Source organism: Sphingomonas jinjuensis (assembly GCF_014197105.1).
GTDB classification, from domain to species: Bacteria; Pseudomonadota; Alphaproteobacteria; order Sphingomonadales; family Sphingomonadaceae; genus Sphingomonas; species Sphingomonas jinjuensis.
In genome coordinates, this window is record NZ_JACIEV010000012.1 from 1 (window position 1) to 55,946 (window position 55,946).

Below are 55,946 nucleotides of genomic sequence, written 5' to 3' on the forward strand. Positions count from 1 at the left end.
TGCTGATCGAGGCGTGGCGCCGTCACTACAACACCGTCCGGCCGCACAGCAGCCTGAGCTACCGCCCGCCGGCCCCGGAAGCGGCGACACCGCCAGTGCCGGCCTCCGGTTCCGCTTCGCTCCACCTACGCCCGGCAATGGCAGCGGAGACGACAATGCACTAACTAACAACCCGGACCACCCCGTGGGGGCTGCTCAAAGTAGCCGGCGGCCGAAATCAGGTGGTCCCAGAACGGCTGGAAGGTCGGTGCGCCGAAGCGGCTGCCGTCGATCGGGTTCACCAGCGGCGAGAAGCCCAGCTCCCGTTCGACGTCGGCCTCGGTGTCGCCGGGCTCGACCACGATGAACTCGGTCCAGTCGGTGAGGTCGCCGTATGGCGTGACGAGGGCGGCGAAGCGGCGGCGCAGGAGGTCGATGAGGCGCGGGTCGAGGTCGCGCGCCAGCACGTACGCCATGTCGGCGCGGTCGTAGATCGTGATCATGGGTGATCCTTTCGGGCATGAAAAAGGCCCCGGAGGCGTTGCCCGCGAAGCTGCTGGTGCCGCCTGGTGCAGCGATGGGATTGTTCGGCTTTTGACCCCAAGAGGCGGGGCCTGGGTCGATGGTCAGCGCCCGGCCGGCTGACCGGCTTGGGCTGGCATCGCGTGATCCGCCTTGGCGGGTTCGGCATAACGGCTAGCGATCGCCAGCAGGGTCGGATCGATGCCTTGCTGATCCGGCACGAACAGCGTGACGCCGCCGCCGTCGTCGGTCAGGACGAAGAGCAGCTCGAACACGCCGCCATGGTCCTCAGCCCACTCGAACGACGGCTCGAAGTCGGGATCGCCCCAGCGGCTGCCTTCGACCATGTTCGTCGCGACGGGGACGCCAGCGGCGGCCTCCATCGCGTCGCCCCCGGTATCGGGGGCCACCTCGGCTCACTTCCTGATGCCGCCCCCTATGTTCCTCTCGGGGCGCGGCCTGAGCCGGATGTTAGGAACCTAGCCACTAGAGCAGGCGCATGCGCCTTTATCGGCCGAAGCCGACTGGACATGCGCGCATGCCACCCGGCCACAGTGATCCTGTCGACCGAGTTCTAGTGGCTGAGGTTCCGACGCCCCACCCTCCGGCTTTCACGAAGGGCAGGGAGATCATGGGCAGAAGGATCGAGGTTCGCAATAGCCTCGAGCGATCCGCGGTCGCTTATCTGCCCGGCATATAAGGTGGCTGTTTGTTCGTGTTTTGTTCTTGTCCATTTTCATGATGTCGAACCATCCCTAAGCCCGCGCCTCGCGATCACCCCGCCCCCGCGCCCGCTGGCGGGCGACAGCCATGCCGACGATGCTGCAACGCTGCCTGAGGCGGGTGTCGAGAGCGGCGAAAAGGGGAAAAAGGCAATGCGGGCCCTCTTTCACCTCTTTTGTGGCCGTACCGCTTGTCATCCTCGCAGGGGCGTTTTGCGTCGATCACGGCATTCATCAAGGCTGCCAGTGCCGCCGAAGTTGGGGGAAAGCTGCCTGTCCGCTATTGGGGCGGCGGTGAGCCTTGACGGACGTTCGTTCAACTGATGCGCTTAGGATTGATCGGCTAAGTTGGGAGAGCGCAATCCGTCCTCTCAAGAGCGGCCATCCGGCGAAAGCTGATCTTCATCGCCAACGCGACGGCGGCTGTGCGCTCTTAGCCCGGTCCCATCGGATCGCGATCGGGGCAGGCTTCAAGGTCGTGGTCTCTACAGCTTGGTCAAAGGTCACATCCAAAGCTCAGCGGACGCATCGCTCCTATCCTCCTTTCGTCATCGCTCCGGCTGCGGCCATGCCTGAAGTTTAAGTCATGCGCGGCGAGGGAAGCATAGCTGCCGACGCCAACAACGGCATAGGCATCGCTGGCGTCGCGCACAGCGCGCGATTGATGGCTACGCATTGCGGAGTCGGTCGGGTAGCACAGAACGCGTTGGTCAGCGCCAGGCGCGGCCTCCACGATGCCTCGGTCGCGACACGGCTGCACATGGTCTATGCGGTCCATTGTCCGAGTTCCAAGTTTGTGGCCTCGGCTGCGACGAGTAATTGCATAGCCAGGTCGTCCGCTGCCCGGCCGGCTTGGCATGCCTGTTCAATCGAGACGGCGATGCGGATTACCTCTAGGCAGCCGACAACGGAAACCGCGCCGCGGAACGAATGAGCTGCGGCACTCGCGGCGTCGAGCTTTCCCTCGGCGATCATGCCGGCGATCATGCCCGGCTTAGTGACGAGTTCGACCCGAGCCATTGAGACGATCTTCACAGCACTCTCCGGGCCGACGACCGTTGCAACGTCCTGCAGTCGCCCGTTATCGAGTAGGGGGCTAGGGTTTTGGTCCGCGACGCCGGCGGTCTGTCCGTCAGCGGTCGTGACCGCCTGCAGCGTGTTAAGGAGCAGGTCGGCGTCGATCGGCTTCGTTAAGAACGCTGTCAGGCCAGCATGTTCGTAGCGCTGCCTACGCGCGGGCACTGCGTCTGCCGACAAGGCGACGACGGGTGTGCCGGTATTTGGACCAGAGCCATCCTGGATAACGCGGGTGGCGGCTAGCCCATCCATCTCGGGCATCTGCATGTCCATGAGTATGACGTCGAACCGCTCGCGCTCGGCCGCCGCAACGGCAAGACGGCCGTTCTCGACACTCGAAACGCGGTGGCCGTCGAGCTGCACCAGCGCTTCGATCAGGGTCCGGTTGATTGCATTGTCCTCGGCGAGGAGGATCGACAGCGATCGGCCCCGTCGGTTCGGCGCCAGCCTGATCGGCTGTTGGCTGACGGTTTCCGCAATGTCGAGCGTGAGCGCGACCGTGAAGCGGCTTCCGCGCCCCGGCTGGCTATCGATGACGATGGTGCCCTGCATGGCGTCTACGAGGCGCCTGGTTATGGCTAAACCCAGACCAGTACCGCCGAAGCGCCGCGTCGTCGAGGCGTCGGCTTGGATGAACGGTGCGTAGATGCGGTCGCTCGTCTGTTGATCCATGCCGATGCCGGTGTCGATCACTTCCAGAACCACTGACCGATGGTTATTGCCATCCGGTTGGATCGTGAGACGCAGTTCGACGCTGCCCTGGCTCGTGAACTTGATAGCGTTGCTGACAAGATTTGAGATGATCTGCTGGATCCGAATAGGGTCCCCGCGAACGCGTGGGTCGATACCCGGCGGGCTCGACATCGTGAGCGATAGCCCCTTGCTGGCCGCCGCATGGTAGAACAGGTCGACCGTCTCGCGGCACAGCTGGTCCAGATCGAGGTCGACGCATTCAATCATCAGCTTGCCGCTCTCGATCTTCGAAAAGTCGAGCACGTCGTCCAGGATCGTCATCAGCAGCTTTGCCGACCGTTCGAGGTTCCCGATTAGGCGGGCGCGCTCCTCTTTGTCGGGATGTCCTCTCAGCAATTCTATCATGCCGAGTACACCGGTCATCGGCGTGCGGATTTCGTGGCTCATGGCGGCGAGGAAGGCGCTCTTCGCCTCCGCCGATGCGCGTGCGGCGTCACGGGCGGCGATCAGTTCGGCAGCCGTTTCGATTTCGTCGGTGATGTCGCGGAAGACGCCGACGACACCGATAATCGTGCCGTCGGGTGCCATCTCCGCCTGACCGCTCGACTCGACGTGACGAACGCCGCCGTCGGGACGCCTTATCCGCGCGCGGAACGTCCAGGGTTTGCCACGCGCCAGCGCGTCGTCGACATCGCGCTGCACGGCGGCCCGATCGTCGGGATGATAGGCGTGAATGGCCTCGGCAAGCGTCGGTAGATCCCCGACGGCGCGGCCGTGGATGCGGGATACTTCGTCGGACCAGAACAGGTCATGGTTGATCGCATCCAACCGCCAATGCCCAATTCCGGCCAGTGCTTCCGCCATGTTCAACAGCCGGTAATTCTCGTGCAGCCGCGCCATCGCGGAGGCCGTCTCCAGCTCGGCCCTCCGGCGTCGCGCCACGTCGCGGACGCTGGCGACAAACTCGCGCGGCCGCCCGATCTCGTCTCGAACCAGCCGATAGGTCGCCTCGAGCCACACGTAGGTCCCGTCGCGCCGGCGCTGACGGTAGGAGCATACCGGATCGACGGCGCCGGTCAGCAGGCTCCGGCAGACGCTCTCGACGCGCGCGCGATCCTCAGGATGGATGGCGGCAATCGGGGTCATGCCGACCATCTCCTCAGGCTCGATGCCGAGGATGGTTCGGCAGGCTGGTGAGACGAAGCGACGCACGCCGTCCAGCCCGATCCGCACGATCATATCGTTCGAATAGTCCGCCAGCAGACGATACTGCCGCTCGCGCTCGGCGAGCCGACGCAGCGTCCCCTCGCGCTCGACCAGGATCGCCGCCATCGGCAGGGTCGATGCGACTAGAACGGCGAGAAATATCTGTAGGAAGAGCAGCCGATGGTCTATTTGCGAGAAGGTTTGGGCGATCGGCCCGACGCCGCGTGCCGTTTCGACTGTCGCAACCACGGTGACCGTCAGGATGCTCACGGCGGCCCCGATGAAGCGGAGCCTGAAAATCGCCACGATGATTGCGGGCAGGATCAGGAATAACGCTGGGTAGCGGGCGGCGCCAAAGACGAACAACGTTGCCGCCGCCGCTAGAAGCGCCACCGGCACCGTCTCCCACCGGCGACGGGATCTTACTAGGACCGCGTTGTCGGAACAACCCGCCGACAGGATCAGTGGGCCCAGGATGACCATGCCCAGCGCGTCGGCGGCGAACCAGCGGGAAGCAACCGTAGTGACTTGCGCATCTTCAAGCAGTGCTAGCGAGCCGGCGCCGATGACTGCCGCTATGGCCGGCGCGGCAATCCCCCCGGCTGCGAAGAACAGCAGTAGGTTGCGCGGAAGGTATAGCGGTGTCGTCGCGTCGCGCAGCGTGTCGACAAGGACCAGCGTCACAACGATCTCGCCAATGTTTGCCGCGAGTTGCGGCGCGGCGATCGCGAGCGACGAGGCCGTTGCGGCATAGACGATGATGAACCCGATCGTGGCTCCCACCAGCGCTGAGCGACGGCCGATCGAGCGGAACCGCAGCAGTGGGGCAGCGATCGCGACGTTGGCGAGCCACATGGGAGCCATGCCATCTGCTTGGCCGAGGACACGGCCCAACCCGGCCAGCACGGCGGTCACGAAAGCGAACGTGGCAGCCCACCGCAGGTGGTTGAGCCGTGCCGCCCGCGGCGTGCCAACGCTGGCCGGAGAGGGAGGCGCGGAGACCGTGTCCTGCCGCCGCGCACGGCGATGGGAGGGCGCCGATGAAGTCGTTTCTAGCGCATGATCAGATGCGTCCATATCCCACCAAAGGATCAGAGGCGGTCACTGCGTCGCGTCGTGATAGAGGAGCACCGCCTGCGTCCGGTTGACCACGCCAAGCTTGCGTAAGATGGCGCGGACATGCTGCTTGATCGTCATCTCCGAAAGGCCGAGCTCATAGGCAATCTGCTTGTTGAGCCCTCCATGCGACATCGCGCGGAGCACGCGTCCCTCTGCTGGCGTTAGCGTCGCCAATCGCGAGGCATGGGTTGAGGAAGAAGATCCGTCAGGCTGTGCGCACCGCGCGTTGAATGCGAACCCGCCGGCAAGGACTTGGCGTAGCGCTTCGACGATTTGGGAGATCGCCGCCGACTTGGGAACGAAGCCCTTTGCACCCGCGGAGGCGACTGCTGCTTCCCAGCTTTCGCCTTCTGACCCACTGATGACGAGGACCGGCACATCCGGCCGGGCTGATGCGATGTCGATCAGCGTCGGGAGCCCGCGGCTGTCGGGGAGATTTAAATCCAGAATGACGAGATCAAAGGGTCCGGCGGCCGCTAGCGCCTGGGATAGCGTTGCCGCTTCGGTCACCGCTGGATTGGGGAAGACGGAGGCGAGCGCCATCGTCGCAATCTCGCGACACATGGGATGATCGTCAGCGACGAGCGCGCGCAGCGGCATGTTCCCCCGCATTCCCTCCTGTACCTATTAATCGCTTTATTCATATCAAAGGCAAGATCCCTCAGTGGACGAGGGGGTAACGGGGTCGACGTCCAGGATTGGGGGGTGAATGTCGACCCCGCCGATGCTCAGGCTGTCACGCCCGCCCAAGCACCGGTTCGCCGGCTACGGTGGCGATGCGCCGCGCCGACGAGCCCCATGCCGAGGAACATCATCGCCCAGGTGGCAGGCTCGGGAACCGCCGAGACGCCGCCAAGGCGCAATTGCCTTAGATCCTGGATGCCGCTGGTCGCGGGATCGGCGACGAAGCCGACCGAGGTGAAGCGCTCTCCGGCGTTCCCGCTAATTCCCAGGAAGTTCTGCCCGTTGGTGTTGATGTCGATCGTTCGCGAGCCGCCCGTGTAGGTCAGGAGGACCCGAACAGCCTGATTTGCCGCGTTGCCGGGGAGCGGAAACAGGTTGAACGTCGCGGTGGCGAAGGTTGCGCCGCCTGCAAGGCTGAAGGTCAGGCCGTTCAGAAGCCCGTCAGTCGCCGATACGTCAGCCTGCCCGTTGGCGTTGCCGTTCAGCCTCTCCGACGAAGTGAAAAGCACGCCGATCCCCGAAGATGCTCCCGTGCCATTTATCGTCGCCTGGTTCGTGGCTGCGGAGACCATGACGTTTTCATTTGTCGCGACGCAATTGTTGCCTGTGCAGATGTTGATTGCAGCCGATGCCGGACTGGCAGCAATGGCTGTGGTGGCGGCCATGACTAGGATCGTCGTTCTGATTAGCATCGAGGTTCTCCCCTGGTTGGCGCAGTTGGCCTGAGCAGGCTGCGCGGACGAGCGGCCCCGGGAGAGCGTGTATCGCCACGACGGACGGCACATAACCGGCACTTTAGAGCTATATGGGCGGACTTGCAGTCTGATTATGGTGGGTGCCGGAGCACCTCGGCAGTGATCGCGACGCCCGCGACCCTCGACGCGCCCACGCGAGATGCTCCACTCCGCAATCTGGCGCATGGGAGAGGAGCGCATGGGGATCCACGAAGAGCCACGTTTAGGGGCGGCGGAGCCACGAGAGGGCGTTGCTGCCGTCTCTGCGTCCGGGCTTGAAGTGACCGTGCTGGGTAATGCGCTTGAAGACGACGGTGAACTGGAGCGGGCGTTGGTTTTCAGCGGCATCGGGTGCTGGGTATTGGAGCTGTCAACCCAGCGGCTCCGGGTCACCCTGCATTGCAAAACCATTTACGGTCGACCATCCGCCGACAGGTTCGAGATGGCGGACATGATTGCTGCGATCCATCCTGCCGATCGTTCAGTCTACAATGACGCCGTCGACGCCGCAGTGCGAAACGGCGTGTGCGTCGACCTCGATCATCGCATACTCCTGCCCGATGGATCGGAGCGCTGGGTGGAGCTGCGTGGTCAGGCTATCATCGATCAGATGGGCAGTGGACCGATCCTCATCTGCACGGTTCAGGACATCACCGACCGCAAGCAGGGCGACCTCCATCGTGCGCTTCTAGCGAGTGAGATGAACCACCGTGTAAAAAACAGCTTTTCGCTCACGCAGGCCGTCATCCATCAGACGGTCCGGAGCGCCAAGTCGATCAGAGAGGTGGCAACGGTCCTCGATTTGCGCCTTGCCGCCCTGGCGGTAGCGAACGATCTCCTCGTAAGCGACGTTGCAGGCACCGCGACAATGGTTGACGTGGTACGTCGTGCCCTTCTGCCATTCGGGTTCGGCACGACCGACCATTTTCAGTGGGCTGGGCCAGACGTCGCACTGCCCGCGCGCGTGGTGGCATCGTTGAGCCTCGTGCTTCACGAGTTGGCCACGAATGCGTCGAAATTCGGTGCGTTATCGCAGGTGGGGGGAAGCGTCCGCCTCGTCTGGCAGATGACCGAGCGCAAAGGCCAGATGCGGCTTAGCCTGACCTGGAGGGAAGCAAACGGCCCCCCCGTCCGACCGCCGCAACGGACAGGCTTCGGCACGAGGCTGATTCAGCGGTGTCTTGGCGATGAGATCGGCGGCTTCACCGCAATCGAATTTCGTATTGATGGGCTCCTCTTTACGGCGGATCTTCCGATGCACGAAAGCGCCTCGACCGTTGCCGGCACGTCGCTGACGGGCGAGGCAACGCCGTTCCAGCCCCCGTCGTGCTGAGCCATCGATCATGGCCGATCCGCCGCCGCCTTCACCCGGAGACTTGATCGTTACGCGTTTGCGTCGCGTTCTTGATCTGCCGCCCGACGATGCCGAGGTCATCAGGGGCTTGTCATGGAATTTACGGGCAGTGCCCGACTACCGATCGGCAGCCGGGGGGACCTACGGCATGGAATTGCGACCGGGGTTTATCGTTTCGGGCGGGGTCATCAAGTCGCGCCATCGTGCTGACGGCGTCAAGGAGACGGTAGGACTGGCGCTGCCTGGCGATCCGCTGGGCCTTGACGCTGTCTTTGGTCGGGAGATGATCGACGAGGTCATCTACCTTCCGGGAACGACCCTGGTCGACACGGACGCCGCCGCCCTTCGACGCGCGATGACGATGGCTCCGAGCATCCCCGTGGCACTCGGCACGCTGCTGATCGGCGACCTCTCCATAGCGGAGCAGTGGATACTCTGCCTGGGCAGATTCGATGCTATGCAGCGCATTTGCCATCTCTTCTGCGAGCTCTCGGCCAGGATGCATGCGGGTGACGAGCCTAGAAATCCTGTGGTGGCCGGACTGACGCAGGACCAGATAGCTGATCTCGTTGGATTGACACCCGTCCACGTCAACCGAACGCTTCATGTGCTCGCCAAGACGGGATGCATCACGCTAGGGCGAGGTTACGTGCGCCTCGACGATCTTTCCACGTTGCACAGCCGCGGCGGGTTCGACGGACGGTATCTGGGGCTTCGCTGAGCCTCGGTTATGCGGCAAGCGCCGATCCCCTGATCGTGGACGATTGGATCGTCAATGCGGCCAGCCCGGCGAGGCGATCAGCCACTTAGCGAGACGTCGCACAGCATCTGATGTGAGCTTTGCCGAGCCGTCGCCTGATCCCGCATCGGGCATCCATACATGGCCGGCCTTCGCGAAATGAGCGAGCCAGCGGTTTCCGGCCTCCGTGCCGCCGCCGCTCAGCTCGAGCAATTCTGCGATAGCCATGTGCAGCCCGCGTTGCTCGGCGATGAAGAGCACCAGCAAGATGTCCCACGGGTGTTCGCCGCCGAAGAAGACGTCGGGGAAGTAGGATGATCGCAGTCGCCTTCTTTGCAACTCAACGGCGGCCATGTCGGCAAGTCTGGGTGAGGCCATCGGGATATCTCCCAGCCATGATAATTCGTTGCGGTAATCTCCTCCTGCCCGCAGAAGCAGGAGGAGAGGCGGGTAATCGCCCCGTTAGTTGCCGCTGGCTGCGATCGTTCCGACGACGAGCACGGTGTCTGTGTCCCCCCGACGCTGTGCTAAGCTGTTGAAGAGAGCCTCGCGCCGCAGTTGCTCGACCATGCGGTCGTAGCTCTCCCAATCTGTCGCGAAGACGAGGTTAGCCCTCACATGTTGTCCGGAAGCGATCGAGGCGGGCATCTCGGGCATCGTTCCCATGCGAGCGATGGCACGCAGGGCGAGCCGATCGAGCATGGAATGTCCGGATGGACGAGCGACGACGAGGTCCTTGGGTCGGTTGGCGCGGTCGGCGGCGAAACGCACGGTGACGATGCCGTCGATGTGAAATCCTGCGATTGGGGCAGCGACGGATGCCATGGCTCGGTCAAGTCGTCGGGCGACCGCCGCGCTCCATTGCGCTGGCGTTACGGGGTTCGCACGCACGGTGATGTCATCGCCGGCTTGCTTGGCGCTTGAAGAAGCCGGGAACAGGACGGCGATGGCCGTCAGGAGGATAACGATGGGCTTCATGACGATCTCCTTCATCGGATGATCGGCCTGGAAGCGCGCGTGATCGCCGCGGTTTGGCCGCGGCGGCGTCTAGGTCGAAGCGGTGCGGTGACGCTTCTGCGGTCAGCGGCCAGCACCAAGCGCTGGATCGGCCTCGGCGGAGCTCGCGTCAATCCGACGAAATAGCGATGCCTTAGCACTAAAAGGCCAGCAACGAGGCGAATTCGCATGGTGGCCATGAAGCTATCCTGAATCGCTAAGTCTGCCTTGATCTCGCGAGATGGACGAAGGGCAGATCGCCGGAATCGATCTGGCAGCCTCGAACGACCACATCTGGGACGATAGCGGAACGTCCGCTTTCGGTCGGTTGCTGCGACAAGCGGCCAATTGCTTGGGGGGCGGTGAAAAGTGGTGCGGGCCGATTTAGGTGGTATAAAGCGGTGCGTCCGCTTTGAATCCGTCGACCGCTAATGTGCGCTGATCGATTGCTCAGACTTAGTGTATGGATTGCTCAGCAGCCTTAGTCGAATTGTAGATCCCTGCGGCCTAACGCTGCCAGCATTTGGAGTAACATGCATTTTTCGAAGAGCCGCGCATTGAAGTGAAGATCACTAGGCGTAGTAAGTCGATAGTAGAAAGCTCCGCCCTTTTCAGAAAGTCGAATGATCAGCGATCGCCGCATGTGCCGCGGGTTACACGTGACGGTAGGCATTCTGCAGCGAGTGGAACCAGCCAGCCTTGCAGGTGGTCTTGGTATCCCCAAAGCCGGGCTGTATAGCGGAGGTGCGCGGGGCGATCTTCGCCGTCGCATGGATCGGGTTAATGGGAGTCCCGAAAACGAGTCCCGCTGCGTTTTCTGAGGTCCAGACGACCGTGGCAGCAACGTCCACCAGCTTCCCAATCGTCAGGAAGACCGCATTACCGGATTGCAGATCGCTTGTCCGGTCAATCCGCATCCCGCCTTCCGAGATGTTGCGGACGCGGTGGCAGGTTGCCGGAGCTTCTTTGTTAGCGGCGATGAGGACGGTAAGCATCACGCTGACGCGACGTGCGCGCGGCTTCATCGTTTCGAACTCTCTTGGTTCGGACACGATATGACCTGAGGTCGAAGCGTCGGATGCGCGGGTCAGGATCATGTCAGGCTTTCCTGTCTTTGGTCTTCGACGTCAATGGTGCGGGGACAGGGCGATCATTGCGGCTTGAGCAGGGGTGGAAAGCGTATGGAACACCAGCGAACCCAGCGTCGCCGTCGACCATAGGATCGCGATCGCGATCGCTGCCGCCTCCAGATGGCGCTTGATGTGGATCGAGCGCGTTGCCGTCCGCGCCAACCGTCGCCGTTCCACGGGCAGCGCGGCAACCGGCGCTTGTCCGGTCCTGTGGAGCGAGTTGACGTCGATCCGTTCGCGGGTGTTGATCCCGCACCGGTTGGCGGTTGACCACATGATGCGACCGACCACGACCAACGTGTCGCGGCGCAATTCCACATAGCTGCCGCGGCACGGGGCGCGTCCGACAAGCTGCAGCATTGCGCCATGCGAGGAGATGTTGCGGATGGTGGCATCGGTCCAGCCGCCATCGGTGCGCAGTCGCGCCGCAATCATCGTTGCCTTGCGGAATTCACGATTCTTCATATCGATGCCTACCTCGTCTTCCGTCCCGCTATCTGGCATCGATCACTATTCAAATATCGCAAAACTACGATCTGCGTAGTTCTACGCTTATTTACCTTTCGTTAACCCTAGATAGCGACTTACCGGGTGCAAGCAGAGGTGAAAGGAAGCGATATGGCGACATCGATGTCAAATGCTGTCGCGGTCGAACATGGTCGATCGATCGATGCGGCATCTGTAGCCGAGCTGACGCGAGAACTGACGATGGTCAGGAATGACAGTCTGTTGCACGAAGATCGTGTCAATCAGCTGACGAATCTCGCGAGCTTCCACCGCGAGGCGCTGGACGCAGCCGCGATCGTCGCGGTGACCGACCGGCACGGCAAGATCACCGCCGTCAATCAGAAGTTCTGCCAATTGAGCGGCTATACGCCTGACGAACTGATCGGAGCGAACCACCGCATCGTGCATTCCGGCGTTCACGACCGTGCGTTCTTCCGGAGGCTGTATCGGACGATTTCGGCGGGCAAGGTCTGGCACGACGTGATCTGCAATCGGGCGAAGAGCGGTAAGCTCTATTGGGTCGATACGACGATCGTCCCGCATCACGACGGTTCGGGCTATACCGCGATCCGGTTTGACGTGACGCCGCAGAAGGAGGCGGAGCAGCGGCTGTGGCGGCTGGCGAACATCGATTCTCTCACCGACTTGCCCAATCGGCGCCACTTCATGGAGATGCTGGCGGCCGCCACCGCGGCCGAAAAGCCGTTCGCGACAGCGATCCTTGATCTGGACCATTTCAAAGACGTCAACGATAGCGCCGGGCACGACGCCGGCGACCGGCTGCTGACCGCGGTCGCGCGCGAACTGCGCCAGGCAATCGCCGAGGACGAGGTGATCGGCCGGCTGGGCGGTGACGAATTTGCGCTGATCCTGCACCATGACGGCGATTCCGCGAAGCTGCGGCGCAAGCTGGACGCATTGGTTGATGCCGCCGCCAACCATATCGATGGCAGCCGCTTCGGATGGCGCGTCCAGGCGAGCGTCGGCGCGGCGACCTTTCCCAAGGACGGCGTCGACGAGGGCGATCTGCTGAAATGCGCCGACATGGCGCTGTACGCCGCCAAACAGTCCGGACGGGGATGCGCCAAGGTGTTCCGCAACCAGTATCGGCTCGATGCGGAATGGCGTGCGGACACCCGATCCGCGATCCAGCGCGCGCTGACCAACGGCGAGATGTTCGTCCTCTATCAGCCGATCGTCGACCTGCAGCATGATCGACCAGCGGCATTCGAGGCGCTGTTGCGGTGGCGGATGGCTGACGGCGAGGTGCGGACTCCGGCGGCGTTCCACGACGTTTTCGACGACGATCGTACCGCGGCCGACATCGGCCTGTTCGTCCTGAATGAAGTGCTCGGTCAGATTAAACGCTTGCGTCGAGAAGGTATCGCCTTCCAGTCGATCGCAATCAACGCGACGCTGGGCGATTTCCGCTCCTCGACCTTCGTCGACCGGATCATCCAGGAGGTCGACAGCGGACGGATCGGCGGCAGCCAGCTGTGCGTCGAGATCACCGAGGGAATGTTGATGGATCGCGGTGCGCAGACGGTGTGGGAGTCGATCGACCGGCTGAACGAACGCGGCGTACAGATCGCGTTCGACGATTTCGGCACTGGCTTCGCGTCACTGACCCACCTGCGCCAGCTGCCGATCGATCACGTCAAGATTGACCGCAGCTTCATTGAGGCGATCTGCGCCGGCGGCAAGGATCGGGTGATCGTGGAAAGCGTCATCGAACTGGCCCACCGGCTGGGGCTGCGCGTCGTAGCCGAGGGCGTCGAGCAGACAGAACAGGCGACGCTCCTGCGCGGATTGGCGTGCGACAGCATCCAGGGCTTCCTGATCGCGCCGGCACTATGCGAGGCCGGCGTGGCCAACTTCATGCGCGACCGCCCGTCGCTCGCTGCGTGAATCAGACGGGGCCATCGGGACGAACGATCGCGCCCTTTGGTTCGATCCCCGCGTCGAGCGCAACGCGGACCGCTTCCGACAGGCTGGAGACGCCCAGCTTGTCCATCGCGTGCGCACGATAGGTTTCGACGGTGCGCGTCGACAGGCCCAGGCGGAATGCGATGATCTTATTTTGAAGTCCTAGTACCAGACCGCACAACACGTCCTGCTCGCGCTCGGTCAGGCGGGCGATCCGGTCCTGCGCTGCCGCAGCGCGGGTGCGCTGGTGAAGGTCCTGGCGCAGCCGCAACAGCGCGCGGCCGACCGCCTGGGTCAGCACGTCGGGGCGCATCGGCTTCTCGATGAAGTCGGCGGCACCGGCGTGAAGCGCGGCGACGGCCAGCGGCACAGTGGCGGCGCCGGTCAGCATCACAACCTGATGGCGGCTGCCCGCCTGACGGAGCGCCTCCTGCACCTCGCGGCCGCCGAGCCGGGGCATGTTGACGTCGAGGACGATACAACCATCGGGCAGCGTGTCGTGGATGTCGAGAAAGGCGCGGCCATCGGAAAAGGCGGTGACGTCGTGGCCGCAGGCCTGCAGCGTTTCGGTCAGCTCGGCACGGAGCGCGTCGTCGTCGTCGACGACATAGACATGCGTGTGCTCCGCGTCGGTCAGGTGCAGCGGGTCCATGATCAAGCTCGCGGTGACGGTGATGGGGGCAGGGGCGGAAAGGTGAGGGTGAGCGCGGCGCCGGGACCGTCAACGTTGTCGACCAGCGTGATCGAGCCGCCGATCTCGTCCATGATCTGGCGGCAGACGAACAGGCCGAGGCCCGTGCCCTTGCCGGCGGGCTTGGTCGTCGAGAAGGCGTCGAAGGCGCTGTCGCCGACCGCCTCGGCCACACCGGCGCCGGTATCGGTGATGACGACCCGCACGGTGCCGTGATCGTCGATCACGGTAATGCCGATCCCGGGGTCGTCGACGGGATGCATCTCGCGTGCAGCGTCGATTGAATCGGCGGCATTCTGGAGCGCGTTGACGACGATCTGCTCCACCCCGACGCGGGGCAGGAGGCGCAGCGGCAGTGCCTCCGGCGCGTCGAGCGTCAGCGCGATGTCGCGCTCAACGAGCAGCGGGCGCATGAAGCGCACCGCGTTGCTGATCGCTTCGACCAGGTCGGTCGGTTCGCGTTCGCCATTCTCGTCGCGTTCGAAGCGGGCGTAGCCCGACGTCCGCTCGACGATCGAGGTGGCGCGTTCGACCTGCTCGACGATGCGGTCGAACTTGTCCAGCGTCCGCTCGCGCGCGCCATCGCCGGTCCGCAGCGCAGCGCGGCCATTCTCCGCAGCGAGCGCGATGGTGAAGAGCGGCTGGCGAAGTTCATGGCTGAGCGCCGATGCCATGCCGCCCAGCTCCATCAGTCGGGCGTGGTGCCGCATCTGCGTCTGGAATGCTTTGGCGGCGCGCAGCTTGACGATACAGCCGAAGCGCCATCCGCCGAGCGCCGGGTCGTAATCATGCGCGATGAACAGGTGCCAGTCGGCGCTCGACCCGACACCGGTGCGGAACTCGATCATGACATCGTTCTGCGGCGCCAGCTTGCCCATCATCGCCTGGTCGGCGGGATAAATGGCGAGGCTCATCTCGCGTCGGCCCTGCTGGGCATTGACCTTCACGAAGTCGAGCCGGGCGCCGGCGGGATCGATGCGCACGTCGCCGAACAGCTTCAGCCCGATTGTCGCGCGCAATTCGTCAATGCCGCGCGACAGCCGCTCTCGCTCCTCCACGGCGGCGAGAAAGGCGTTGTTGATCGCGCCGAACCGCTCCAGCAGTGCGCTCGACTCGGTGAAGGGGATCCGGGTGGCTTGAATCTTCTCGCTGCGGCCGAAGCGCTCGAGCGCCGAGTCCCAGACCGCGATCGAGCGGTGAATCGCGCGGCGGAAGCCCAGCAACGATAGCTCCGCCAAGACGAGGAAGATGCCTAGCGGAACGAGGCCGAGGATGACGCCTTTCAGCTGCTGACCGACAAAGGAACGCGGCGAGACGATGGCAATGCGGTCACGCGAAAGTGGCTCGACGATGCAGGCGCGCATCCAGTGTGCGAAAGTGCGGCGGTCACTGGCAGTTTCGTCGCGGTCCATATGGGTGCAGCCCAGGCGCGGCATCGCGGCGGCGGCACTGCCGCCCGGCGCGATCGCCATCGGCAGCGGCGTAGGCCAGCCGGGAACGTCGAGCGCGACAATCTCGCCGGGATGGATCGTCGAGGTCCGGTCGCGCCACACGGCGGCCGCGCCGACCTGTTGGCGAAACGAGACCAGCTGGCCGGGCACGCGGTGCAGCTCCGCGAAAAGGAACAGCAGCGTCGCGGCGACGATCGCGGCTGAGACGAGCGCGTCGATCGAACGGATCATCGACACCATGCGCCGCTGCGCCAGCCCACCCGTCCGCGGATCGCGAGCAACGAACAGCACCGCGATATCGGCGCATGTGGCAAGGCCGATCTGGCAGGGGATCGACCGCAGCACGACGAGCACCGCATGTTCGACCGACGGCGACCAGGAACGCGTCGTCACCAATGCGCCGCCGACCAAGGCAATTCCGACGCAATAGCCGACGGTGATCGTCGAGAAGCTGCGATCATCGCTGTAAAAGCGGTCGACGATCAGGACATGACCGATCGCGATGGCTGTCAGCAGCGGCGTCGCCAAAGGTCCTGTCGCCGCGAGCAAGACGGCAGCGGCGATCACCAGCGCCGCCGGCCTGCCGTACCAGCGGAAGGCGAGGAGGTAGAGGAGCGGCGCAAGGCAGACATCGAACCCGGGCGCTAGGACAAAGCGCTGGCCCGCGAGTAGAATAGACAGCAACAGCCCGCCGGCCGGCCAGAGCGCGGCACGGCGCAGCTGTGGCACAAGGTGCCGACCGGACAGCATGCGTGCCGGCATCAGCAGCCCGTCGACACCCGGCACATAGCGCGCGCAACAGTCGCGATCACCATGCACGTTTCCCCTGCGTCGGCATCATCGCGTTGCTGCTCATCCCCGTCGCAATGGTGCGACATATTAGAAAACGGACGTATTTTTCATAGCTTTAATCCGTTAATCAGGGATAGGATCAGCAGCGGAAAGAAATCAATTCGGACTGATACTCAGACTGAGGCAGGTCTAATCTGCCATGGCCAGGTGCAGCCGCCGCTGGAGGTCGCCGAGTGTGATCGCTTGCAATGCGCCGATTGGATCATCGGCGCGCAACAACGTTGCGAGCGCGAGTTGCTGCTGGCCAAGCCGGTCGAGCGCCTGGAGCGCACCGCCATGGGCGGCGACCAGCGCGGGGTCGGCACACAGCGCCACCCCGAGCGCCTCCATCTCACCACGCGACCGCTCCAGCTCATCCGCGATCAACAGCCGCAGGCGGGCGGCCGGGTCCTCCGGGATCGTCACGCCGCAAGCGCCGGCGGCAGTCCGCGCATGAGCAGCGCGGTGCCGAGCTGGGTGAGATCGACGGCGCCAAGACCGATTTTCGCGGCCGCCAGTCCGGGCAGCTCGCCCGCCTTCGCCTGCGCCGGGTCGATAGCGAACGCCGTGCCCCCCGCGGCGAGCAGCACGGGCAGCGCGGCGACACCGTCGTCGCCCATCCCGCTGAGGAATCCGACCGATACCGATGCGGCGGCAGTCCGGGCCAGCGCGTTGATCAGCAGGTTGGCGGAGGGGCGATGGCCACCGATCGCCTCGCCATCGACAAGCCGCAGCATGCCCTGCGGCCAGCGATCGACGACGACGTGGCGTTGGGCGTCCTGGATCAGATAGACATTCCCGGGCTCTAGCCGTTGGCCGTCGAACATTGCGCGCACGTTGGGCTTGGCGGTCTTGTCGAGCTTTTCAACGAGCGCGGCCGCCACGGTCTGGGTCGATCCGAGATGAACGATGACCGGCGGGCAGCTGGCGGGCAGGCGGTTGACGAACTCGCCGACCATATCGACCGCGCCAGTGTTGCCGATCAGCGCGATCACGCCATCGGTCGGGGCTGCGCCCTCGGCGACGAAAGGCGCGGCATTGCTGCTCTTGCGCGTGGTGACGCTGCCCACGGCAGCGGCCTTGATCAATTTGGCGAGGCGGGGGCCGATCTTGCGAAACTCCTCCATCGTCGCCGCCTTGGGCTTTGGAAAACACTCGAACGCGCCTAGTTCCAGCGCCTGGAGCGTCGCCGCCGAACCCTTTTGGGTCAGCGTCGAGAGCATAATGACGGGCATCGGTTGCTCGGCTATGATCTCGGCGAGTAGCTCGAGACCACTGGTCCCCGGCATTTCGACGTCGAGCGTCACGACGTCGGGCCGGACCGAGCGGATCAGCTCTCGCGCCTCGGCGGCGTTGGCGGCGTGATCGACGACGCAGATGCCGGGCGCCTCGTCGAGCACGCCGCTGAACAGCGCGCGCATGGTGATCGAGTCATCGACGATGAGAACGCGGGTCTTGTTCACGATACGGCTCCTGAAGAAATCGACTCAAGCGGCTTCGGGCAGGGCGACACCCGAGTCAGCAATGGTCATGCGGCGCAGGTCGAGGACCATCGCCATCCGGCCCTCGACCGCAATCAGTCCTTCGAGATGGCGATCGGCGATGCCCTGGCCCAGATCCGGCGGCGGCTGCATCGCGGATTCATCGATCGTGACGATGTCGTTGACCGAATCGACGATAAGTCCATGAAGCTGGTGGCCGATCTGAAGGACGATGATGACGTGCCGCGCGCTCGGCTCGATAGCCCCCCAGCCCAGCCGTTCGCTAAGGTCGATCACCGGCAGCACCGTGCCGCGCAGATTGACGACCCCTCGCACGAACGGCGGCGCATGGGGAATGGCGGTGGTCGGCGTCCAGGCGCGGATCTCGCGGATCGACAGGATGTCGACGCCGAGCAGCTTGTCGTCGATCTGGAAGGTGATGAGTTGCTTGGTCATCGGTGGTGCCTCGATCAATGGATGACGCGGCGGACGGCGGCAGCGAGCTTGGCGGGATCGAACGGCTTGACGATCCAGCCGGTCGCCCCCGCCGCCCGAGCGCGCGCCTTCTTCTCGGGCGAGCTTTCGGTGGTCAGCACCAGGATAGGCAGCGCATTGAACTGCGCCTGCGCGCGCACTTCAGCGATCAGGCCGAAGCCGTCGAGACGCGGCATATTGATGTCGGTGATGACGAGGGCCGGCCGGTTCGATGCGAGCCATTCCATCGCCGAACGGCCATCCTCCGCCTCGTCGACGCGATAGCCCTCGCCGGTCAGCGCGGCGCGCAACAGGGCCCGCATACTCGGGCTGTCGTCGACGGTGAGTATCTGTATCGACATCGGTCGGTCCCTAATCCTTCTCAGAATAGCTCGACGTCGCCGCTGTCGGCGGGCAGGGCGGCGCGCACCGGCTCTTCCCGGAGCCGGCCGACGACCGCCCGGCAGCGGACGCGGCCGGTGGCTGGTTGGAATTCGATCCGGCGCGCGTCGCCGCCGCCGGTATCCTCGTGCGCGAGTGCGATGCCGTCGGCGGCGAGGAAGGCGCGCGCGAAGCCGGCGTTCTCGCTGCCGATCGCGCGCATGCCGACGTGAAGGTTCGCACCGCCGTACAGGTGCGCGCGCATCGTTGACCGGGTTGCGCCGCGCTTCAGCATGGCGTTGACGAGCACCTCCATCGCGAACAGCCCGTACCGTTCGGCATCGTCGCTACGCCCCGGCAGGCCGTTGGGCGGCGCGGGGAGGAGAAAGTGGTTCATCCCGCCGATCGCGCTGCTGCGATCGTGGAGGCAGCACGCGATGCAGCTGCCAAGGATGGTGCTCAGCACCAGCCCGTCCTGGCCCGACACCTCATGCTCGCCCTGCATCAACGTATGGCGCAGCGATGGCGGGGCGATGGCGAGGGTCAGCATGCGCACAGCGCCAGCAAGCGACGCGCGATCCGGCCCAGCGGCAGGACCTCGGCGGCGGCGCCGCGCTCGGCGGCGGCGCGCGGCATGCCGTAGATCAGCGCCGTCGCGGCATCCTGTGCGATGGTCGGGATGCCGCGGCGATGCAGGCGCTCCAGCCCCTCCGCGCCATCCTCGCCCATGCCGGTCAGGATCACACCGACCAGCCGGTCGGGCGTTAGGTGCGCGAGCGAGCGGAACAGCATGTCGGCGGACGGGCGGTGACCAGTCATCGGCGGTGCCTCGACCAGGCGGCATACCGGCGAGCGGTCGCCCTTTACGGTCAGGTGGGCGGTGCCGCCGGGGGCGATGTAGACGTGCCCCTGGGTCAGGGGCATGTCGTCCTGCGCCTCGACCACACAAGGCGCGACGCGACCGTCCAGGCGGCTGGCGAACATGCGCGTGAAGTTGGTCGGCATGTGCTGGACGATCAGCGTCGGCGGACAGTTGGCGGGGAAGTCGGCGAGCAGCGTGCCGATCGCCTCCACGCCGCCGGTCGATGCGGCGAGCGCGATCAGGCGACCGTTCCAGCGGAAGTCCGCGACGACCCTGTGATGGTGGTCGGGATGCTGGAGACGCCCGCGGCACCCCGCCGCCTGCTTCACCTTGGCGGCGAGCGCGCCGTCGTCGGCGCCGATCGTCAGCCCGACGTCGCAGATCGGCTTGGGATGATAGTCGACGGCGCCGATCTCGAGCGCGCGCAGTGTCGTCTCGGCGCCTTCCTGCGTCAGGCTGGAGACCATTACGACCGGCGTGGGGCGAAGCCGCATGATCTTGTCGAGGAAGGACAGCCCGTCCATCCCCGGCATCTCGACGTCGAGGGTGACCACGTCGGGGTCAAGCTCGCGGATCATCGCACGCGCCTCGATTGGGGAGGCGGCGATGCCGATCACCTCGATCTCGGGATCGCGGCGCAGCATGGCGCTGACGAGCCCGCGCATCGTGGCGGAATCATCGACGACGAGAGCGCGGACGGTCATGCGGGCACCTTGCGGAAGATGGTCTGGCCGACCGGCACCACCCGACGGGCGGCCTCGCCCAGCAGGCGTTCGGAATGGCCGAGATAGAGGAAGCCGCCATCGACCAGCCGGTCGGCGAGGCGGCACTGCAACCGCTCGGTCGTCGGATCGTCGAAGTAGATCATAGTGTTGCGGCAGAAGATCGCGTCGAACTGGCCGCGGATCGGCCATTCGTCGAGCAGGTTGAGCTGCCGGAACCGCACGAGGCCGCGCAGGTCCGGCGCCATCGTCACCTCGCCCCCCGTCGCCTGCGTCCAGCGGCTGGCGAGATCGGCGGGGATCGCGGCGGCGTCGCCCGCCGCATAGCGCGCGGCGCGACCGGTTTCGACCACCACGGTGTTGATATCGGTCGCGAGCAGCGCGACGTCCCCGTCGAGGATCGTCCGCGCCGAGGAGGCATCGGTGCCCAGCAGGGTCATGCCCAGCGAATAGACCTCCTCGCCAGTCGACGAGCCGGCAGACCACAGCCTGACGCGCTGGCGCCGATCGATCCGGTCGAGCAGCATCGGGCGCAGGACGCTGGCGACGTGCTGGAAGTGATGCTCCTCGCGGAAGAACTTGGTGTGGTTGGTGGTCAGCGCCTCGATCGCCTGGACGCGGGCGGCGGCGTCGTCGGTGATGAGCTGGACGAAGCGATGCAGGTCGTCGCAGTCGTAGGAGCGTTGCAACCGGGCGAGGCGCGAGGCGACGAGCTGGCTTTTGCCCGGATGCAGGACGATGCCGGCATGGACGTGCGCGATACGCGCGACCTTCGCGAAATCCGCGGCGGACAGCGTGCCCGGCGCGGCGGGGCTGATGGCGGCCGGAATCATCATGACGCTTTGAGCCACTGCATGCTGCCGCGCAGCGCGACGATGCCCTCGACGTCGAGGATCAGTGCGACATGGCCGTCGCCCAGGATGGTCGCGCCGGCGACGCCGTCGACCTGCTGGTAATGCGTCTCCAGGCTCTTGATGACGACCTGGCGCTGGTCGACGATCGCGTCGACCATCAGGATCGCGGTGCCCGAGTTTTCGGTCTCGACGACGATCAGCACCGCTTCGGAAGGCTCGGTGACGCCGCCTCGGACGTGCAGCTGCTCGGCCACCGACAGCACCGGCAGGAACGCGCCGCGGACGTTGAGCACACTGGTGCCGAAGCCGGTGCGCTGTACCGCGCCGGTTTCGGGGCGGAGGCTTTCGACGACGTGCGTCAGCGGGATGATGTAGGTCTGGTCGGCGACGCGGACGATCATACCGTCGACGATTGCGAGCGTCAGCGGCAGCGCGAGCGCGAACGTGGAGCCGGCACCCGGCATCGACTGGATGGAGATGCGGCCGCCCAGCCCCTGGACGTTCTGGCGGACGACATCCATGCCGACGCCGCGCCCCGAGATGTTCGACACGGTGCGCGCGGTCGAGAAGCCGGGCGCGAAGATCAGCTGGTCGATCTCGTCGTCGGTCAGGCGCGCATCCGGTGCGACGATGCCGCGCTCCACCGCGACGGCGAGGACGCGGGCACGGTCGATTCCCGCGCCGTCGTCGCTGACTGAGATGACGATCCGGCTGCCCTTATGCTCGGCAGCGAGCCGCAGGCGCCCCTCGGCCGGCTTCCCCCTAGCGACGCGATCGGCGGGCAGCTCGATGCCATGGTCGATGCAGTTGCGGACGAGGTGGGTCAGCGGTTCGCCGATGCGTTCGATGACGGTCTTGTCGAGCTCGGTTGCCTCGCCCTCCACCTCGAGCATGACGCGCTTGCCGGTCGATGCCTCCAGTTCGCGGACGATGCGGGGGACGCGGCTGAACACCGACTTCACCGGCTGGGCGCGGATCGCCATCGCGCTGTCCTGCAATTCGCGGGTCAGCTGGTCGATGTCGGCGAGTTCCTCGGCAGCGGCCATGCCGTGCGACGACAGCCGCTGCGACAGCATCGCCTGGGTGATGACGAGTTCGCCGACGAGATCGACGAGGCGGTCCAGCTTTTCGAGGTCGACCCTGATCATCGCGGGCGCGGTCGTCGCGGCGCGGGGTTCGGAGGGCGCGGAGGGTGTCGTAGCCAGCGATGGCGACGGCATCGTTGGCGGCGCGACGGTCGCGACCGGCGCGACCGGCGCGGGCGGCGCGATAGGCGAGGAGGGTTCGTCGAAAGATGCTCCGCCGGCGTCTTCCTCGCCGCGCACCAGCCGGACCGACGCGGGATCGGCGACGAAATCGAAGACGTCGCAGATCGCCGACTCCTCGACAGTGCCGGGGATGGCGATCGTCCAACCGAGCCAGGCGGCGTCGGCCTCGAACTGGTCGAGCGTCGGCAACCGCGAGACGTCGACGCGCTCGATCCGGCCGCCGAGCGACAATATTTCGCGGATCAGCAGCAGTGGCTCGCCGCCGTTGGCCAGGTCCTCTCGTGTGGGGGTGAAGGAGAGCGTCCACTCGCTCGCCTCCTCCGCCACGGCCAGGGTGTCGGCCATCATCGCGGCGAGATCGAACGACAGCCCGTCGCCGGTCGCGCTCGCCGGTGCGTGGGCCACGTCGCCGGCGAGCGCGTCCTGCAGAGCCGCCACCATCGCTTCGTCAGGCGGCGGCGTGCTGCCCTCGCGCGCGGCGGCGACGTGATCGACCAGGATGTCGAACGCCGCCATTAACAGGTCGGCGAGCGTCGGCGTGACCGCCAATTCACCGTCGCGAACCTTGTCGAGCAGCGTCTCGAAATGATGGGTGAAGCTTTGCAGCGCGGCGAAGGCGAAGGCGCCAGCGCCACCCTTGATCGAATGGACCGCGCGGAAGATCGTGTTGATCGTCTCGCCGTCCCGATCGCCCGCCTTGAGCGCGAGCAGCGCGGTTTCTGCGGCGGCGACGCCCTCTTCGCATTCCTGGAAGAAGACCGCCTGGATTTCGTCAAGCGTCACCGCCGTTCCTCCGTATCCAGACCCAAATGGGTCGTCAGCCCGGCAAGCCGCGCTGCCTCGCACAGCGCCGCCGAGGGCCGGTCGAGTCGCGCCGCCGCGCTGCCGTCAACGAGCGGGGCGTGCAGCGCGCAGAGCAGCAGCTGAAGCCCGGCCATGCCGATTCGCTCGATCCCGCTGGCGTCAAGCACGACGGGCCCACCGCGGCCGGCACGGTGCTGGAGATCGGCGGCGATCATCCCGGCGGCGAAGCGGTCGAGAACGGGGGGAAGAACTAACGGTCCCATCTTTCAGCCTGCCCCGCGTCAGAATTCGGACCAGTCGTCGCCGCCGGCATCAACGGCGAGCGCCAGGTTGCCGCGGGTCTGCGGCGCGCGAGCGACCCGCTTGCGCACCCGCTTGGGCGCTGGCGCCGCGGCGCCGACCGGCGCGGTGCGTGGCGAGGCATCGGTAAGGGTGAGCGTGAAGCGCGACACCAGCCCGGTCAGCTGATCGGCCTCCCCTGCCAGGCTGCGTGCGGCGGCGGTCGATTCCTCGACCATCGCGGCGTTCTGCTGGGTCATCTTGTCCATGTCGCCGACCGCGACATTGACCTGCTGGAGACTGTTGGCTTGCACCTGCGCGAGTTGCGAGATGTTGGCGGCAAGCTTCGCGATCTCGGCGACGCGGTCGACGATGCGATCGAGCGCCTCTCCCGACTGGCCGACGAGCGACACGCCGCGTTCGACCTGCTTCGAGCTTTGACCGATCAGATCCTTGATGTGCTTCGCGGCGTCGGCGGAGCGCTGCGCCAACGCGCGCACCTCGTTGGCCACGACGGCGAAGCCCTTGCCCGCATCGCCGGCGCGCGCGGCCTCGACCCCGGCATTGAGCGCCAGCAGGTTGGTCTGGAAGGCGATGCCGTCGATGACGTTGATGATCTGAGCGATTTCCTGCGCCGACCGCTGGATGTCGTCCATCGCGTCGACCGCCTGCTTGACCACCGCGCCGCCCTGGGTGGCATCGGCGTGCGCGTCGCTTACCGACTGGTTGACGTGCGCCGCGCCTTCGGCGGTCTCGCGCACACCGCTCGTCAGCTGATCCATCGCCGCCGCCGTCTGTTCGAGCGAGGCAGCCTGTTGTTCGGTGCGGGTCGACAGGTCGTCGGACGCCTGGCTGATCTCGATCGAGCCGGTGTTGATGCTCTCGGCGGTGTCGGACACGCGCGCCAGCGTCTCGCTGATCCGGCTGCGCATGAATTCGAAGTCCTTTTCCACCTTGCTGAAGGTGTCGGGCAGGCCGGTGAGCGAGACGGTGAAGTCACCCTTCGCCATCGTCTCCAGCGCCTCGCCGACCTGGGCGATGACGGCGAGGCGTTGACCTTCCTCGGCGGCGAAATAGCTCGACAGCGCGATGTCCATGTCGAGCAGCACGCACTTCACCAACGAGCCAATGACCTGCCCCAGCTTGGCGCCACCGGCGATCCGGCCCAGCGGAGAGGCGGCAACGATGCCGTGGATCACCTGCTCCAGCACCATCGCATAGCCGCCGATATACCATGTCGGCGCCAGTCCAATTCGGGCGTGCACGCTGCCGATCTGCTCCGCCTTCGCGAAGTAGCCAGATCCCAACTGCCGCGAAAACAACTGCGACCAATGCTCGATCTGCTTATCGCGCGCATGGTCCATGATGTGCCGCGACGGGAAGAACTTGGAAACCTCGGGTGTCCTGTTCACCTTTTGGTAGAACCCATCCAGTGCTCCAGGTGCATGCTTCGACACGGCTGAAAGGATGCGCGGAAAAACCGCGTAATCTCGTTCGTCTATTCCAAAGAACTGAAGTCGGTCGTTATTAGCGGACGAGTTGTCCATCTTTCTACCTCCACTAGGCGCACTCATTGGCCGTTGTGGTGGTTTCCGATTGGTTAATATGCGTAGAACTACGATGGTTGGAAAATCGAGCGGGGTCGCCGCATTCTGCGCATCGACGGGCGCGATCCGAGCGCAGTAAACCGTTCTTTTCTGGCGACTTTGCACGGGATACGCCGGCCTTCCGCAAAGCTATGATAGCGGAGCGATAGTCGCGGTTTTTCAAAACGCTGTATAAGACTCCGAAGGCCTATGATCTGGTCCCGGGTGGGGCTAGTAAGCCACAGCACGTCGGCGGGTCAAGTTCGCTCGGAAACTCTGCAGCGGAATGCCAATCTGAAAATTCCTCTTCGCATGTTGCATTGATGAGGCTAAAATGGCTCAGCTTATCGCCGGGTATTCGATTTCAACGCATCAGACAGTGCTTATCCCGGACGGGGGATCGACAACCTATTTTACACAGGGAGAGTTCGAACCCGAGACTGCCGAGCTCGATGCCTTCGTCGCACGCGGCATCGCCATCGGAAGAACGTCCTTGGTAGAGCTGGTAGGCGATGCGCCATCGCTCGATGGCGTCAGGCTCGCCGATGGGCGCTTCCTAGCGATAGCGGCCGTTTTCACCGCTCCGCGCACCCGACTCAGCATGCCGCTCGCCGCCATGCTCAAGTGCGTGCATGAGAACGGGCCAACCAGACCTTACGTCAAGATCGATTAACGGGGCGCTCTATCAATTGTTGGTGTTTGGGCGACGGGCGATGCTGTCACTTCCATGCACAATGCCATGCTTACCTTGGCAGCAGGGGGGGGCTGTCGGGGATCTCGGTGCACCAGGCTTACGTCTGTGCGCAGACAGCTTGACGGCATTCTACTTCGAAAGGTGGAATAACGGTTTGGCACCTGGAGAACGCCGAAGGTTGGCATCTGCTCCGCTGCTAACATGAATGAACGGCAGCATCTGGTAGCCCGGAAAGAGGCCGCGAATGACTGGATATGGGTCGATGCTGCCATCATCGCGCACTCGAGCCGTCCAGCGGGTGGGCTTTATCTCGTCGCATCGAGAATGACGGCGACTGTCTCCTCCGGCGCGTCCCACATCGGAAAGTGCCCGCTGCCCTCGAACCAATGGAGCTCGGCGCCGGGAAAGGCTGCCTGCGCGCGCGCCGCCTGTCTGGGGAGGCAGAGCCGGTCGTACCTGCCCCACCCGAGGACGACCCGGCCGGTGCCGGCAGCGGCGGGACCGGACTGCTCCGGTCCCGTGGCAAGGCTGCGGACCAGCGCATCGAACGTCGGCGTCCTACTGAGACCTTTCAGCTCGGTCGCGACGATCCCCCCGTCAAGCGCCCAGGGACGCGCGGAGAGCTGAGCGAGAAGCGCCGTGCGCGACGCTGCGTTGCGGCTCAACGCCGGCAGAGCTGGCCGGATGGCCCGCAGCAAGCGACCGGAGGCGCCGATGGTGCTTCTGAAGAAGGTTCGCTCCCACCCTCGCCAGAAGCCGCCAGGATCAAGCGCGACGACGTTGCCGACGAGTCCGCGCCGCGCGAGCTCAAGCACGATCCGCGCGCCCATGGAACTGCCGACAACATCGACGCCAGACAAGCCAGCCTCCGCGATGTAACGCTCGACGCTGCCGACCAGACCATCAAACGTCCCGCTGTCGGACTCGGCAGGGGTCGCCCCATAGCCGGGAAGGTCGACCGCGATGATCTTCCGCGAGGCGCTGAGTGGGTCCAAGACGGTGCTCCACGATCGCCAACTCCCGCCCAGGCCGTGGATCAGAAGCAGCGTGCGTCCAGTGCCGCGTTCGATCGTGTTCATGCCGTCTCCGCCTTGTCGCTGGAAGAAGCTTAACGAGCACGGTCGCTTCGCGGGCCCGGCCTCTATCGGCTGATGGGCGCTGGAGATCGGCCCGGAGGCCCACGCCGGAAGGCGGTGGGGCCGGGTAAGTCGTCCTGTTCAGAAAAGCGTCTTGGATATGAACGAGCGACCGCTTGCGAGTAGCGCTACCTTTGCATTGAATGGCCGCTTGTGGGTCAAAGCGCCTTAGCTGCAACGGCCGCGGCATCCTTGCCAAAGCGACCTACGTAGGACCCAAGTGGGTCACGTACGCGGACGCCCGGTAGGCTGGACGCCCTCGCCGACCCTACCGGAAGCTGCTCTAGGAAGGTGGTGCCGCCTACAGGACTCGAACCTGTGACCCCCGCATTACGAATGCGATGCTCTACCAGCTGAGCTAAGGCGGCCTGGTCGTGAGCGGTGACGCTCGCGAGGGCGGCCGATTAGCAGGGTCGTGGGGGGCTGACAAGCGGCCTGCGCATTTACGATGCGTTTACCAAATCCGTCGCATGATGGCGCCAGGGACATGGGCTGCCGCCCGATGACATAGGACGGAAACGCGAAGATGGACACGGGCGAGCTTGGCGGTTTCGACATCGACCGCTCGACGATCGACGACGTGGTCGAGCACGGCGGCGTCCAGGACGAGGGGTTCCAGCTGTCGGGCGACGAGCGCCGGATGCAGGTGCGCGCCTATAATCATTGGGTCTCGCTGCTCCACGGCCGCCCCTATCCGACGATCATCGACCTCGATCCCGCCAACATCGCCGATTTTGGCCCGCACAGCGTCCTCATCGATTTCGGCGCCGGCGCGGACGATCCCGTCATCGCCTATCTCGGCCGCGAGCTGCGCGAGGAATGCGCGCTCGATTCGGACATCACCCGGATCAACGATGTGCCCGCGCGCTCGCTGCTGTCACGGCTGACCGACCATTATCTCCAGATCATCGCCAACCGCGCGCCGGTCGGCTTCGAGGCGGAGTTCGTCGGCACCCGCGGGCGCACCACGCTGTATCGCGGCATCCTGATGCCCTTCTCGTCCGACGGCGACGAGATCGACTTCATCTACGGCGTCATCAACTGGAAGGAACTGGTCGACGCCGATACCCAGGCGTCGCTGTCGGCGGAGCTGGACGCCGCGATGCGCGCCGCGCCGACGCCGAACCACAGCGCGCCGGTGTGGGCCGATGGCCCCAGCGGCGGCTTCGACGAGACCAAGGTCGGGGATGAGGACGAGCCGGCCGAGTCGCTGCCCGCCGTCGCCCACACGCTCGGCGAACGGCTGATGCTGGCGCGCGAGAGCGCGGCGCAGGTCCGTGCCGCCGACAGCCGCGGCCGCGCCGCGCTGTACCGGGCGCTCGGCCGTGCCCATGACTTCGCCCTTGCAGCCGCAGCCGATGCCGACGGCTATGCCGAGCTGCTCGCCGCCTCCGCGATCAAGGTGCAGCCGCGCGCACCAATGACACCGATCGTGAAGCTGATCTTCGGCGCCGACTATGACAAGACGCGCCTGGCCGAATATGCCACCGTGCTGGGCCATGCGCAGCGCCACACGATCCCGGCGGGCGAGCTCGCCGCCACGCTCGAGCGCTTCGAGGGCGGCGTGAAGGCCGTCGTCGCCGCCGAGCGCGCCGCGCGCCGCCCGGCGCCTGCCAAGCTCGACCGCTACGACCTCGCCGCCGCCGAATTGCGCGCGCTGCCCGTCCTCGCCAACCTGCCGATCGGCGCGGGCAAGGCGGAATTCGTCGTCCTGCTCGCCCGGGCGGGTGCCGACGGCACGCTCGATATCGTCAGCCGGATCGACGACGACAGCGTGGTGCAGAAGCTGATGAAGCGCGCGGCGTAGAGGGACGTCCACCCCACCCTCCCGTCCGTGCTGAGCGAAGTCGAAGCACCGTGGCGGGGGAATGGCCTTCGACTTCGCTCAGGCCGAACGGGTCGGGGGGAGTGGCCTCGCCCCCACCCCACTAGTCTCAAACGTTACAACTCTTGAATCCGCCGTCCTCGAAGCGCAAAGGCCTGGCATGGCTACCGATACGCTGCAGCAACCCGCCGACGCACTTGCCGCCCGACTGACCAAGGGCGCGCTGCCCGGCGAGCTGGCCGGCTTCGGAAAGAAGGAGGTTGAGGAGGCGGCGCGCTTCGTCACCGCGACCGGCGCCACTCGCGCGCCGGGCACCGCGGCGATCGCGCTGGAGCCGATCGCCAGCGACGATGCGCGGCGGCGGATGCGGCTCGCCATCGTCAACGACGACATGCCCTTCCTGGTCGATTCGATTGCGGCGGCGATCGGCGTCCACGACATCGACATCGACCGGGTCATCCACCCCGTCGTCCGCGTCACCCGATCGCCCGACGGCGACCTGGTCGACATCGGCGGCGCGGGCACGCCCGAATCGATGATCTACATCGAGATCGAACGCGTCGACGCGCGCGAACGCCGCGACCTGGTCGACGATCTCCACGCCGTCCTCGCCGACGTCCGCGCCGCCGTGAAGGACTGGCCGACGATGCAGCGCATGGTTGCCCGCGACGAAGCGGCGATGCCGCAGTGCGAGGGCGCCGCGCTGATGCAATGGTTCCTCGACGGCCATTTCACGCTGCTCGGTCATCAGGACTGGCATCGCGACGGGTCGGGCGGCGAGGCGCTGGGCATCGCGCGCAACGAGCATGACGTGCCGATCCTGGCCGAGGGCAGCCGCGCCGCCGCGATCCAATGGTTCGAAAACGGCGGCGAGGCACCGCTGCTGCTCAAGTCCAGCCTGATTTCCACCGTCCACCGCGCCGTCCCGCTCGACCTGATCGTCATGCCGGTGATGGAGGGCAGTTCGGTCGCCGGCCTGTCGATCCATTGCGGCCTGTGGACCAGTGCCGCGCTCGCCACCCGTCCGCGCGACATCCCCGTGCTCCGCGCCCGGCTGGCGCAGCTCGAAGGCAAGTTCGGCTTCGATCCCAAGGGGCATACCGGCAAGGCGCTGGCGCATGCGATCACCGCGCTGCCGCACGACCTGCTGATCGGCTTCACCCCCGACCAGCTCGAGAATCTCGCGCTGACCGCGATGAGCCTTGCCGATCGCCCGCGCCCCGCGCTGGTGCTCGTCGAATCGGCGTTGAAGCGCCACGTCTTCGCGTTCGTCTGGCTGCCGCGCGACGAGGTGACCACCGCGCGCCGCAACGCGATCGGCGAGATGCTGGCGGAGGCGGCGAACGGGTCGGTCCTCAATTGGTCGATCGCGCTGGAGGACGGCACCGTCGCGCTGCTGCGCTACACCATCGATGTGCGTGGCGAGGGGCGGCTGCCCGACGTCGCGCCGCTCGCCGACCGGCTGGAGAAGATGGTCCGCGGCTGGGTGCCGGATGTCGAGGCCGCGCTGGCGACACAGCTCGGCGCCGCGCGCGCCGCACGCCTCGCGCTGCGCTGGGCCGCGACGTTCCCGCAGAACTATCGCAACGTCTCGACCGCCGAGGATGCCGCGGTCGATATCCAGCAGATCGCCTCGCTGGAAACCGAGGCCGACCGCTCGGTCCACCTCTTCCCCGCCGTCGCGGGCGAGGATCGCCGGCTGAAGATCTACAAGCTTGGCCCCCTCGCACTGTCCGATGCGGTGCCGGTGCTGGAGAATTTCGGCTTCCGCGTCATCGGCGAGCTGCCGACGCGGCTGAAGGACGAGAGCAATCCCTTCGTCCATGATTTCGTCGTCGAGGTCGCGACCGCTGCCGACCAGGACGTCGCCGTGCTCGAGAACGCGATCGCCGCGGTGCTCGAAGGCCGCGCCGAGAACGACGCGTTCAACCGGCTGATCGTCGAAACCGGCATGGCCCCCGCCAGCGTGGTCCTGCTGCGCGCCTGGTTCCGCTATCTGCGCCAGGCCGGCATGACCTATGGCCTGACCACGGTGGTGGACGCGTTCCGCCGTGCGCCCGACGTCGGACGCGCGCTGATCGAACGCTTTGCCGCCGCGCACGACCCCCGTTCGACCGCCGACGTCGTCGCCGCCGACGAGGCGATCGAGGCGGGGCTCGATGCCGTCTCGGCGATCGACGACGACCGCATCCTGCGCGCCTATCGCAACCTGATCGCCGCGACGTTGCGCACCAACGCCTTCGCCCCTGCCGCTGCCGAGGCGCTGGCGTTCAAGCTCGACAGCCACCTGATCCCCGGCCTGCCCGCCCCCGTGCCGTGGCGCGAGATCTGGGTGTACAGCCCCCGCGTCGAGGGCATTCACCTGCGCGCCGGCCCGGTCGCGCGTGGCGGCCTGCGCTGGTCCGATCGCCGCGACGACTTCCGTACCGAGATCCTCGGCCTGATGAAGGCGCAGCGGGTGAAGAACGCCGTGATCGTGCCGACCGGCGCGAAGGGCGGCTTCTATCCCAAGCAGCTGCCCAATCCCGCGACCGATCGCGACGCCTGGTTCGCGGAAGGCACCGAAAGCTATCGCATCTTCATCCGCACGTTGCTGTCGATCACCGACAACATCGTCGAGGGCAAGGTGGTCCATCCCGATGGCGTCCGCGTCCTCGACGGCGAGGATCCCTATTTCGTCGTCGCCGCCGACAAGGGCACCGCGACGTTCAGCGACGTCGCCAACCAGATCGCGCTCGATCGCGGTTTCTGGCTGGGCGACGCCTTCGCCAGCGGCGGTAGCTACGGCTACGATCACAAGGCGATGGGCATCACCGCCAAGGGCGCCTGGGTCTCGGTCCAGCGCCATTTCGCCGAACGCGGCATCGACGTGCAGACCGATCCGATCACCGTCGTCGGCTGCGGCGACATGTCGGGCGACGTCTTCGGCAACGGCCTGTTGCTGTCGAAGGCGGTGAAGCTGGTCGCGGCGTTCGACCACCGCCACATCTTCATCGATCCCGCGCCCGATCCCGCCGCCAGCTGGGACGAACGTGCCCGCATGTTCGCACTGCCACGATCGAGCTGGGCCGACTATGACGCCTCGCTCATCAGCAAGGGCGGCGGCGTCTTCTCGCGCACCGACAAGGTCATCAAGCTGTCGCCCGAGGCGCGAGCCGTGCTCGGCATCGAGGCGAGCGAGCTGGAGCCGACCGCGCTCATCTCCGCGATCCTCAAGGCGCCGGCCGACCTGCTCTGGTTCGGCGGCATCGGCACCTATGTGAAGGCTGCGTCCGAGAACAACATCCAGGTCGGCGATCCCGCCAACGACCGCCTGCGCGTCAATGCCGAAGACCTGCGCGTCACCGCGATCGGCGAGGGCGCGAACCTGGGCGTCACCCAGGCCGCACGCATCGCCTTCAGCCAGCATGGCGGCCGCATCAATACCGACTTCATCGACAATTCGGCTGGCGTCGATTGCTCGGACAACGAGGTCAACATCAAGATCGCGCTCAACCGCGAACTGGCGGAAGGCCGCCTGTCGTTCGAGGACCGCAACCAGCTGCTCGTCTCGATGACCGACGACGTCGCGCATCTGGTGCTCGAGGACAACCGCCTGCAGACGCTGGCCCTGTCGATCGCCGAGGCGAGCGGCGCGGTCGCGATCCCCAGCTACGTCCGCGTCATCGAGATATTCGAACATGCCGGGCGCCTCGACCGCGCGGTCGAAGGGCTGGCGGGCAACGAGGAGTTGCTGCGCCGTGGCCTCGAGGGTCGCGGGCTGACCCGCCCCGAACTCGCGGTGCTGCTCGCGACCGCGAAGCTCGCGCTGCAGGATGCCATCGAGCATGCCGATCTCGCCACGTCGGACGAGATGGAGCCCGATCTGCGCGCCGCCTTCCCCACGGCGATGCAGCAGCGCTTCGGCCGCGCGATCGACGAGCACCGCCTGCGCGGCGAGATTGTCGCGACCAAGCTCGCCAACCGCATCGTCAACCGCCTCGGCATCCTCTACCCCTTCGAACTGGCGGAAGAGGAAGGCGCCGCGATGGCCGACATCGCCGCGATGTTCGTCGTCGCCGAGCGGTTGTTCGACCTCGACGCCTTGTGGTCGGAGATCGAAACCGCCGCCATTCCAGAGAATGCGCGCATCGCGCTGTTCGACGAGGTCGCGGTCGCGACTCGCTCGCAGATCGCTGACCTGCTCCGCGTCAACGCCCCCGGCACGCTGCCGGGCGAGGCGATCGCGCGGCTGGGCAAGGGCGTCGCCCAGCTCGACCGCAATACCGAGACGCTGCTCCTCGACGAAGCCCGCGCCCACAGCGCCCGGATCGCCGCCGCGCTCGAAGCGGCCGGCGCCACGCCGGAGCTGGCGGCGAAGGTCGTCCGTCTCGTCAAGATCGACGGCGTCGTCGGCCTCGCCGACCTCGGCCAGCACCTCTCGCTCGACGAGGCGGAGCTGACCCGCGCCTTCACCCATCTCGGCCAGGCGCTCGGCCTCGATTGGGCGCAAGGCACGGCGACGCGGATCCAGTCGAGCGATCCGTGGGAGCGCCTGCTCCTCGCCGGCCTCGCTCGCGACTTCCAGCAGCTGCGCCTCGACTACCTGCGCCGCTGCGGCGGCCAGAACCCGCAGGAGGCGGTTGAAGGCTGGCTGGCGCGCAACGCCACTCGCGTCGCCCAGTTCAAGTCGATGATCGACCGCGCCCGCAGCGCGACCCTGCCCAATGCGGCGATGCTGGCGCAGATCGCGGGCCAGGCGCGGGTGCTGCTGGGGCGCTGAACCTAACCACCCTCACCCTTCGCCGCCTTCGGCGGCTCTTCCCTCTCCCGGCGGGAGAGGGAGGGAGCGGCGGAGCCGCGGAAGGGTGAGGGTGTCTACTCCCGCGCCCCCACCACCACCGCGCCGCCCGCATCATCGGCCACCAGCACCCGCCCCTGGCGATAGGCCACCACCCAATCCGCCCGCCGCTCGGTCGGCCATTCGACGCTGACCCAGCGCGCCCGGCCCAACTTCCCCGCCAGCGCCAGCACCCGATCGACCGCCAGCGCCGGCGCCGCCAACGGCCGCCCGGCGTCATCGTGCCGCCGCCACCGCATCCAGCGCACCGCGCCGTCATACCATCCGCCGCCCCGCGCCACGCCCAGCACCCGCGCATTCGGCGGATCGAGGAACACCGTGGCCTCGCCGCTCGCCAGCGCCAGCACCGGTCCTTCGCCACGCGGCGCTTCGATCCGCGCGATCATCTCGCCACGCGCCAACACCGCGTTCGCCGCCACGACGTAGCGATCCGCCGCCAGCATCGCCGTGCCACTCACGCGATAGCGGTCGGGGTGTACCTGCCGATCGACGGCATCGGGCCACGCCATCAGCGCCACGGCCCCTGCCACCAAGGCCACGAACAAGATCGGCACGATCCACCAGCCGGCACCCCGCCGCCGCGCGATCCGCCGCCTGGCCTTACGCTGCGCCACGCGCCATCGCTTCGGCCAGGAGCCACGTTCTCAGCGCGCTCGCCAGATTGGCGGCCTCCGCCTCCATCACCCGCAGCGCATCGATCTGCGCTACCAAGGCGCTCAGCGGCAACCCGCGCGCCGCCGCCGCATCGCCCAGCGCCTGCCAAAACAGCGGCTCCAGGCTGATCGACGTCTCATGCCCCGCGATCGTGATCGATCGCTTCACGGGTCCGGCAAAGCCGGTCGGCGGCGCCGCGATCACGGCGTGTCGAACAGCGCCGCCAGCTGCTCGATGATCGTGCCGCCCAGCTGCTCGGCGTCCATAATCGTCACCGCACGACTGTAATATCGGGTCACGTCGTGGCCGATGCCGATCGCGACCAACTCGACCGGCGACTTGCCCTCGATCCAGCCGATCACCTGGCGCAGGTGCCGTTCCAGATACGCGCCCGAATTGACCGACAGCGTCGAATCGTCGACCGGCGCGCCATCGCTAATGACCATCAGGATGCGGCGTTCCTCGGGTCGCGCGATGAGGCGGTTGTGCGCCCACAGCAGCGCCTCGCCGTCGATATTCTCCTTCAGCAGCCCTTCGCGCATCATCAGCCCCAGGCTGGTGCGCGCGCGCCGCCACGGCTCGTCGGCCTGCTTGTAGACGATGTGGCGGATGTCGTTGAGCCGCCCCGGTTGCGGCGGTCGGCCAGCGGCGAGCCATGTCTCGCGGCTCTGCCCACCCTTCCACGCGCGCGTGGTGAAGCCCAGGATCTCGGTCTTCACCCCGCACCGCTCCAGCGTGCGCGCCAGGATGTCGGCGCTGATCGCCGCGATCGAGATCGGCCGACCGCGCATCGACCCCGAATTATCGATCAGCAGCGTCACCACCGTGTCGCGGAAATCGGTCTCGCGCTCGATCTTGTAGCTGAGCGAATGCGTCGGGTTGACGACGACGCGCGCCAGCCGCGCCGCGTCGAGCATCCCTTCTTCCTGGTCGAAGTCCCACGACCGCGACTGCTGCGCCATCAGCCGCCGCTGCAGGCGGTTGGCCAGCTTCGACACCGCCGATTGCAGATGGACGAGCTGCTGGTCGAGATACCCGCGCAGCCGCGCCAGCTCCTCGGCATCGCACAGCTCATCGGCGGCGATCACCTCGTCGAACTGCGTCGTCCACGCCTTGTAGTCGAACTGCGGCCCGACGTCGGCGGGGGGACGGTTGGGTCGGACGGGCTGCATGCCCTGCTCGCCCTCGTCGCCGGGTTCGCCGTCGAGGTCGTCGAACGAATCCTCGCCATATTCCTGGCCTTCGCCCTGCTCGTCGTCGGACTGCTGCTGCTCGCCGCGCGCCTCGACCTCGGCCTGGCCCTCGCCGCCCTGATCGTCGCCCTCTTCGGTCTCGGCGTCCTCCTGGTTTTCCTGATCCTGGCCCTCGTTCTCGTCGCCGCCCTCGTCCGCCTCGTCGGGCCGCTGATCGCCCTCGACCAGCTCGAGCTGCTCGAGCATCTTCATCGCCAGCGCCTGGAACGCGCGCTGGTCGTCGAGCGCCAGCGCCAGCGCGGCGAGGTCGGTCCGGCCGGCGATCCTCTCGCGCACCAGTGCCAAGCCAGGCGCGGCGACGGCGGGCGACTCCTGACCGGTCAGTGCCTCGCGCACCAGCAGCCCGAGCGCGGTCGACAGCGGCACTTCCGCCTCGCTGCGCGCCCGCGTGATCGGGTCCGACCGCAGCCGCACGTCGAGCGCCGACGCCAGATTGTCGGTAATCCCGGCATAGCCGCGGCTGCCCAGCGCGTCGACGCGCGCGCCCTCGACCGCGTCGAACACCGCGCGCGCCACCGGCTCGCCCGGCGCCCCGCGCGCATGCAGCGCCGCGTCGTGGTGCTTGAGCCGAAGCGCGAAGCCATCGGCGAACCCGCGCGCCTCCGCCACCTGATCGGCGGGCAGCTGGCGCGCCGGCATCGGCACCTTGATATGCTTGCCCGACTGCGCCGGTGCATCGGCGGTATAGGCGAGCTCGACCTCCGGCTCCTCCGCGATCGCACGCGAAGTGCCGGCGAGGACGGATTTGAACCGATCGAGGGGGGTTTCAGTGGCCATCGCTCAACTCGATTTCCAGCGCGATTTCGGCTGCCGCGCCTAGCGCCGGCACCTCGACCCGGGCAATTTCGAAGACCATGCCGCGATCGAGATCACGGTATTCATGGCGCAGGCGATTGCCCAAACCGCGCATCTTGGCGACTGGCAGATCGGTCGATAACTGCTCGGCGTCGTTAGGATCGATCTGCACGGCCGCCTCGGTGATCCGTTGCAACAATCGCTCAACCGCGAACAGCGTCCGCTCGCTCGCAATGAAATCGTGCAGCGTCATGCCATCGATGAAGCTCTCGATGCGTCGGGCGTCCTCGATGATGTCCCGCAACCGCTCTTTCGTTCGATCAGAAAGCATCGATGCGATCACGTTCGATGGCAGCCTGCAGGCGCGGTCGGCGACCGGGATCGGAGATCAAATCGACCGACACGCCCAGTAGTTTACCCACTCGCTCGTCCAAATCGAAATAATCCCATCCCAGTCGCATGTCGGATCGCAAGGTCACCGCCAAGTCGAGGTCGGAATTCGGCGCTGCCTCGTCGCGCGCCGTCGAGCCGAAGATGGCAACGTGCTCTATACCCATCGCATACAGCTGATCGCGATGGGTGCGCAGCTTCGCCAATGCCTCGGCCCGCGTCATCGTCACCCCTTCCCCACCACGCTTTCCGGCAGGTCCTTACCGAACACGCGCTGGTAATATTCCGCCACCAGCGGCCGCTCCGCCTCGTCACACTTGTTCAGGAACGACAGGCGGAACGCGAGGCCCACGTCGCCGAAGATCAGCGCGTTCTGCGCCCAGGTAATGACCGTGCGCGGGCTCATCACCGTCGAGATGTCGCCGTTGACGAACCCGCGCCGCGTCAGGTCGGCGACGCGGACCATGTTCTCGACCGTCTTCTTGCCGTCCGGCTTGTCATATTCGCCCGACTTGGCGAGCACGATCTGCGCCTCGATCGCGGCGGGCAGATAGTTGAGCGTGACGACGATGTTCCAGCGGTCCATCTGGCCCTGGTTGATCTGCTGCGTGCCGTGATACAGCCCGCTGGTATCGCCCAGGCCAACGGTGTTGGCGGTCGCGAACAGCCGGAACCAGGGGTTGGGCCGGATCACGCGGTTCTGATCGAGCAGCGTCAGCTTGCCCTCGGTCTCCAGCACGCGCTGGATCACGAACATCACGTCGGGACGGCCGGCGTCATATTCGTCGAAGACGAGCGCCGTCGGCGTCTGCAGCGCCCACGGCAACAGGCCTTCGCGGAATTCAGTGACCTGCTGGCCGTCCTTCAACACGATCGCGTCGCGGCCGATCAGATCGATCCGGCTGATGTGCGCATCGAGGTTGATGCGGATGCACGGCCACTTCAGCCGCGCCGCCACCTGCTCGATATGCGTCGACTTGCCGGTGCCGTGATAGCCCTGCACCATCACCCGGCGGTTGTGCGCGAAACCGGCCAGCACCGCGATCGTCGTGTCGCGATCGAAGACATAGGCCGGGTCGAGATCGGGCACGCGCTCGTCGGCTTCGCTGAACGCAGGCACCTGCATGTCGACGTCGATGTCGAACAGGTCGCGCACGCTCACCATCTTGTCGGGCGCGTCGAGGATCGTCGTCTCGCGGCTGTCGGGCTGGGTATTGGGAATATCGGTCATGGCTCGCCTTCGGGAAGGCCTAACGCCTTAAAGCAGTCTCCGGGCGCAACTCAACCGGTCACGCGATCTTCTCGGGCAGGCGGAACAGATCGACGAAACGCTCCGCCAGTGCATGATCGCCCGTCAGCGCCAGCGTCTGCGGCCCGTCGAACCTCATCTTGCCATAGATCGTGAAGCGCATCGCCATCGTATCGCCGGTCAGCGTGACGTCGGCATCCGCCGCCTCGCCGCGCTCGATCGTCATGTCGCCGTCCGCCACGCTGACGACGAAGCCATCGTCGGGAAAGCGGAACGCGATCCTCGCCTCCCACCCGGTCAGCGCGTCGCGATCGACCAGCGTCATCAGCGACTGCATCGCCGAGGCGGTCGACATATAGGCCAGCGGATCGTGCCGCCGCGACCGCGCGGCCCAGCGTCCCATCACCTGGATGATCGGCTCCGCCTCGCGGCCCCATGCGGTCAACTCATAGACCTGGATGTTGGCTGGCGACGCCAGCTTGCGCCGCACCACTATCCCCGCCGCCTCCATCGTCTCGAGCCGCTGGGTCAGGACATTGGCGCTGATCCCCGGCAGGTTCGCCTTGATCTCGCCGAACCGCCGCGGGCCGTAGATCAACTCGCGGATCACCAGCATCGACCAGCGCTCGCCGAGAAACTCCAGCGCCACCGCCGTACCGCACGCGTCGTCATATCGACGCTTCGTCACGCCAACTTCACCGTTAGTCACTTTTTCTAACTTCATGGTTGTTTTCGATAACCGACGAGCGCATCAAACGCAAACGACGAGTCGCCAAGGAGGGGTGCCGTGACGAAAATGATCTTCGTGAACCTGCCGGTCGAGGATGTGGGTCGCGCGACCGCCTTCTACGCGGCGCTCGGTTTCAAGCAGGACCCGATGTTCTCGGGCGAGCATGCCTCGTCGATGGCCTGGTCCGACGCGATCGTGGTGATGTTGCTGGCGAAACCCTTCTTCCAGACCTTCACCAAGAAGCAGGTCGCCGACCCGCGCACCCATGTCGGCTCGCTGATCTCGATCTCGCTCGACAGCCGCGACGAGGTCGATCGCATCGCCGAAGCCGCGGTGGCGAACGGCGGCCGCGAGCTTCATGGGGCCGAGGACCATGGCTTCATGTACAGCCGCGCCTTCGAGGATCCCGACGGCCACGGCTGGGGCCCGCTCTACATGGACATGGCGGCCTTCGCCGAGGCCAAGGCCGCCGGACACGCCGGCTGATGCGCCCGGTCATCACCGCCTTCGACTGGGTGCCCGATTTCGCGAAGGGCCAGGTCCGCGACCTGCGGCTGCGCTGGGCGCTGGAGGAGGTCGGCCAGTCTTACGAGACGCTCTATCTTCGCCAGGGTGAGCAGAAGCGCGACGCGCACCGTACGCGCCAGCCGTTCGGCCAGGTGCCGACCTATCAGGAAGACGAGCTCGTCCTGTTCGAATCGGGCGCGATCGTCCTTCATATCGCCGAGCGGTTCGGCGGCGATCTTCTGCCCGCCGACCCGGCCGGCCGGATTCGCGCCATCGAATGGATCTTTGCTGCGCTCAACAGCATCGAGCCGTCGCTGATGGACCATGGCATGTGCGCGATCTTCGAGGCGGACCAGCCCTGGTCGGCGCCGCGGATGCCCGCCGTCCTCGCGCGGATCGACGGCCGCCTCGCCGCCCTGTCGCATCGCCTGGGCGACCGCGAATGGCTGGAGGACGACGGGTTCACCGCCGGCGATCTCATCATGGTGACGGTGCTGCGCATCGTCGCCGGCGATTTCCTGCTCGCGCCCTATCCCAACCTTTCAGCCTATGTCGCGCGCGGCGAGGCGCGGCCCGCCTTCCAGCGCGCGCTCGCCGATCAGATGGCCGGTTTTACCGGCGCCCCGCCGCCCGGCTTCGCCGAATGGGAAGCCCGGATCAAAGCCCGACAGGGAGAGCCCGCATGGCCTATATCGAAGGATTCCTGACCCCCGTGCCTGCGGCGCGCAAGGCAGACAATATCGCCCATGCCGAGCGCGCCGCGCCGATGCTGAAGGAACTCGGCGTCGTCCGCATGGTCGAGAATTGGGGCCACGACGTCCCCCGCGGCAAGCTGAACGACATGTACGGCGCCGTCGCGGCCGAGGAGGGCGAGGTCGTCGTCTTCAGCTGGTTCGAATATCCCGATCGCGCCACCCGCGACGCCGCGAGCGAGCGCATGATGAACGACCCCCGCTTCGCCGACATGATGGCCGACATGCCCTTCGACGCGCGCCGCATGGTCTATGGCGGCTTCGCGAGCGTCCACGACCACGGCATCCCGCGCAGCCCCGGCTATGTCGATGGCGTGCTGATGCCGATCACTGCCGATGGCCAAGCCCGCTACGCCGAGCACGCCGCGCGGCTCGCCCCCATGTTCGCCGACGTCGGCGCGCTGCGCGTCCTCGACGCGATCGAGGACGATGTGAACGCGGGGGACGTCACCGACTTTCACCGCGCCGTCCACCGCGAGGGCGACGAGCGTGTCGGCTTCGGCTGGATCGAATGGCCCGACAAGGCGACGCGCGACGCCGGCTGGAACACGCTGATGGCCGACGAACGGATGCAGAACGCCGGCGCACCGCCCTATGACGGCAAGCGCATGATCTTCGGCGGCTTCGCGACGATCATCGACGTCTGAAGACCGTCCAGCTCCCCGTCCCCGTTCGTGCTGAGCGAAGTCGAAGCACCCGTCCCCGGCAGATCGCTTGTGGCCCGTCCTTCGACTTCGCCCAGGACGAACGGGCATGGGACTACCACTTCCCCGAAAGGACCACCGCCATGTCCAACGGCACCCCCGCCTGGTTCGAACTGACCACCCCCGATCTCCACGCCTCCCTGCCCTTCTACGAGCGCGTCGCTGGCTGGCAGATCGCCATGTCCCCCGCCGCCGAGCACGGCGGCTATCGCCTCGCCAGCGCCCCCGATGGCGAGGCGGTGGCCGGGATCATGACCGGCCAGGGCCAGATGCCCAAGGGCTGGTCGGTCTACCTCGCCGCCGACGACGTCGATGCGACGGTCGCGCGCGCGGTCGAACTGGGCGGCAGCATACTCGCCGGCCCGATGGACATTCCCCATGTCGGCCGCTTCGCCGCCATCGCCGATCCGCAGGGCGTCATGGTCAACCTCATCGCCGATACGCGCGAGAGCGCGGGCAGCCCCTTCAAGCAGATGGAGGGCGGCGCCGGCACCGGCCACGGCGTGTGGATCGAACTCGCCACCCCCGATCCCGACGCCGCCTTCGCCTTCTACGGCGCGCTGTTCGGATGGACGAAGGCCGGGGCAATGCCGATGGGTGAGATGGGCGAGTACGCCTTTATCGGCGCCGGCGACGCCCCTCCCGGCGCGATCATGTCGAGCGCCGCCACCGGTGCCCCGGCGCGCTGGAACTGGTATGTCGAAGTGCCCGACATCGACGCTGCGATCGACACCGCGAAGGCGGAAGGCGGCGCGCTACTGCAAGGCCCCGACCAGATCCCCGGCGGCGCTTTCTCGGCAAACATCGCCGACGCCCAGGGCTACCAGATCGGCCTCGTCGGCCATCGCGCCGGGGGACAGTGATGGACAAGCTCACCACCGTCCTCTGGTTCGATCATGGCGAGGCGCGCAAGGCAGCCGAATTCTACGCCGCGACCTTCCCCGACAGCCACGTCGGCCTCGCCGCCACTGCGCCGGCCGACTTTCCCGGCGGCCACGCAGGCGCGGAGATCGTCGTCGACTTCACCGTGCTCGGCCGCCCCTTCCAGGGGTTGAACGGCGGACCCGGCTTTCCGCCGAACCAGGCGGTCAGCTTCATGGTGCTGACCGACGATCAGGCAGAAACCGACCGCTATTGGGACGCGATCGTGGGGACGGGCGGCCAGGAAAACGACTGCGGCTGGTGCCAGGATCGCTGGGGATTCTCGTGGCAGATCACCCCGCGCACCCTGATCGAGGCGCTTCAGGCGGGCGGCGGCGAGGCCAGCCGCGCGTTCGGCGCGATGATGGAGATGCGCCGGATCGATGTCGCCGCCATCGACGCGGCAAGACGAGGAGAAGGTTGATGCGCAGGATCAACGCTGGCGTCTTCATGTCGCTCGACGGCGTCATGCAGGCGCCTGGCGGCCCCGGCGAGGACGACGACGGCGGCTTCACGATGGGCGGCTGGCTGCCCCCGATCGGCGACGAGGGCATCTTCGAGACGGTCGGCGCGCTCTTCACCCCGCCCTATGCGCTGCTGCTCGGCCGCAAGACCTACGACATCTTCGCCGGTCACTGGCCGTTCGTGGAGGGCGAGGAAGCCGCCTTCGGCCAGGCGCTGACCGCGGCGGACAAGTACGTCGTCACCTCGCGGACCGATCCCCTGCCCTGGGCGAACAGCCACCGCCTCGCCTCGATCGACGCGGTCGCAGCGCTCAAGCACACCGACGGCCCCGACCTGCTGATCCAGGGCAGCAGCACGCTCTACCCCGCCCTGCTCGCCGCCGGCCTGATCGATCGGCTGACGATCATGACCTTCCCCGTCGTTCTCGGCCACGGCAAGCGCCTGTTCGGCACCGGCACCCCGCCACTGGCGATGCGGATGGTCGAGCATCGCGTCACGCCGCGCGGGACGGTCGTGGCCACCTACGAACCCGAAGGCCCGGCCCAGACGGGCCATTTCCTGGGGCATGAGCCGAAGGAGTGATGCCCGCCCGCCCCAAGCCGTCATGCCGAACTTGTTTCGGCATCTCGCAGTGAGGTCTCGCGCCCTCGCCAGAGAGGCTGAAACGAGTTCAGCATGACGGTTCCGGGACGGGGGACGCACGCCGCCCCCCCCGGTCACACGAACGCCGGCGCCTGCCGCAGCTGCTGATACGCCGCGATCACCTTGCCCAGCATGACCTCGTGGCTCCGGTCGCCGCCGTTGCGGTCGGGGTGATAGCGTCGCACCAGCTCCGAATAGGCCTTGCGCAGCGCATGCCGGTCGGCATCGGGCGCCAGCCCCAGCACCTTCAGGCTCTCGCGATCCTGCCCCGACAGGGGCTTGCCGTCGCTGCGCTCGGGCCCCATCGTCCGCCAATAGCGGGCCGCGATCGCATCGAGCGGGTCGGCGAAGTCGGACCAGCGCGGCCCCGGATCGCGCCCCGTGAACGCCCGCGATTCGCCCTCCCAGCCGGCGGTCGGCCGCTGCGCCGCGTAAATCTCCTCCGACGTCATCCCGTCGAAGTAGTTGTACCCCGCGTTGAACGCGCGGACATGGTCCAGGCACATCCATCGGAACGCGCGCGGGCCGTTGCCGTCGCTCGCGCCCTCCAGTGGCGGCGCACGGAATTCGCCGGGTTCGTTGCAGCCGGGGGCGGCACAGGCCTGTCCCGCATTTTCCACCCGGCCATGAAAACGGGGTCCGGGTTTCTTCTTCTCGTCGTTCGCTCGCGTCACGCCCAATCCCGCGAAAAACGGTCTATATAGTCGCGATGACCGACACCGCCACACAGCCGCTCGCGCAAATCATCACCGCTCGCCTCACCGCGGCGCTCGATCCGACGCACCTCGTCGTCACCAACGATTCGCACCACCATGCCGGCCACTTGGGCGACGACGGCACCGGCGAGAGCCACTTCACCGTCGAGGTCGTCAGCCCCGCCTTCGCCGGCCTGTCGCGCGTCGCGCGCCAGCGGCTGGTGAACCAGGCGCTCGCCGATCTGTTGAAGACGCGAATCCACGCGCTGGCGATCCGCGCCCGCGCGCCGGGAGAGGGATGATGGCCTACAATCTCTGGTATTGGCCGACGATCCAGGGCCGCGGCGAGTTCGTCCGCCTGGCGATGGAAGCCGCCGGGATCGACTATGTCGACTGCGCCCGCCAGGGCGGCAGCGAGGCGCTGATCGAGGACATGGAAAGGCGCCAGGGCCGCACGCCGTTCGCCCCGCCCTATCTCGCGATCGATTCGATGGTCATCGCGCAGGTCGCCAACATCCTGCTGTTCCTGACCGATCGCCACGATCTGGCGCCCAGCGGCATCGCCGACCGCTATTGGCTGCACCAGATCCAGCTGACGATCAGCGACGTCGTCGCCGAGGTTCACAACGTCCACCATCCGGTCGCGGTGATGGACTATTACGACGGCCAGAAGGCCGAGGCCGCGCGCGCCGCGACTCAGTTCCGCAACGAACGCCTGCCCAAGTTCCTCGGCTGGTTCGAGGAATGCATCGACGCGTCGCCGGGCGAATGGGCGATCGACCATCGCTGGACCCCGGTCGACACCTCGCTGTTCCAGCTCGTCGAAGGATTGCGCTACATGTTCCCGAAGCGGATGGCCGCGATCGAGGGCGACTATCCCGCGCTGATCGCCACCCGCGATCGCGTCGCCGCCATTCCGGGCGTTCGCGACTATCTGAAATCGGAACGCCGCATCCCCTTCAATACCGACGGTATCTTTCGCCACTATCCCGAACTCGACGCCGCCTGACGCAGGGCGGAACCGCAGCGTTTCGGATCAGCCCGCTTCCGTTGTGCGATACGGGAGCGCTAGGGACGGTCGATGGTCCAGCGCGTCCCCCGCCCCGCCGCCCGTATCCTGCTCGTCGATGGCGCCGGGCGGGTGCTGCTGATGCGCTTCATGCCCGGCGACCGGCCGCCGCTGTGGTGTACGCCCGGCGGCGCAGTCGATCCGGGCGAAAGCTATGCCGAGGCGGCCCGCCGCGAGCTGTGGGAAGAGGTCGGCCTCGACATGGACTGCGGGCCCGAGGTCGCTCAGCGGACCTGCACCTTCAAGACCTTCGAAGGGGTCGAGGTGATCGCCGACGAGCGCTATTTCCGCGTCGACATCGACGCGCACGAGGTGCGGCCCGGCGCCTTGACCGCGCTGGAGCAGCGCGTCCTCGCCGGCTCGCGCTGGTTCACGGTCGACGAACTCGCCGACTGGCCCGAAATCATCTATCCCGCTGATATTGCAGATCTTCTCGGCCGAACGGAGCCTGCCCGTGCTTGATGATTTCGTCCTTCAGACGCTGATGCCGGTCACCCACGACTTGGGTGGGTTCATGGTCCACCGCACCCTACCCAGCCGCGAGCGGACGATGGTCGGCCCGTTCCTGTTCTTCGACCAGATGGGCCCGGCGCACCTGCCGCAGGGCGATGGCATCGACGTGCGCCCGCACCCGCACATCAACCTGTCGACCGTCACCTACCTGTTCGACGGCGCGATCGATCATCGCGATTCGCTCGGCACACGGCAACGGATCGAACCGGGCGCGGTCAACCTGATGACCGCGGGCCACGGCATCGTCCATTCCGAGCGCTCGCCCGGCGACGAACGCGCGCACGGCCCGACGCTGAGCGGCATCCAGACCTGGCTCGCGCTGCCCGATGACCGGGAAGAGATCGATCCCGCCTTCGAGCATGTCGCCGCCGGCGCGCTGCCGGTGATCGAGGCGCATGGCGCTCGCGCGCGCGTCATCATGGGCCAATTGTGGGGCGCGGCGGCGCCGACCACCACCTATGCCGGCACCGTCTATGCCGACATCGCGCTGTCGCCCGGCGCCAGCATCCCGATCGATGCCGCCGCCGACGAGCGCGGCGTCTATCTCGCCGATGGCGAGGCGACACTCGAGGGCGTGCCGCTCGAACCGATGCGCCTCTACGTGCTGCGCCCCGGCATTGCCGCGACACTTCGCTCGGCGAGCGGCGGCCGCGCGATGCTGTGCGGCGGCGACGCCTTCGCCAGCCCCCGCCACGTCTGGTGGAATTTCGTGTCGTCGAGCCGCGACCGCATCCGCGAGGCCAAGCGCGCCTGGATGGCCGGCGACTTCCCCCGCGTCCCCGGCGACGAGCACGAATGGATCCCGATCCCCGAGGTGCCCAAGACCGTCAGCTATCCCTGATCGCCGCCCCCTCCCGTCATTCCCGCCCCCCAACCGTCATTCCTGCGAAGGCGGGAACCCATAACGCCCGAATCGTCGTGAGACTCACCACGACCAGCGACAATGAATCCCTGCCTCCGCGGGCATGACGAGGGTGGCTGGATAGCGGCGCCCCACCCAAATCCGTCACCCCGGGCTTGACCCGGGGTCCCGCTTCCTCCTTCCTCGCCGCCAAACGAAGGAGAGAGCATGCCAACCGAAACCCTCCAGCGCATTGCCCTTCCCACCGGCGTCGAGCTCGCCGTCCAGATCGCGGGCGATCCCGCCAACCCGCCGGTCATCCTCCTCCACGGCTTCCCCGAATCGCACCGCACCTGGCGCGACGTCGTTCCCGACCTTGCCGGCGACCATTATGTGCTCGCGCCCGACCAGCGCGGTTTCGCCGGTTCGTCGAAGCCCCTCGGCGTCGAACACTATACCCCCGACAAGCCGGTCGCCGACCTGATCGCGCTCGCCGATCATTTCGGCATCGATCGCTTCACCCTCGTCGGCCACGACTGGGGCGGCGCCATCGCCTGGATGGCTGCGCTAGGTCGTCCCGATCGCATCGAGCGGCTGGTGATCGTCAATGCGCCGCATCCCCTCGTCTTCCAGCGCTCGCTGTTCGACGACGCCGACCAGCGCGCCGCCAGCCAGTACATCACCGCCTTCCGCAATCCCGATTTCGAGCAGTTCGTCGGACGGATCGGCCTATCGCAGTTCTTCGACACCAGCTTCGCCAACCATGCGACGCCCGAAGAAATTGCCGCCGAAAAGCGGGTCTACCTCGGCCAGTGGCGGCAGGAGGGCACGCTGACGGCGATGCTCAACTGGTATCGCGCCAGCCAGATCATCGTCCCCGCCCCCGACGAGAACCCGTCGCGCCCGGCCTATCTCGACGCGCCCTTCCCGCCGACGCAGATGCCCGTTCTCGTCATCTGGGGCCTGAAGGACACCGCGCTCCGCCCCGTCCAGCTCGACGGCCTCGACGCGGTCGTGCCGGACCTCACGATCGAGCGCATCGACGCCGGCCACTTCGTCCCCTGGCAGAACCCGCAGGCGGTGGTGGCGGCCATCAGGAAGTGGGAGGCACGGTAGCCCCCCGCCCCGTTCGTGCTGAGCGAAGTCGAAGCACATGCCTCAAGACGCGCCGCCCGCGGCATGTCCTTCGACTTTGCTCAGGACGAACGGGGTTACGGAGACCTGTCTGTCACCTGACGACCGCATTCCCGGAGCGTTCAGCCCGCTTCGTGCATTGAGCGACCCATGCCGCAACGTCGGCATCGTAAAAGCATGGAGGAAATGCAGTCATGCGTACCCTGATCACCGCGGCGCTCGCCGCCACCGCCCTGATCCCCGTTGCCGCCAGCGCGCAGAGCGCGCGCGAGGTTCGCGACAGCCAGCGTGAAGTGCGCGAAAGCCAGCGCGACCTCAATCGCGCCTATCGCTACGGCGACCGCCGCGACGTCCGCGAGGCGCGCCAGGAACTGCGCGAGGATCGCCGCGAGCTGCGCGAGGATTGGCGCGATTATCGCCAGTCGCATCGCGACGTCTATCGCCAGGGCCGCTACCTCGGTCCGCGCGGCTATGCCTATCGTCCGGTGACGGTCGGCTATCGCTTCGCGCCGGAATATTACGGCCGTCGCTACTGGATCAACGATCCCTACACCTATCGCCTGCCGCGTCCGGGCTTCGGCTATCAGCGCTGGGTCCGCTACGGCAACGACGTGGTGCTAATCGACACCCGCTCGGGCCGCGTCGTCCAGGTGTACAACCGCTTCTTCTATTGAGGCGTATCGGGGCCGCGCTTCCCTTGGGGAGCGTGGCCTCTCTCTTGAACCCTACCGTCATCCTGAACTTGCTTCAGGATCTCATTCCACGAAGGCACCAGCCTCATGGAGATGCCGAAACAAGTTCGGCATGACGGGTCTGGGGATTCACCCCACCCGCACCCTGGCCGTCTCCGGCAGATCGATCCCCTGCAGCCCCTCGACCGGCGCCGTATCGATCCACGCGCCATGCGCGTGTGCCGTCGCCAGTGTGTCCCACGCGTCATGGCCGGGCCAGCTGCGCACCCGCACCATCTGCCGGCCGAGCGCCCGATCGGGCTCGAACATCACCCATCCGAGGGGTCGCGACGCATCGGCACGCTCGCTCGCCGCGGTCATCGCCTGTCGAATGCGCTCGGCGACGGCGTCGGGCAGATATTGCCACACCACCGAATGCATCAGCACCCGCGCGACGCCCGCCTCCTGCGGTCGCGCCAGCCGTTCTTCGACGAAGTCCGCCGCATCCGCCGCGATCAGGTCGACCGGGCGCTCGCGCGCCATCGCCGCCGCCGCGCGCAGCCGCTCGAGCCGCCCCGCCGCTTCCGGCCAGACATAGGCCGCCAGCCGGCGTTCAACCGCCGGATCGGCGGCGTCCATCGGTCGCACGTCGCAGCCCGCCGTCGACACGATCTCGATCGCCACCGGCGCGGGCGGCGCGCCCCGCCACTCGGGCATGATCGTCACCGGCGCATCGTCGGGTCCCACCACCGTGCCGCCCAGATCGAAGCGATAACGCCCGATCAGCAGGTTCAATCCGGCGCTCGACCCGATCTCGATCACTTCGATCCGCGGGCCGTGCCGCCGCGCGATCTCCATCAGCCCCAGCATCAGTCCTGCCGATCGCCCCGGCTCGTTGGTCTGCGGCGGCCCGTCGAGCCACGGCAGCAGCGCCGCATCATGCCGCGCCAGCACCCGCCCCAGCACCGCGACGATCGCGTCATGCCCGTCGATCTCGCCCGCGAACACCGCTGCCAGCTCGTCGTCCGCCCGCTCGAGCACCAGCGCGTTCAGCCCGCCGATGAAGCGCAGCGGCAGCGCATCGCGCGTCGGCTCGCCTGGCCAGTCGAGGATCGCGGCGCCGACCGCGGTATCGCGCGTCAGCCCGTGCTCAAGCGCGGTGCAGAGCCGCGCATACATCGGCGTGCCCATGGTTCGGCAGTAAAACTCCTGGATCGCGAATGCTTCCCGGACCTGCTGCTCGCTCGCCATGGCGTTGCTCCTTTCCGCGAGCTGTTGCGCCCGGCAAGGCGCCTTCGTAAAGCCCCGCGTGTGGCTTCCCCCCTCATCATCGCCGTGCCCAAGGGGCGTATTCTTGCCGAGGCGCTGCCGCTGCTCGCGCGCGCCGGCGTCCATCCCGAGGCGGCGTTCAGCGACGAAGACAGCCGCGCGCTGCGCTTCGCCACCCACGCGCCCGGTATCGAGCTGATCCGCGTTCGCGCATTCGACGTCGCCACCTTCGTCGCGCATGGCGCCGCGCAGCTCGGCATCGTCGGTTCGGACGTGCTCGCCGAGTTCGCCTATTCGGAACTCTACGCGCCCGTCGACCTCGCTATCGGCCACTGCCGCCTGTCGGTCGCCGAACCCGCCGAAATGGCCGCCCGCGACGATCCGCGCGGGTGGAGCCACGTCCGCGTCGCGACCAAATATCCGCACGTCACCGCCGAGCATTTCGCCCGTCGCGGCGTCCAGGCCGAATGCGTCAAGCTGAACGGCGCGATGGAGCTGGCACCGACGCTCGGCCTCGCCCCGCGCATCGTCGACCTGGTCAGCTCGGGCCGCACGCTGGCCGAGAACGGGTTGGTCGAGGTCGAGCGCATCATGGACGTCACCAGCCGCCTGGTCGTGAACCGCGCCGCGATGAAGACCCGGCCCGAGGTCGTGCCGCTGGTCGAGGCGTTCCGCCGCGCGGTGGCGGACGCTTCAAAGCCCCTCCCCTTCAGGGGAGGGGTTGGGGTAGGGGACGCAGGCGCTGGTCTCGGTGAGACGCCCCCCACCCCCAACCCCTCCCTGAGAGGGAGGGGAGAGGCGACATCATGATCTTCCTCGACACCACCGCCCCGACCTTCGCGGTCGACTTCGACACGCTCGTCGATGCCCGCCGCGAAGCCTCGACCGACCTCGCCCGCGACGTCGGCGCGATCATCCGCTCGGTCCGTGACGAGGGCGAGGCGGCGTTGCGGGCCTTCACGTCGAAGTTCGACCGCCACGATCTCGACGCGAGCGGCTGGCGGATCGACTCCGCCGACTGCACCGCCGCCTATCAGGCGCTGGAGCCGGGCCTGCGTAACGCGCTCGATCTCGCCGCGACTCGCATCCGCGCCTATCACGAGCGGCAGAAGCCCGCCGATACCGACTATCGCGACGCGGCCGGCGTCCGCCTCGGCGCGCGCTGGCGGCCGGTCGATGCCGCCGGTCTCTACGTCCCCGGTGGTCGCGCCGCCTACCCCTCGTCGCTGCTGATGAACGCGATCCCCGCCAAGGTCGCGGGCGTCGGGCGGCTGGCGATGGTCACGCCCACCCCCGACGGCCAGATCAACCCGCTCGTCCTCGCCGCAGCGCATCTCGCCGGCGTCGACGAGGTATGGCGCATCGGCGGCGCGCAGGCGATCGCCGCGCTCGCCTATGGCGCCGGCCGGATCAACCGCGTCGACGTCGTCACCGGCCCCGGCAACGCCTGGGTCGCGGAGGCGAAGCGCCAGGTCTATGGCGTCGTCGGCATCGACATGGTCGCCGGCCCCAGCGAGATCGTCGTCGTCGCCGATGCGAAGAACGACCCCGAATGGACCGCCGCCGACCTGCTCAGCCAGGCCGAGCACGACACCACCACCCAATCGATCCTGTTCACCGACGACGCCGACTATGCCCGCGCCGTTGCCGCCGCCGTCGACCGTCAGATCGGCACGCTCGCGACGGGCAGCGTCGCCCGCACCGCCTGGGACGCGAACGGCGCGATCGTCGTCGTCGAATCGCTCGCCGCCGCGATGCCCCTCGTCGACCGCCTCGCGCCCGAGCATCTCCAGCTCGCCGTCGACGATCCGCAGGCATTGTTCGACCAGGTCCGCCATGCCGGCAGCGTGTTCCTGGGCCGCCACACGCCCGAGGCGATCGGCGATTACGTTGCCGGCCCGAACCACGTCCTGCCCACCGGGCGCCGCGCGCGCTTTGCCAGCGGCCTGTCGGTGCTCGATTTCATGAAGCGCACCAGCTTCCTCGGCCTCGACGAAACCGCGCTGGCCGAACTCGGCCCCGCGACGATCGCGCTGGCCGAAGCGGAGGGCCTGCCCGCCCATGCCCGCTCGGTGGCGCTGCGGTTGCGGACCAATCGCTAGGTGACGATCACCACGAACACCCCCGCCAGCGACATCGCCATACTGACGAGCGTCAGCCATCGTGCCCTGTGAAGCTGGCCACGCCCGGCCAGCGTCACGGCGCCCAACAGGGGGCCGAGCGACAGGATCACGATCGCGCAGCCCAGGACGTCGCCCTGCGTTTCCGTCATCTCCAGCCCTCCGTCAAAGGGCTTATCCCCCGTCGCCCGTCACGACGATGACGGCAGGATGACGCTGCGGGGCTGACAGCGCGGCCCGCGCCGCCTACAGGCGCGGCCATGTCCCGTCCTCCCGCACGATCCAAGGCGCGCGCCGCCGCGCGTCTCGCCGCCGTCCAGGCGCTCTACCAGCACGAGATGGAGGGGACGCCGATCCCCTCGCTGCTCCACGAATTCCACAATCATCGCATCGGTGCGACGATCGAGGACGTCGAATATGCCGACGCCGAGGTCGATTTCTTCGACGACGTGGTGAAGGGCGCGACGGCACGCGCCGGCGAGATCGACCTGGCGATCGAGAACAAGCTGGCGTCGGGATGGACGCTGGCGCGGCTCGACAAGCCGATGAAGGCGATCCTGCGTGCCGGCACCTATGAACTGATCGCCCGCGCCGACGTGCCGGTCGGGGCGGTCATCAGCGAATATGTCGACGTTGCCCACGCCTTCTACGAAAAGCGCGAGGCGGGTTTCGTCAACGGCCTGCTCGACGGCATCGCCAAGGATGTCCGGGCCGCCTGATGGGCGACGTCGTCAATCTCAACCGCGCCCGCAAGGCGAAGGCGAAGCAGGCGGCGACCGTCCAGGCTGCGGCGAACCGCGTCGCCTATGGTCGAACCAAAATGGGTCGAAAGGCCGAAGCGGCCGAACGAGACCGCCAGAAAAATCGTTTGGATGGGTTGCTATGTCACGAGAAACATGGCCTTATCAATATTGACCTGGATTAATGCAATTAGGTCATCGTTGCTGTTAGTATCTGGAATTCGCTTATGAACGAGCGGTCAACTCCGGGGGGAGCTCTCGTCCCAACCATGCATCAGTTCACACGATTTTCCGCCTTTGGCGATATGAGCCCCGGCGACATGGCCGCGATCCGCGCCCTCGCCGGACCGCCGGTCGCCTATCGCCGCGGCCAGTCGATCCAGACGCAGGGTGAGGCCGGACCGCGGCTCTTCCTTCTGGAGGACGGCTGGGTGTCGTCCAGTCTCGGTCTGTCCGACGGCGGCTGCCAGCTGCTCAAGATTCACCTGCCCGGCGACATGATGGGTGCGCCGAGCCTGCCCTACACGCACGCCGTCGAATCGCTGATGGCGCTGACGCTGTGCCGGGTACGGCCGATTCCGCTCAACCGCATCGGCACGCTGTTCGCCGAGAAGCCGCGTGCCGCCGCGATGCTGTTCCTTGTGGCGCAGGAAGAGCGCGCGATCCTGATGGACCGACTGACGATGGTCGGTCGCCTCGACGCGCGCCGCCGGATGATCGCGTTCCTGCTCCACCTCAACGATCGCCTGGCGATTGCGGGCATGGGCGAGAACGGGTCGCTGACCTTGCCCTTGTCGCAGCAGCAGATCGGCGACCTGCTCGGCCTGACCCCGGTCCACGTCAACCGCACGCTGCGCGGGTTGGCCGAAGAAGGCGTGATCCGTCGCCAGGGCCGCCATGTCGAGCTGGTCGACATCGCCGCGATGCGCAAGCTCAACATCCTGCCGGTGCGCAACCTGCAATTCTCGCCCGACTGGCTGCCGGAAAGCAGCAGCCTGACCGACCTGCCGCACTGATCCGCGCCCTTCCCCCTGCGGGGACGGATTGCCCGGGCCAGCGGCCGCCGGTAGCGCAACCGGCATGACCGAAGCGGAATTTATTGCCGCCCTGCGGGGCCTGCCGCTCCATCCGGGCGCGCGCGGGCTCGCGGACGACGTCGCCATCGTCGCCGGGCTGGTCGTGACGATGGACACGCTGGTCGAGGGGGTTCATTTCCGCGCCGCCGACGCGCCGGCCGATGTCGCGTGGAAGCTGGTCGCCACCAACCTGTCCGACCTCGCCGCCAAGGGTGCACGGGTCGAGGGCGCGATGGTCAGCTACCCGCTCGGCGACGACGGCTGGGACCGTGCCTTCCTCGCCGGGCTCGACGCCGCGCTGCGCGCCATGGCCTGCCCGCTGATCGGCGGCGACACCGTGACGCTACCGGCGGGCGCCCCTCGCATCCTCACCCTCACCGCCCTCGGCGGCGATGCGCACGCCCCGGCGCGCAGCGGTGCCATGCCCGGCGACGCGCTCTGGGTCACCGGCACGATCGGCGACGCCGGCGCCGGCCTCGCCATCGCCGACGGCGGCGCGGGCCCGGCCGAGCTTGCCGCCGCCTATCTCCGCCCGCAGCCCCGTCTCGCCGAGGGCCGCACGCTGGCGCCGCACGTCCATGCGATGATGGACGTGTCCGACGGCCTGCTCGTCGACGCCGCCCGGATGGCAGCGGCCAGCGACGTCGCGATCACCGTCGATCTCGCCCTCGTTCCCCTCTCGAACGCCTACCGCGCCTATTCGGGCGATCGCCTCGCCGCCGTCACCGCAGGCGACGACTATCAGCTGCTCTTCGCCGCGCCCGGCGACTGGACGCCGCCGGTCGCGGCAACGCGCATCGGCGGCATCACCCCCGGCAGCGGCCTGACGCTCACCGACGCCGGCACGCCCGTCCCGCTCCCCGCCAGCCTCGGCTATCAACACCGGGGGCGCTGAACCGCTTGCAAGCCGGCGGATGGGTGTTAGCCTCGACGAGTCGGGGCGCACCCGGAACAGCCGGGGCATCCCTCGTCAGTAGGGGAAGGATGTTCATGACGACGGTCTATCTCGCCATCGTCTGCGGCCTCATCGCCGTGGTCTATGGTTTCGTCACCAGCCAACAGGTGCTGAGGGCCTCACCCGGCGATGCCCGGATGCAGGACATTGCCAGCGCCATCCAGGAAGGCGCCAAGGCCTATCTCGGCCGGCAATACACCACCATCGCGATCGTCGGCGTCATCGTCGCCGTGATCCTCGCCGTCACGCTCAACCTCGTCTCGACGATCGGCTTCGTCGTCGGCGCGGTGCTGTCGGGCGTCGCCGGCTATGTCGGCATGAACATCTCGGTCCGCGCCAACGTCCGGACGGCGGAGGCGGCACGCCATTCGCTGCAGGGCGGCCTCACCATGGCATTCCGCTCCGGCGCGGTCACGGGCATGCTCGTCGCCGGGCTGGGCCTGCTCGCGATCAGCAGCTTCTTCTGGTATCTCACCGCCGTCGCCGGCCACGCCCCCAACGATCGCGTGATCGTCGAGGCGCTGACCGCGCTGGCCTTCGGCGCCTCGCTCATCTCGATCTTCGCGCGTCTCGGCGGCGGCATCTTCACCAAGGCCGCCGACGTCGGCGCCGATCTGGTCGGCAAGGTCGAGGCGGGCATCCCGGAGGACGATCCCCGCAACCCCGCGGTGATCGCCGACAACGTCGGCGACAACGTCGGCGACTGCGCCGGCATGGCCGCCGACCTGTTCGAGACCTATGTCGTGACCCTCGGCGTGACGATGATCTCGATCGCGCTGCTCGTCCGCGCCGACGCCGCCGAGCTGATGCGGCTGATGAGCCTGCCGCTGATCGTCGGCGGCGTGTGCATCATCACCTCGATTGCCGGCACCTACATGGTCCGGCTCGGCTCGGGCTCGATCATGGGCGCGCTGTACAAGGGCTTCTGGACGTCGGCGCTTCTCGCCGTCCCCGCCATCTACATCGCGACGCAACTCGTGCTCGGCGACATGAATGCGGTCATCGGCGGCGCCGGCTTCCTCGATGCCGGCGCGGGCGCGATCACCGACACGCTCGCGCTCGATGCCGCGGCCCCCGCGGCGCAGACCGTGACGGGCGCCGGCTTTACCGGCTTCGACCTGTTCTGGTGCATGCTGATCGGCCTCGCCGTCACCGGCCTGATCGTCTGGATCACCGAATATTACACTGGCACCAACTTCCGCCCGGTGAAGTCGATCGCCAAGGCCAGCGTCACCGGCCACGGCACCAACGTCATCCAGGGCCTGGCGATCAGCCTCGAGGCGACGGCACTGCCGACGATCGTCATCTGCATCGCGGTGGTCGCGACCTATCAGCTGGCGGGGATCATCGGCATCGCCTTTGCCGCCACCTCGATGCTGGCGCTCGCCGGGATGGTCGTCGCGCTGGACGCTTATGGCCCGGTCACCGACAACGCCGGCGGCATAGCCGAGATGGCGGGGCTACCCGACGACGTGCGCCACCGCACCGATGCGCTCGACGCGGTCGGCAACACGACGAAGGCGGTGACGAAGGGCTATGCGATCGGCTCGGCCGGCCTCGCCGCGCTCGTGCTGTTCGGCGCCTACACCACCGACCTGCAGACCTATTTCCCCGACATCACCGTCGATTTCAGCCTGTCCAATCCGTACGTCATCGTCGGGCTGCTCTTGGGCGCGCTGTTGCCGTACCTGTTCGGCGCGTTCGGCATGACCGCGGTCGGCCGCGCGGCGGGCGCGGTGGTCGAGGAGGTGCGCGGCCAGTTCCGCGACAACCCCGGCATCATGGCGGGGACCAGCCGCCCCAATTACGGCCGCACCGTCGATCTCGTCACCAGGGCCGCGATCAAGGAGATGATCATCCCCTCGCTGCTGCCGGTGCTGTCGCCGATCGCGGTCTACTTCATCATCCGCTGGGTCGCCGGCCAGGCCAACGGCTTCGCGGCATTGGGCGCGATGCTGCTCGGCGTGATCGTGTCGGGCTTGTTCGTCGCGCTGTCGATGACCTCGGGCGGCGGCGCCTGGGACAATGCCAAGAAATATATCGAGGACGGCAACTACGGCGGCAAGGGGTCCGAGGCGCACAAGGCCGCGATCACCGGCGACACCGTGGGCGATCCGTACAAGGACACCGCCGGCCCGGCAGTGAACCCGATGATCAAGATCACCAACATCGTCGCACTGCTGCTGCTCGCGGCGCTGTCGGGCGGGGCTGGCTGACCCTTACGACCTGGCCCC

58 protein-coding genes and 1 tRNA gene are annotated in these 55,946 nt (G+C 67.0%); 26 read left to right on the plus strand and 33 right to left on the minus strand.

Going from position 1 to position 55,946, the window contains the following annotated elements; translation table 11 throughout:
* Positions 1–164, plus strand: a 164-nt coding sequence (locus GGQ80_RS16630) for an integrase core domain-containing protein (RefSeq protein ID WP_183986941.1), incomplete at its 5' end; no start/stop codon positions are given.
* Here the strand turns inward: GGQ80_RS16630 and GGQ80_RS16635 are convergent.
* The 5 genes from GGQ80_RS16635 to GGQ80_RS18535 form a co-directional block, all read right to left on the minus strand.
* Positions 165–482 carry a hypothetical protein gene (locus GGQ80_RS16635; RefSeq protein ID WP_183986943.1) on the minus strand — a complete coding sequence of 106 codons (318 nt, stop codon included), beginning with the start codon at positions 480–482 and terminating at the stop codon, positions 165–167.
* Positions 483–605: 123 nt separating this feature from the next.
* Positions 606–911: a hypothetical protein gene (locus tag GGQ80_RS16640; protein WP_183986945.1), complete on the minus strand. Its 306-nt coding sequence runs from the start codon at positions 909–911 to the stop codon at positions 606–608.
* A 1,077-nt stretch (positions 912–1,988) separates the two neighbouring features.
* Positions 1,989–5,114, minus strand: a complete 3,126-nt coding sequence (locus GGQ80_RS16645) for a PAS domain-containing protein (RefSeq protein WP_183986947.1) — start codon at positions 5,112–5,114, stop codon at positions 1,989–1,991.
* Between the two features lie 186 nt (positions 5,115–5,300).
* Positions 5,301–5,918, minus strand: coding sequence for a response regulator (locus GGQ80_RS16650; protein ID WP_183986949.1), 618 nt, complete (start codon positions 5,916–5,918; stop codon positions 5,301–5,303).
* Between the two features lie 128 nt (positions 5,919–6,046).
* Positions 6,047–6,667 (minus strand): PEPxxWA-CTERM sorting domain-containing protein, encoded by a 621-nt coding sequence (locus GGQ80_RS18535; protein WP_246347160.1) that lies wholly within the window; start codon positions 6,665–6,667, stop codon positions 6,047–6,049.
* Positions 6,668–6,935: 268 nt separating this feature from the next.
* Between GGQ80_RS18535 and GGQ80_RS16660 the strand changes: the two genes are divergently transcribed.
* The gene (locus tag GGQ80_RS16660) at positions 6,936–8,069 is read left to right on the plus strand and encodes a sensor histidine kinase (RefSeq protein ID WP_246347161.1); all 1,134 of its coding nucleotides are present in this window, start codon (positions 6,936–6,938) and stop codon (positions 8,067–8,069) included.
* Positions 8,070–8,079: 10 nt separating this feature from the next.
* Positions 8,080–8,811: a Crp/Fnr family transcriptional regulator gene (locus GGQ80_RS16665; protein WP_183986955.1), complete on the plus strand. Its 732-nt coding sequence runs from the start codon at positions 8,080–8,082 to the stop codon at positions 8,809–8,811.
* Positions 8,812–8,862: 51 nt separating this feature from the next.
* On the opposite strand, the gene GGQ80_RS16670 is transcribed toward GGQ80_RS16665, so the two are convergent.
* The 4 genes from GGQ80_RS16670 to GGQ80_RS16685 all read right to left on the minus strand — a co-directional run bounded on the left by GGQ80_RS16670 (position 8,863) and on the right by GGQ80_RS16685 (position 11,420).
* Positions 8,863–9,183: a hypothetical protein gene (locus GGQ80_RS16670; RefSeq protein WP_183986957.1), complete on the minus strand. Its 321-nt coding sequence runs from the start codon at positions 9,181–9,183 to the stop codon at positions 8,863–8,865.
* 108 nt (positions 9,184–9,291) lie between these two features.
* Positions 9,292–9,807, minus strand: a complete 516-nt coding sequence (locus tag GGQ80_RS16675) for an energy transducer TonB family protein (RefSeq protein ID WP_183986959.1) — start codon at positions 9,805–9,807, stop codon at positions 9,292–9,294.
* 671 nt (positions 9,808–10,478) lie between these two features.
* A complete protein-coding gene (locus GGQ80_RS16680) occupies positions 10,479–10,922 on the minus strand; it encodes a PilZ domain-containing protein (RefSeq protein WP_183986961.1) in 444 nt (147 codons plus the stop codon).
* A 30-nt stretch (positions 10,923–10,952) separates the two neighbouring features.
* Positions 10,953–11,420, minus strand: coding sequence for a PilZ domain-containing protein (locus GGQ80_RS16685; protein WP_183986963.1), 468 nt, complete (start codon positions 11,418–11,420; stop codon positions 10,953–10,955).
* Between the two features lie 264 nt (positions 11,421–11,684).
* Between GGQ80_RS16685 and GGQ80_RS16690 the strand changes: the two genes are divergently transcribed.
* Entirely contained in the window at positions 11,685–13,370 is a 1,686-nt protein-coding gene (locus GGQ80_RS16690; protein WP_246347162.1) for a putative bifunctional diguanylate cyclase/phosphodiesterase, read from the plus strand.
* 1 nt (position 13,371) lies between these two features.
* On the opposite strand, the gene GGQ80_RS16695 is transcribed toward GGQ80_RS16690, so the two are convergent.
* The 12 genes from GGQ80_RS16695 to GGQ80_RS16750 all read right to left on the minus strand — a co-directional run bounded on the left by GGQ80_RS16695 (position 13,372) and on the right by GGQ80_RS16750 (position 25,033).
* Positions 13,372–14,040 (minus strand): response regulator transcription factor, encoded by a 669-nt coding sequence (locus GGQ80_RS16695; protein WP_183986968.1) that lies wholly within the window; start codon positions 14,038–14,040, stop codon positions 13,372–13,374.
* A gap of 2 nt (positions 14,041–14,042) precedes the next feature.
* Positions 14,043–16,292, minus strand: coding sequence for a sensor histidine kinase (locus GGQ80_RS16700; RefSeq protein ID WP_183986970.1), 2,250 nt, complete (start codon positions 16,290–16,292; stop codon positions 14,043–14,045).
* 219 nt (positions 16,293–16,511) lie between these two features.
* Positions 16,512–16,787, minus strand: a complete 276-nt coding sequence (locus tag GGQ80_RS16705; RefSeq protein WP_183986972.1) for a hypothetical protein — start codon at positions 16,785–16,787, stop codon at positions 16,512–16,514.
* Positions 16,784–17,824 (minus strand): chemotaxis protein CheB, encoded by a 1,041-nt coding sequence (locus GGQ80_RS16710; protein WP_183986974.1) that lies wholly within the window; start codon positions 17,822–17,824, stop codon positions 16,784–16,786. Before GGQ80_RS16710 ends, GGQ80_RS16705 begins: the two co-directional genes overlap by 4 nt.
* Positions 17,825–17,848: 24 nt before the next feature.
* Positions 17,849–18,298: a chemotaxis protein CheW gene (locus GGQ80_RS16715; protein WP_183986976.1), complete on the minus strand. Its 450-nt coding sequence runs from the start codon at positions 18,296–18,298 to the stop codon at positions 17,849–17,851.
* A gap of 14 nt (positions 18,299–18,312) precedes the next feature.
* Entirely contained in the window at positions 18,313–18,678 is a 366-nt protein-coding gene (locus GGQ80_RS16720; RefSeq protein WP_183986978.1) for a response regulator, read from the minus strand.
* A 20-nt stretch (positions 18,679–18,698) separates the two neighbouring features.
* On the minus strand, positions 18,699–19,247 hold the full coding sequence (locus GGQ80_RS16725) for a chemotaxis protein CheD (protein WP_183986980.1): 549 nt from the start codon (positions 19,245–19,247) through the stop codon (positions 18,699–18,701).
* Positions 19,241–20,263 (minus strand): protein-glutamate methylesterase/protein-glutamine glutaminase, encoded by a 1,023-nt coding sequence (locus GGQ80_RS16730; RefSeq protein ID WP_183986982.1) that lies wholly within the window; start codon positions 20,261–20,263, stop codon positions 19,241–19,243. Before GGQ80_RS16730 ends, GGQ80_RS16725 begins: the two co-directional genes overlap by 7 nt.
* Positions 20,260–21,117 carry a CheR family methyltransferase gene (locus GGQ80_RS16735; RefSeq protein ID WP_183986984.1) on the minus strand — a complete coding sequence of 286 codons (858 nt, stop codon included), beginning with the start codon at positions 21,115–21,117 and terminating at the stop codon, positions 20,260–20,262. The genes GGQ80_RS16730 and GGQ80_RS16735 overlap by 4 nt, the downstream gene beginning before the upstream one ends.
* On the minus strand, positions 21,114–23,186 hold the full coding sequence (locus GGQ80_RS16740) for a chemotaxis protein CheW (protein WP_183986986.1): 2,073 nt from the start codon (positions 23,184–23,186) through the stop codon (positions 21,114–21,116). Before GGQ80_RS16740 ends, GGQ80_RS16735 begins: the two co-directional genes overlap by 4 nt.
* Entirely contained in the window at positions 23,183–23,470 is a 288-nt protein-coding gene (locus tag GGQ80_RS16745; RefSeq protein WP_183986988.1) for an STAS domain-containing protein, read from the minus strand. Before GGQ80_RS16745 ends, GGQ80_RS16740 begins: the two co-directional genes overlap by 4 nt.
* A gap of 18 nt (positions 23,471–23,488) precedes the next feature.
* Positions 23,489–25,033: a methyl-accepting chemotaxis protein gene (locus tag GGQ80_RS16750; RefSeq protein WP_183986990.1), complete on the minus strand. Its 1,545-nt coding sequence runs from the start codon at positions 25,031–25,033 to the stop codon at positions 23,489–23,491.
* Between the two features lie 373 nt (positions 25,034–25,406).
* On the opposite strand from GGQ80_RS16750, the gene GGQ80_RS16755 reads away from it, so the two are divergent.
* On the plus strand, positions 25,407–25,745 hold the full coding sequence (locus GGQ80_RS16755; protein ID WP_183986992.1) for a hypothetical protein: 339 nt from the start codon (positions 25,407–25,409) through the stop codon (positions 25,743–25,745).
* Positions 25,746–26,071: 326 nt separating this feature from the next.
* Here the strand turns inward: GGQ80_RS16755 and GGQ80_RS16760 are convergent, their stop codons facing one another.
* The gene (locus tag GGQ80_RS16760) at positions 26,072–26,845 is read right to left on the minus strand and encodes an alpha/beta fold hydrolase (protein ID WP_183986994.1); all 774 of its coding nucleotides are present in this window, start codon (positions 26,843–26,845) and stop codon (positions 26,072–26,074) included.
* A gap of 349 nt (positions 26,846–27,194) precedes the next feature.
* Positions 27,195–27,270: transfer RNA gene (locus GGQ80_RS16765), tRNA-Thr, on the minus strand.
* Positions 27,271–27,428: 158 nt separating this feature from the next.
* On the opposite strand from GGQ80_RS16765, the gene GGQ80_RS16770 reads away from it, so the two are divergent.
* Positions 27,429–28,709, plus strand: a complete 1,281-nt coding sequence (locus tag GGQ80_RS16770) for a PAS domain-containing protein (RefSeq protein ID WP_183986996.1) — start codon at positions 27,429–27,431, stop codon at positions 28,707–28,709.
* 178 nt (positions 28,710–28,887) lie between these two features.
* Positions 28,888–33,489 (plus strand): NAD-glutamate dehydrogenase, encoded by a 4,602-nt coding sequence (locus tag GGQ80_RS16775; protein WP_183986998.1) that lies wholly within the window; start codon positions 28,888–28,890, stop codon positions 33,487–33,489.
* A 95-nt stretch (positions 33,490–33,584) separates the two neighbouring features.
* On the opposite strand, the gene GGQ80_RS16780 is transcribed toward GGQ80_RS16775, so the two are convergent.
* Genes GGQ80_RS16780 through GGQ80_RS16810 form a run of 7 tightly spaced genes read right to left on the minus strand, consistent with a single transcriptional unit; the run spans position 33,585 to position 38,596 of the window.
* Complete coding sequence (locus tag GGQ80_RS16780; protein ID WP_183987000.1) at positions 33,585–34,181, minus strand: hypothetical protein; 597 nt, start codon at positions 34,179–34,181, stop codon at positions 33,585–33,587.
* Positions 34,168–34,425 (minus strand): ribbon-helix-helix domain-containing protein, encoded by a 258-nt coding sequence (locus GGQ80_RS16785; RefSeq protein WP_183987002.1) that lies wholly within the window; start codon positions 34,423–34,425, stop codon positions 34,168–34,170. The genes GGQ80_RS16780 and GGQ80_RS16785 overlap by 14 nt, the downstream gene beginning before the upstream one ends.
* Positions 34,422–36,251: a cobaltochelatase subunit CobT gene (cobT, locus tag GGQ80_RS16790; RefSeq protein ID WP_183987004.1), complete on the minus strand. Its 1,830-nt coding sequence runs from the start codon at positions 36,249–36,251 to the stop codon at positions 34,422–34,424. Before cobT ends, GGQ80_RS16785 begins: the two co-directional genes overlap by 4 nt.
* Positions 36,241–36,612, minus strand: a complete 372-nt coding sequence (locus GGQ80_RS16795; protein ID WP_221364463.1) for a HepT-like ribonuclease domain-containing protein — start codon at positions 36,610–36,612, stop codon at positions 36,241–36,243. Before GGQ80_RS16795 ends, cobT begins: the two co-directional genes overlap by 11 nt.
* Positions 36,590–36,883: a nucleotidyltransferase family protein gene (locus GGQ80_RS16800; RefSeq protein ID WP_183987008.1), complete on the minus strand. Its 294-nt coding sequence runs from the start codon at positions 36,881–36,883 to the stop codon at positions 36,590–36,592. The genes GGQ80_RS16795 and GGQ80_RS16800 overlap by 23 nt, the downstream gene beginning before the upstream one ends.
* Before the next feature lie 2 nt (positions 36,884–36,885).
* A complete protein-coding gene (cobS, locus tag GGQ80_RS16805) occupies positions 36,886–37,890 on the minus strand; it encodes a cobaltochelatase subunit CobS (RefSeq protein WP_183987010.1) in 1,005 nt (334 codons plus the stop codon).
* Positions 37,891–37,948: 58 nt separating this feature from the next.
* On the minus strand, positions 37,949–38,596 hold the full coding sequence (locus GGQ80_RS16810; protein ID WP_343051080.1) for a winged helix-turn-helix transcriptional regulator: 648 nt from the start codon (positions 38,594–38,596) through the stop codon (positions 37,949–37,951).
* Between the two features lie 108 nt (positions 38,597–38,704).
* On the opposite strand from GGQ80_RS16810, the gene GGQ80_RS16815 reads away from it, so the two are divergent.
* From GGQ80_RS16815 to GGQ80_RS16840, 6 genes are all read left to right on the plus strand, one after another.
* Positions 38,705–39,124 carry a VOC family protein gene (locus GGQ80_RS16815; RefSeq protein ID WP_183987062.1) on the plus strand — a complete coding sequence of 140 codons (420 nt, stop codon included), beginning with the start codon at positions 38,705–38,707 and terminating at the stop codon, positions 39,122–39,124.
* Positions 39,124–39,852, plus strand: a complete 729-nt coding sequence (locus GGQ80_RS16820) for a glutathione S-transferase family protein (RefSeq protein WP_183987014.1) — start codon at positions 39,124–39,126, stop codon at positions 39,850–39,852. The genes GGQ80_RS16815 and GGQ80_RS16820 overlap by 1 nt, the downstream gene beginning before the upstream one ends.
* Positions 39,828–40,544: a DUF1428 domain-containing protein gene (locus tag GGQ80_RS16825; RefSeq protein ID WP_183987016.1), complete on the plus strand. Its 717-nt coding sequence runs from the start codon at positions 39,828–39,830 to the stop codon at positions 40,542–40,544. The genes GGQ80_RS16820 and GGQ80_RS16825 overlap by 25 nt, the downstream gene beginning before the upstream one ends.
* A gap of 140 nt (positions 40,545–40,684) precedes the next feature.
* Positions 40,685–41,464: a VOC family protein gene (locus tag GGQ80_RS16830; protein ID WP_183987018.1), complete on the plus strand. Its 780-nt coding sequence runs from the start codon at positions 40,685–40,687 to the stop codon at positions 41,462–41,464.
* Positions 41,464–41,946: a VOC family protein gene (locus GGQ80_RS16835; protein WP_183987020.1), complete on the plus strand. Its 483-nt coding sequence runs from the start codon at positions 41,464–41,466 to the stop codon at positions 41,944–41,946. Before GGQ80_RS16830 ends, GGQ80_RS16835 begins: the two co-directional genes overlap by 1 nt.
* Positions 41,946–42,569: a dihydrofolate reductase family protein gene (locus GGQ80_RS16840; protein ID WP_183987022.1), complete on the plus strand. Its 624-nt coding sequence runs from the start codon at positions 41,946–41,948 to the stop codon at positions 42,567–42,569. The genes GGQ80_RS16835 and GGQ80_RS16840 overlap by 1 nt, the downstream gene beginning before the upstream one ends.
* A 134-nt stretch (positions 42,570–42,703) precedes the next feature.
* Here GGQ80_RS16840 and GGQ80_RS16845 read toward each other — a convergent pair whose 3' ends face one another.
* The gene (locus GGQ80_RS16845; RefSeq protein WP_221364464.1) at positions 42,704–43,309 is read right to left on the minus strand and encodes a J domain-containing protein; all 606 of its coding nucleotides are present in this window, start codon (positions 43,307–43,309) and stop codon (positions 42,704–42,706) included.
* A 29-nt stretch (positions 43,310–43,338) separates the two neighbouring features.
* On the opposite strand from GGQ80_RS16845, the gene GGQ80_RS16850 reads away from it, so the two are divergent.
* The 6 genes from GGQ80_RS16850 (at position 43,339) to GGQ80_RS16875 (ending at position 47,555) form a co-directional block, all read left to right on the plus strand.
* On the plus strand, positions 43,339–43,626 hold the full coding sequence (locus GGQ80_RS16850; RefSeq protein ID WP_183987026.1) for a BolA family protein: 288 nt from the start codon (positions 43,339–43,341) through the stop codon (positions 43,624–43,626).
* Entirely contained in the window at positions 43,626–44,333 is a 708-nt protein-coding gene (locus GGQ80_RS16855; RefSeq protein ID WP_183987028.1) for a glutathione S-transferase, read from the plus strand. The genes GGQ80_RS16850 and GGQ80_RS16855 overlap by 1 nt, the downstream gene beginning before the upstream one ends.
* Positions 44,334–44,405: 72 nt before the next feature.
* Entirely contained in the window at positions 44,406–44,855 is a 450-nt protein-coding gene (locus tag GGQ80_RS16860) for an NUDIX hydrolase (RefSeq protein WP_183987030.1), read from the plus strand.
* Positions 44,856–44,877: 22 nt separating this feature from the next.
* Complete coding sequence (locus GGQ80_RS16865; RefSeq protein WP_183987064.1) at positions 44,878–45,747, plus strand: pirin family protein; 870 nt, start codon at positions 44,878–44,880, stop codon at positions 45,745–45,747.
* Positions 45,748–45,975: 228 nt separating this feature from the next.
* On the plus strand, positions 45,976–46,863 hold the full coding sequence (locus tag GGQ80_RS16870; protein WP_183987032.1) for an alpha/beta fold hydrolase: 888 nt from the start codon (positions 45,976–45,978) through the stop codon (positions 46,861–46,863).
* A gap of 212 nt (positions 46,864–47,075) precedes the next feature.
* On the plus strand, positions 47,076–47,555 hold the full coding sequence (locus GGQ80_RS16875) for an RcnB family protein (protein WP_183987034.1): 480 nt from the start codon (positions 47,076–47,078) through the stop codon (positions 47,553–47,555).
* A 147-nt stretch (positions 47,556–47,702) separates the two neighbouring features.
* Here GGQ80_RS16875 and GGQ80_RS16880 read toward each other — a convergent pair whose 3' ends face one another.
* Positions 47,703–48,803, minus strand: coding sequence for a DUF2332 domain-containing protein (locus GGQ80_RS16880; RefSeq protein WP_183987036.1), 1,101 nt, complete (start codon positions 48,801–48,803; stop codon positions 47,703–47,705).
* 60 nt (positions 48,804–48,863) lie between these two features.
* Between GGQ80_RS16880 and hisG the strand changes: the two genes are divergently transcribed.
* Positions 48,864–49,631, plus strand: coding sequence for an ATP phosphoribosyltransferase (gene hisG, locus GGQ80_RS16885; RefSeq protein WP_183987038.1), 768 nt, complete (start codon positions 48,864–48,866; stop codon positions 49,629–49,631).
* Positions 49,628–50,923: a histidinol dehydrogenase gene (hisD, locus tag GGQ80_RS16890; RefSeq protein ID WP_183987040.1), complete on the plus strand. Its 1,296-nt coding sequence runs from the start codon at positions 49,628–49,630 to the stop codon at positions 50,921–50,923. The genes hisG and hisD overlap by 4 nt, the downstream gene beginning before the upstream one ends.
* Here the strand turns inward: hisD and GGQ80_RS16895 are convergent.
* Positions 50,920–51,093: a hypothetical protein gene (locus tag GGQ80_RS16895; RefSeq protein ID WP_183987042.1), complete on the minus strand. Its 174-nt coding sequence runs from the start codon at positions 51,091–51,093 to the stop codon at positions 50,920–50,922. The two genes, hisD and GGQ80_RS16895, sit on opposite strands and share 4 nt — an antisense overlap.
* Before the next feature lie 108 nt (positions 51,094–51,201).
* Here GGQ80_RS16895 and nusB point away from each other — a divergent pair, with 108 nt between their 5' ends.
* The 5 genes from nusB to GGQ80_RS16920 all read left to right on the plus strand — a co-directional run bounded on the left by nusB (position 51,202) and on the right by GGQ80_RS16920 (position 55,928).
* Positions 51,202–51,660 carry a transcription antitermination factor NusB gene (gene nusB, locus GGQ80_RS16900; RefSeq protein ID WP_183987044.1) on the plus strand — a complete coding sequence of 153 codons (459 nt, stop codon included), beginning with the start codon at positions 51,202–51,204 and terminating at the stop codon, positions 51,658–51,660.
* Complete coding sequence (locus tag GGQ80_RS16905) at positions 51,660–51,866, plus strand: DUF4169 family protein (protein ID WP_183987046.1); 207 nt, start codon at positions 51,660–51,662, stop codon at positions 51,864–51,866. The genes nusB and GGQ80_RS16905 overlap by 1 nt, the downstream gene beginning before the upstream one ends.
* 120 nt (positions 51,867–51,986) lie before the next feature.
* Positions 51,987–52,697 (plus strand): Crp/Fnr family transcriptional regulator, encoded by a 711-nt coding sequence (locus tag GGQ80_RS16910; protein ID WP_221364466.1) that lies wholly within the window; start codon positions 51,987–51,989, stop codon positions 52,695–52,697.
* A gap of 64 nt (positions 52,698–52,761) precedes the next feature.
* The gene (thiL, locus tag GGQ80_RS16915; protein WP_183987050.1) at positions 52,762–53,652 is read left to right on the plus strand and encodes a thiamine-phosphate kinase; all 891 of its coding nucleotides are present in this window, start codon (positions 52,762–52,764) and stop codon (positions 53,650–53,652) included.
* A 95-nt stretch (positions 53,653–53,747) separates the two neighbouring features.
* Complete coding sequence (locus GGQ80_RS16920) at positions 53,748–55,928, plus strand: sodium-translocating pyrophosphatase (protein ID WP_183987052.1); 2,181 nt, start codon at positions 53,748–53,750, stop codon at positions 55,926–55,928.
* Positions 55,929–55,946: the final 18 nt, after the last annotated feature.

Bases quoted from the DNA above. Each gene is read 5' to 3' on its own strand.
- GGQ80_RS16855 (WP_183987028.1), top strand. From the start codon at position 43,626: ATGGCCTACAATCTCTGGTATTGGCCGACGATCCAGGGCCGCGGCGAG.
- cobS (WP_183987010.1), bottom strand. From the start codon at position 37,890: ATGACCGATATTCCCAATACCCAGCCCGACAGCCGCGAGACGACGATC.
- GGQ80_RS16875 (WP_183987034.1), top strand. From the start codon at position 47,076: ATGCGTACCCTGATCACCGCGGCGCTCGCCGCCACCGCCCTGATCCCC.
- GGQ80_RS16840 (WP_183987022.1), top strand. From the start codon at position 41,946: ATGCGCAGGATCAACGCTGGCGTCTTCATGTCGCTCGACGGCGTCATG.
- GGQ80_RS16685 (WP_183986963.1), bottom strand. From the start codon at position 11,420: ATGAAGAATCGTGAATTCCGCAAGGCAACGATGATTGCGGCGCGACTG.
- GGQ80_RS16825 (WP_183987016.1), top strand. From the start codon at position 39,828: ATGGCCTATATCGAAGGATTCCTGACCCCCGTGCCTGCGGCGCGCAAG.
- GGQ80_RS16835 (WP_183987020.1), top strand. From the start codon at position 41,464: ATGGACAAGCTCACCACCGTCCTCTGGTTCGATCATGGCGAGGCGCGC.
- GGQ80_RS16720 (WP_183986978.1), bottom strand. From the start codon at position 18,678: ATGTCGATACAGATACTCACCGTCGACGACAGCCCGAGTATGCGGGCC.
- GGQ80_RS16635 (WP_183986943.1), bottom strand. From the start codon at position 482: ATGATCACGATCTACGACCGCGCCGACATGGCGTACGTGCTGGCGCGC.
- GGQ80_RS16860 (WP_183987030.1), top strand. From the start codon at position 44,406: ATGGTCCAGCGCGTCCCCCGCCCCGCCGCCCGTATCCTGCTCGTCGAT.
- GGQ80_RS16865 (WP_183987064.1), top strand. From the start codon at position 44,878: ATGCCGGTCACCCACGACTTGGGTGGGTTCATGGTCCACCGCACCCTA.
- GGQ80_RS16910 (WP_221364466.1), top strand. From the start codon at position 51,987: ATGAGCCCCGGCGACATGGCCGCGATCCGCGCCCTCGCCGGACCGCCG.
- GGQ80_RS16870 (WP_183987032.1), top strand. From the start codon at position 45,976: ATGCCAACCGAAACCCTCCAGCGCATTGCCCTTCCCACCGGCGTCGAG.
- GGQ80_RS16750 (WP_183986990.1), bottom strand. From the start codon at position 25,033: ATGGACAACTCGTCCGCTAATAACGACCGACTTCAGTTCTTTGGAATA.
- GGQ80_RS16920 (WP_183987052.1), top strand. From the start codon at position 53,748: ATGACGACGGTCTATCTCGCCATCGTCTGCGGCCTCATCGCCGTGGTC.
- GGQ80_RS16760 (WP_183986994.1), bottom strand. From the start codon at position 26,845: ATGAACACGATCGAACGCGGCACTGGACGCACGCTGCTTCTGATCCAC.
- GGQ80_RS16770 (WP_183986996.1), top strand. From the start codon at position 27,429: ATGGACACGGGCGAGCTTGGCGGTTTCGACATCGACCGCTCGACGATC.
- GGQ80_RS16820 (WP_183987014.1), top strand. From the start codon at position 39,124: ATGCGCCCGGTCATCACCGCCTTCGACTGGGTGCCCGATTTCGCGAAG.
- GGQ80_RS16895 (WP_183987042.1), bottom strand. From the start codon at position 51,093: ATGACGGAAACGCAGGGCGACGTCCTGGGCTGCGCGATCGTGATCCTG.
- GGQ80_RS16905 (WP_183987046.1), top strand. From the start codon at position 51,660: ATGGGCGACGTCGTCAATCTCAACCGCGCCCGCAAGGCGAAGGCGAAG.
- GGQ80_RS16850 (WP_183987026.1), top strand. From the start codon at position 43,339: ATGACCGACACCGCCACACAGCCGCTCGCGCAAATCATCACCGCTCGC.
- GGQ80_RS16660 (WP_246347161.1), top strand. From the start codon at position 6,936: ATGGGGATCCACGAAGAGCCACGTTTAGGGGCGGCGGAGCCACGAGAG.
- hisD (WP_183987040.1), top strand. From the start codon at position 49,628: ATGATCTTCCTCGACACCACCGCCCCGACCTTCGCGGTCGACTTCGAC.
- GGQ80_RS16745 (WP_183986988.1), bottom strand. From the start codon at position 23,470: ATGGGACCGTTAGTTCTTCCCCCCGTTCTCGACCGCTTCGCCGCCGGG.
- GGQ80_RS16675 (WP_183986959.1), bottom strand. From the start codon at position 9,807: ATGAAGCCCATCGTTATCCTCCTGACGGCCATCGCCGTCCTGTTCCCG.
- GGQ80_RS16735 (WP_183986984.1), bottom strand. From the start codon at position 21,117: ATGATGATTCCGGCCGCCATCAGCCCCGCCGCGCCGGGCACGCTGTCC.
- GGQ80_RS16670 (WP_183986957.1), bottom strand. From the start codon at position 9,183: ATGGCCGCCGTTGAGTTGCAAAGAAGGCGACTGCGATCATCCTACTTC.
- GGQ80_RS16775 (WP_183986998.1), top strand. From the start codon at position 28,888: ATGGCTACCGATACGCTGCAGCAACCCGCCGACGCACTTGCCGCCCGA.
- GGQ80_RS18535 (WP_246347160.1), bottom strand. From the start codon at position 6,667: ATGGCCGCCACCACAGCCATTGCTGCCAGTCCGGCATCGGCTGCAATC.
- GGQ80_RS16665 (WP_183986955.1), top strand. From the start codon at position 8,080: ATGGCCGATCCGCCGCCGCCTTCACCCGGAGACTTGATCGTTACGCGT.
- GGQ80_RS16680 (WP_183986961.1), bottom strand. From the start codon at position 10,922: ATGATCCTGACCCGCGCATCCGACGCTTCGACCTCAGGTCATATCGTG.
- nusB (WP_183987044.1), top strand. From the start codon at position 51,202: ATGTCCCGTCCTCCCGCACGATCCAAGGCGCGCGCCGCCGCGCGTCTC.
- GGQ80_RS16725 (WP_183986980.1), bottom strand. From the start codon at position 19,247: ATGCTGACCCTCGCCATCGCCCCGCCATCGCTGCGCCATACGTTGATG.
- GGQ80_RS16830 (WP_183987018.1), top strand. From the start codon at position 40,685: ATGTCCAACGGCACCCCCGCCTGGTTCGAACTGACCACCCCCGATCTC.
- GGQ80_RS16700 (WP_183986970.1), bottom strand. From the start codon at position 16,292: ATGCCGGCACGCATGCTGTCCGGTCGGCACCTTGTGCCACAGCTGCGC.
- GGQ80_RS16815 (WP_183987062.1), top strand. From the start codon at position 38,705: ATGATCTTCGTGAACCTGCCGGTCGAGGATGTGGGTCGCGCGACCGCC.
- GGQ80_RS16650 (WP_183986949.1), bottom strand. From the start codon at position 5,918: ATGCCGCTGCGCGCGCTCGTCGCTGACGATCATCCCATGTGTCGCGAG.
- thiL (WP_183987050.1), top strand. From the start codon at position 52,762: ATGACCGAAGCGGAATTTATTGCCGCCCTGCGGGGCCTGCCGCTCCAT.
- GGQ80_RS16880 (WP_183987036.1), bottom strand. From the start codon at position 48,803: ATGGCGAGCGAGCAGCAGGTCCGGGAAGCATTCGCGATCCAGGAGTTT.
- cobT (WP_183987004.1), bottom strand. From the start codon at position 36,251: ATGGCCACTGAAACCCCCCTCGATCGGTTCAAATCCGTCCTCGCCGGC.
- GGQ80_RS16730 (WP_183986982.1), bottom strand. From the start codon at position 20,263: ATGACCGTCCGCGCTCTCGTCGTCGATGATTCCGCCACGATGCGCGGG.
- GGQ80_RS16715 (WP_183986976.1), bottom strand. From the start codon at position 18,298: ATGACCAAGCAACTCATCACCTTCCAGATCGACGACAAGCTGCTCGGC.
- GGQ80_RS16695 (WP_183986968.1), bottom strand. From the start codon at position 14,040: ATGGACCCGCTGCACCTGACCGACGCGGAGCACACGCATGTCTATGTC.
- GGQ80_RS16755 (WP_183986992.1), top strand. From the start codon at position 25,407: ATGGCTCAGCTTATCGCCGGGTATTCGATTTCAACGCATCAGACAGTG.
- GGQ80_RS16800 (WP_183987008.1), bottom strand. From the start codon at position 36,883: ATGACGCGGGCCGAGGCATTGGCGAAGCTGCGCACCCATCGCGATCAG.